Here is a 57,671-nt window from a genome sequence, read left to right on the forward strand (position 1 = left end):
GATTTCTTCCAGTTCCTCGCTGATGATTTGCAAAACAAGCTGCTCATCGGCCAAAATGGCACGATACTCCGCGATCTTCCTCTGCAGCTCTTCATATTCCGCTTCGATTTTCTCCCGTTCCAACCCTGTGAGACGCTGCAGTCGCATCTCTAATATCGCCTGGGCTTGATCATAGCTGAGAGAGAATCTGGAAATCAGCCCTTCGCGGGCAATATCGGTAGTTTGTGATGCTCTGATAAGAGAAATGACCTCATCCAGATTATCGAGCGCGATACGCAAACCCTCGAGAATATGAGCGCGGGCTTCCGCTTTCCTGAGATCGAACTCGGTACGTCGGCGGATAACCTCAATTTGATGCTGCAAATAGTAATACAAAATATCTCTGAGATTTAATACACGAGGCTCGTGATTAACCAATGCCAGCATATTAAAGCCGAAATTCATTTGCATCTGGGTCTGCTTGTACAGATTGTTCAAAACAACGCTGGGATTCACATCACGGCGCAGTTCCACGACCACCCGCATCCCGTTGCGGTCGGATTCGTCGCGGAGATCGGTAATTCCGTCAATATTTTTCTCCCGAACGAGCTCGGCAATTTTCTCTACGAGACGTGCCTTGTTGACCTGATAAGGCAGTTCATGGACGATGATTCGTCCTTTGCCATTGTTATCTTCTATAGTTGCTCGTGCGCGCATCGTCACCGATCCGCGTCCCGTAGTATAGGCCTGACGCAGCCCTTCCCGCCCCATCAGGAAACCGGCTGTAGGGAAATCCGGGCCTTTGATATAATCCATCAGTTCCAGCGGCGTGATCTCCGGATTTCGGATGAGCGCCTGAACACCGTCAATAACCTCACCCAGGTTATGCGGGGGAATATTGGTGGCCATCCCAACCGCGATACCCGTAACCCCGTTGACTAACAGGTTTGGAAAGCGCGCCGGCAAAACGACAGGTTCATTTTCTTCCCCATCATAGTTGGGTGCGAAATCGATCGTCTCTTTGTTTATATCGCGGAGCATCTCCATAGCAATCTTCGACAAGCGAGCTTCCGTGTAACGCATAGCCGCTGCCATGTCGCCGTCAATGGATCCAAAGTTTCCATGACCGTCAATCAGCATATAACGCAGCGAAAAGTCCTGCGCCATCCGTACCATCGTTTCATAAACAGCCGAGTCTCCATGAGGATGATACTTACCGATAACTTCGCCGACGATTCTGGCGGATTTCTTATATGGCTTGTCCGGGGACATGCCCAGCTCAGACATCGCGAACAGAATGCGTCGATGAACCGGCTTTAGGCCATCCCTGACATCGGGGAGCGCACGGCTCACGATAATGCTCATCGCATAATCCATGAACGAATCCCGCATCTCGACGCCGATATCGCGATTTACTACTTGCGAACGATGTTCTTCAGCCATTGTGGTCCTCCTAAAATACTTCTTGATTGATTATCATAAATGATTCAGCAGAGAAATCTTGCAGGTTTCTTCGTTGAATGCTTGTACGAGGGATACATAGAAAGAACCTTATAGTCATTTCACAATACTGCCGAGGTTAAACCTTGCTGCTGTTATAAATCTGCAGAAAGGCCCAATAAACTCCAAATTATGGGTGAATGCACTTTCCACTTCAACGCTATCGCATAAACTGATGGGGAATGGATTTTGACAGGCATATTCCGGTTCAAACAGGGAGAAAGCAAAAATAGGCATAATCCCTATTATACCATCGTTTTTCACCTCTGTCTCCTGCATGCGCTGTATTTCACCACTGGTCAAGAATAGATTCCGAAAGGCGGAGCCGCTTTGGCGATCCAACGTGTAAAAAGCAAATGGGCGAAAACAAATTCCCTGGTAAAGTCAGAAGAAATGCGTGATTCCATCCCCACTACGAAAAAATGGAGCAGCGAAACACTCCGATCAATGCTAAACGAATATAAAATGGTTTATGTGAAACCCGATCAAGGCACCTTCGGCAGCGGCGTTATTCGGGTCGAAAAGCTAGAGAATCACTACACCTACCAGCTCGGTACCCGGATCAGGAACTTTTCAGGATTCGAGGCCATGGCAGCAAGTCTGCAGACGGTCATAAAATCCCGTACTTATCTGGTACAGAGGGGAATCCATCTCCTTAAGCACAAAGGGAGAAGATTCGATATCCGCGTCATGGTTCAAAAAAATGACAGGCATGAGTGGGAATCAACGGGCATTATCGGCAGGCTCAGCCATCCTTCCAAAATCGTTACGAATTATCACAGCGGGGGCACCCCTATGACCATCGAACGATTAATGCAAAGCCATCTCACCAAGGTTCAAACTAGAAATCTTAAAAGCCGGCTGCGGAAGCTGGGCGTCTCCGTAGCCAGACAGCTGCAAAACGATTATCCACGACTTAAAGAATTAGGCGTCGATGTCGCTGTAGATACCTCATTCAAGCCGTGGATTCTGGAAGTAAATACGCTGCCCGACCCGTTCCTGTTTCGTAAACTTCCGGATAAACGGGTATTTCGAAAAATATATCGTTACGGCCTCCTCTATGGACGCTTCAAATCCACAAAAAAACGTTCGTGAACCTGTCCTTCCCATTCGTTGTTGGCAGAAAAAAACCGCACTCGTTTCAAGCGAGCGCGGTTTTTTGTTTTTGGTTAAATATCCAGGTTTTTGACAAGTTTGGCATACTGCTGAATAAATTCGCGGCGTGGTTCGACGTTATCACCCATAAGGGTCTCAAACATCTGATCGGCTTCCATGGCATCCTCAATTGAAACCTGGAGCATAGTACGGCTTTCGGGGTCCATGGTTGTCTCCCATAGCTGCACAGCATTCATTTCTCCAAGACCTTTGTACCGCTGTACGCCTACCTTGGCGCCTTCACCGAATCCTGCGATAATATCGTCGCGTTCCTTCTCGCTTTGCGCGTACCGGATGACCTTATTGCGTTCAATCTTGAACAGCGGCGGCTGGGCAATGTAGATAAAGCCGGCCTCCAGGATTTTGCGCATGTAACGATAAAGGAAGGTGAGCAGCAGGGTCCGTATATGGGCACCGTCGACGTCGGCATCCGTCATTAGGATGACCTTATGGTAACGCGCCTTGGCAAGGTCAAAGTCGTCGCTGATGCCTGTGCCCAGTGCAGTAATGATCGCACGGATTTCGGTATTACCCAATATCCGGTCCAGCCGCGCGCGTTCGACGTTGAGAATTTTCCCCCGCAATGGCAGGATGGCTTGAAAATGACGATCCCGTCCTTGCTTGGCGGAACCGCCTGCCGAGTCACCCTCAACGATGTACAACTCGCTTATAGAGGCATCCTTGGAGGAGCAATCTGCCAGCTTGCCCGGAAGCGAACTGACTTCCAGGGCGCTTTTGCGTCTGGTCAGCTCACGCGCCTTACGGGCTGCCTCGCGGGCCCGGGAGGCCTGAAGCCCTTTTTCAATGATTTTCTTAGCGACGGCCGGATTCTCTTCCAGAAATTCCTGGAGCTTCTCCGCAAAGCAGGACTCCACGATACCGCGGACTTCACTATTGCCGAGCTTTGTCTTGGTCTGCCCTTCAAATTGCGGCTCGGGAATCTTGACGGATATGATCGCAGTCAGCCCTTCACGCACATCATCACCGGACAAGTTGGAATCGTTATCCTTGATGGCATTCATTTTGCGAGCGTAATCGTTGATGATCCGCGTCAATGCGCTTTTAAAGCCGGATTCATGCGTCCCGCCCTCATGGGTATTGATGTTATTGGCAAAGGAATAAATATTCTCGCTGTAGCTGTCATTGTACTGCAGGGCGACCTCAATCTGGATATTATCCTTGGAGCCTTCCACATAAATCGGCTGCTGATGCAGAGCTTCGCGATTACGGTTCAAATACTCGACAAACTCGATAATACCGCCGTCATACCGGTACGTATTGGTCGCGCCTGTGCGCTCATCGAGCAGTACAATCTCAATGCCTTTATTCAAAAAAGCAATCTCTCGTATACGCGACTGCAGAACCTCATATTCAAAGACTGTTGTTTCTTTGAAAATTTCCTCATCGGGCTTAAAATGAACGGTGGTTCCGGTCTCTTCGGTTTCCCCGATTATCTTCAAGTCATACTGAGGAACTCCCCGGCGATACTCCTGCTGATGAATTTTCCCTTCGCGGCTGACGGTCACAATGACCTGTTCGGACAGAGCGTTAACAACGGATATTCCGACGCCATGAAGGCCCCCGGACACTTTATAACCGGAATCATCGCCGCCGAATTTACCGCCGGCATGTAGAACGGTCAATACGACCTCAACAGTTGGTCTTTTCAGCTTGGCATTCTCCCCGACGGGAATCCCCCGGCCGTTATCGACGACGGTTACACTGTTATCCTCATGCACAGTAACCAGGATCCGGTCGCAGTAACCAGCCAGCGCTTCATCGATACTGTTGTCGACAACCTCCCATACGAGATGGTGAAGACCTTTGGAGCTGGTGGAGCCGATATACATCCCGGGACGCTTACGAACAGCTTCCAAACCTTCCAGGACTTGTATTTGACTTTCATCATACGTATTCTGGTTCAACGACATGCTGGAATTCACTGCTCCTCTCAATGCTTGATACCTGAGCGTTCTCGTGGGAAAACGCAACTTCGCAACCATAATCTTCGGCGCTTTCGTGAGAAATTGCACCTCAAATGCCCTGGCGGCAGATAGAAAAAGACGCACCCTTGATCCTAAATCTCTATACGAGCATAAGCTAAGCTTACGGGTCTACCGAATACAGTTAATTGGTCGCGAAATGATGCGATCGCTTCTTCAATGTGGAGGAAGATATCGGGGAATAATAGATTTTTTGCTGGGTGACCACGATTGATTTTGCCTCTTCCTCACCGATCACTTCAACGTCCTTGCGTTTGCGGGCTTGAGCTACGAATTGCTTGGAAAGCTTGGAGGACTGTTCGATGGAAATATCAAAGATCGCCACGAGCTCCGCGGCGCGAATTATTTTTTCTCCGCCCAAATGTATATACATAGCTTCCACCCTTCGTTCGTGCCGCATTAAAGAATGACTTCGCCATTGCGGACATGATAGATTCGAGAGCCTTGCAGCTTGCTCACATCGACGCTCTCCAGACCTGTTGTGGTAATAAAGGTCTGTACCTTGCTCTGAAAGGTTTCAATCAGCTGTGTCTGCCGATTCTGGTCAAGCTCCGATAAAACATCATCCAGCAGCAGCAGCGGATATTCTCCGATTTCCTCATGAATGAGTTCAATCTCAGCCAGCTTGAGCGATAACGCGGTTGTACGCTGCTGCCCTTGTGAACCGTAGACGGCAGCTTCCTTGCCATTTATAAAAAAGGCCAGATCATCGCGGTGGGGGCCGACGAGCGTCATCCCACGGCGCAGTTCTTGATCTTTTACCTGTGTTAACTTTATCATAAATTGCTCAAATAAAACAGATTCTTCTTCCGCAGCGTCCGTATCGAAGGAGGGACGGTAGACAATTGTCAATTCCTCCGCGCCCGCCGTTATGCCGGAATGGATATGCTGAGCCCACTTTTGCAGCTTATGAATAAAGCTTTGCCTTTTTTTCATAATTTTAACACCATACTCAATAAGCTGCATATTCCACACGTCGAGCATGGCCTGCTGGGAGCTTGACGGGGAGGAGGCTTTTAAATAATTGTTACGCTGCAAAAGCACTTTGTGATACTGTCCCAGCGAATGCAAATAACCAGGCTGCACCTGGCCGATTTCCATATCCAGGAACCGCCTGCGGATGCCAGGTGTTCCTTTTACAATTTCCAGATCCTCGGGTGCAAACATGACAACATTAAGCGATCCGACAAAATCACTCAGCTTCCGCTGCTCCAGGCCATTGATCCTGGCCTTCTTCCCTTGAGTGGACAAGGTCAAATCCAGCTTGAGCGTACCGTATTTTTTCTCCACTTCCCCAAGAATTCTTGCGTCGCTGGACTGCCAGCCGATCAGTTCCTTGTCTTTGCTGGTACGATGGGATTTGGTTAACGCCAGCACAAATATCGCTTCCAGCAGATTCGTTTTTCCCTGGGCATTAGGGCCGACAAACAGATTGACCTGACTGTCTGTTTTCACTTCCAGCTGTTCATAGTTGCGGTAATGCTGCAATTGTATGGAATTCAGATACACCGTGCTGCCTCCCGTTTGCTGCCTATGCTTAATTGCATTGACGCATTAACGCTTTACGACCGTAAAGAGGCCATGTCCTTTTATTTCGACCCGGTCACCGCTGTAAAGCTTACGGCCCCTCCGATTATCCGCTTCTCCATTGATCTTGACCTCGGCTTCCTGCAAAAAAAACTTTGCAGCCCCGCCCGTATCGATGCACCCTGACAGCTTTAGAAACTGCCCAAGCGCGATATATTCCGTCGTAATTTCAACTTCCGTCATGTTCTGATTGCTCCCTTTAGCCTGTAGTCCGGTACGGCAGGATGAGATGCAGGCTGTGTGAATGGTCCGTCGGCTTAATGATAATCGGGCTCATCGCTCCGGTAAATCCGATGAACAAATATTCGCTGTCGATGACTTTAAGGGCATCGAGCACATATTTGGAATTAAAGGCAATACGCAGCGGCTCGCCGTTCATTTCCTTGACTTCCAGCTGCTCCGTAACCCGCCCAAGCTCAGCCGAGCTGGAGGAAATTTCGATGGTGCCGTCCTCCTGCGTCATCAGGCGGACAATATTGGTTTTCTCTTCCCGGGACATCAAATAGGCCCGGTCTATCGAATCCGTTAATTTTTTTGTGTTGAGCACCAGTTCTGTTTTGAACTGCTGCGGAATAATTTTAGAAGTATCGGGGTAGGTCCCATCCAATATACGCGAATAAAACAGGACATGTCCAATTTTGAACAAAACCTGGTTGTCGGCGACAAAAATATTCACATGGCTGTTGTCGTCGGGGATGAGCCGGGACAGTTCATTGAGCGTTTTGCCGGAAATAACGACATTGGAGAACCGGTAGTCGGCTTCCGTTTGAACGTTAGCGGTACGGCTGGCCAGGCGGTGGCGGTCCGTTGCGACAAATTTCAACTGTCCTTCAGCCAGATTCCATAAGGTACCGGTCAAAATAGGCGTTTGTTCACTGGTGGAGGTGGCGAATACCGTTTGCCGGATCATCATTTTGAGCATATCGCCGGGAACGGAAATCGTGTCTTTCTCTTCTATGGTCGGGAGGATGGGAAATTCCTCCGGATCAAGGCCAATCATTTGAATATCAGTGGAGCCGGAGCGGATCATCGTCTGGTGATTGTCCTTCACTTCGATTTCGAGCTCATCCGACGGCAGTTTTTTGACAATCTCGACGAAGAATTTGGCTGGAAGCACAACGCTTCCCGGCTTGTCGATTCGGGCGACGACAAATTCTCCATTTTCCACAGGAATGAAGCTTTGGATCGAAATATCGGTGTCGCTTGCTGTTAGGGTGACGCCTTGATGGGTGACATCAAACTTGATTCCCCCAAGGATAGGAATAGCAGGCCTCGATGAAGAGGCTTTGGAAACTTGCTGGATGGCATCATTGAGCTGGTCTTTTCTGATCATTAGTTTCATCTTGGTTTCACTCCTAAAATAGCTTCCTGAAAAATAGAGTCAATTGAGCACGGTTTTGGGCTTTGTTTGTGAATCCCTTTTCACTCTAAATTGATGATGTTTATTTAATTATTTATTAGCCGTAGTCGTAGTAGGGGGCCGGAATATGTGGATAAGTGAATAAAATGCTGATAAATCAAGCCTATCCACATGTGTACAGGCTGTGCATAGGCTTGGAGAATTTTCGTATCCACTTGTGTATAAAATCAGGTGTGATTTTTGATCTTATCGGTAAGCGTCTGGACGATTTTATATAAGTCCTGATCAATCTTGAGCTGCTGTGTAATTTTCTCGTGGGCATGAATAACGGTTGTATGATCCCGGCCCCCGAAAGCCTCGCCTATTTTGGGAAGCGAGAAGTCCGTCAGCTCACGGGACAAGTACATGGCAACCTGACGCGGAAAAGCGACCGCCTTGGTCCGTTTGCGTGCTTTGAACTCCTCCAGCTTAAGTCCATACAACTCGCCGACCTTCTGCTGTATATCCTGCATCGTGATCATTCTCGGACGGCTGGATGGAATAATATCCTTCAGTGCTTCCGCTGCCAAATGGGAGGATATATCTTCGTTAATAAGGGAAGAATAGGCCACCACACGGATTAGAGCCCCTTCGAGCTCCCGGATGTTCGTATCTATTTGACTGGCTATGTAAACCATCGCTTCATTGGGAATATCCAGGTTCTCCGCTCTTGCTTTCTTTCTTAAAATAGCAATCCGCGTCTCCAGGTCTGGCGGTTGAATATCTGTTATAAGTCCCCATTCAAAACGGGAACGAAGCCGTTCTTCGAGAGTCGGAATCTCTTTGGGCGGCCGGTCACTGGAGATCACAATCTGTTTGCGTTCTTCATGCAGAGCGTTGAAGGTATGGAAAAACTCCTCCTGCGTCTGTTCCTTGCCGGCCAGAAACTGAATATCATCGATAAGCAGCACATCAATGTTGCGGTATTTCGTGCGGAAGCTCTCCCCGCGGTTGTCTCTGATTGCATTGATAAATTCGTTGGTAAACTTCTCTGAAGACAAATAAAGTACCCGTGTGCTGGGAACATGCTCCAAGATATAATGGCCGATCGCATGCATCAGATGCGTTTTGCCGAGTCCAACTCCGCCATAGAGAAAAAGCGGATTATAAGCTTTGGCCGGCGCCTCGGCGACAGCCAGGGATGCTGCATGGGCAAAACGGTTGTTGGCCCCAATGACAAAGGTATCAAATGTGTATTTGGGATTGAGCATATAGGAGAACGTTTCTTCGGGTCCGACATGAACGGTAGGGATGATCTGCGGCTGTTCAATGGCAGGCTCCGGCGGTTTATTCTCTTCAATCACAAATTTGATATCGTATTGGCGGCCCAGAAATTCTTGCAGCGTTGTCCGCACAAGCTTCGTATAACGGCTTTCGAGCCATTCGGCCGCAAAAGTCGTAGGTGCTGTCACAATGACCATAGAATCGCCGCTGAACGAGGCTTTTGTCGCTTTGAACCAAGTGTCGAAACTTGGCTTGCTCAGCTTTGTTTGTATGATCGACAGCACCTGTTGCCACATTTCGTGCGTATGGCTATCCACAGATTGTCACTCCTTATCCAATTCGCCGAAAGTCGGCATGGCTGTGCATAAAGATGTCGAAATTTCGGGTATTGGGAACCAATCGTCCACATTATGTAGGATGGACACTAGAATTTTATCAAAAGGGGATGAATGTTGTTCACATTGTTATCCACAGGCTGTTGATAAAGCTGAGGGGGATATGGAGTCATCCACACAGAAAACAAGTCTATCATAGCAAAAGAACCCTTGTTTTTCAACGAGTTGGCGGAATTTATCCACAAATTCTATAGGTTGTGTATAAAAGTTATGGACAACACAAGATATTGTTAATATCATGTTAAGAATTCGACAATTGCCGAGGAATAGCCGGAAAATCCATCCACATGTTATTAACTTTTGCCCGCAGCCGTGCGGTTTTGCCAATTATCCACAATATGCGGCAGCGGCAAATATTTTTCTCTTCTATATAGAGACTCCTTCGAAATATGGAATGATTGACATTATGCGGGCATCATGGTTTAATTGAAAAAGGCGTTTTTTAAAGATGAACGTGGTTCTGCTCGCAATGGCTGAAATGCCGTTCATGCTTGGTGAATGTGATAATCAACGCTCGTGAAAACGGCGAGGAATAGATTTTCGCTGGTTGAGGGAGTACGTAAAACAGGAGGTGCAAGAAATGAGACCGACATTTAGACCGAATGTTAGCAAACGCAAGAAAGTTCACGGATTCCGTAAACGGATGGCTTCCAAAAATGGACGTAAAGTGCTGAGCGCCCGCCGTCAAAGAGGCAGAAAAGTACTGAGTGCTTAAGCATAAGACCACTACCGTGGTCTTTTTTTAATTTAATCGGGAATAATTGAACATAAAGGTCCGGTGAAGAAGAGCCGTGCAAAGAAAGCTGCGTTTACGAAACCGCGAAGATTTCAGCCGGATTTACCGACACGGTAAATCGTTCGCCAACAGCCAGTTTGTCGTTTACTGGTCGCGCCAATACAAATCGGATCCATTCCGGCTTGGTGTTTCGGCCAGCAAAAAAATAGGCAATGCCGTCGTTCGTAACCGGATGCGCAGGCTTGTGAAGGAAATCGTCAGGCAAAATGCGGAACGAATAATCGTACAGCTTGATTTCATTATTATTGTCCGCAAACCTGCTGTCGGCATGAAGATGGCTGAGCTGGAAAAAAGCATGCTGCATATTCTTAAAAAGGCCGGTCTTCTCAAGATGCCGCGATAGGGTTGTAATCGCTTTATCAAGGATGTCCGGGCTTGTTTCTTTGTGCCATAAAATGTGATATAGTTTACGATAAAGAATTAGCAAGGTTGACCCGCCCGGTCATCATGCTTGATGGTGCCAGAGAGAGGAGTTTTACATGTTGTCCCGTATTTCGAAACGTACCTGGTTTACTTTTTTCGCGTTAGCTGCAGTGATGCTGCTGCTGAGCGGCTGCTCGTCCACCACACATCCGGTATCCATGGATCAGCTGGCAAACGGGAATTTCTGGCAGAGGAATGTCGTTTATTACTTTTCACTGACTCTTGAGAATTTCGCCAAATGGTTTGGCGGCGAATACGGCATCGCCATTCTATTGATGGTTGTCATTGTCCGGACGATCATTCTGCCTCTGACGCTGAAGCAGTACCGCAGTTCCAAAGCGATGCAGGCCCTGCAGCCTGAGCTTGCCAAGATAAAAGAAAAAAACAAGGATAATCCGCAGAAGCAGCAGGAAGAAACCATGAAGCTTTTCCAGCAGCATAAGGTTAATCCGCTGGCCGGCTGTTTGCCGCTTCTTGTGCAGATGCCTATCTTTATCGCGCTTTACAACTCGATTTATATGAATGAAAACATACGGGAACATACTTTTTTGTGGCTGCAGCTGGGAGAGAAGGATCCGTATTACGTCCTGCCGGTCCTTGCAGCGATAACGACTTTCGTCCAGTCCAAGATGATGCAGTCTCAGCAAAAAGCAATGCCGGCCATGCAGGGGATCATGATGATATTCCCGGTCCTGATCTTCGTTATGGCGCTGTCATTCCCGGCTGCGCTGCCTCTGTACTGGATTTTCAGCAACATTTATACCATTGTTCAAAACTATTTTCTGTACGTACGCACCTCAACCAAGGGTAAGGAGAGTGTACCTGCGAAATGAAGAAAACCGTAGCATCGGGCAAAACGATCGAAGATGCTGTACGAAACGGATTAACGGAGTTACAAGTTACGGCGGACCGTGTGAATGTGTCCGTGCTTGAACAGCCCTCCAGAGGGTTGTTCGGGTTGATTGGTGTGCGGGCGGCCAGGGTGGAGCTTACGCTGCTGCCCGAGCCAGAGCCGGTGCCGGTGGAACTGCCGGAATCTCCGCAGGAAACAATCGATCCTATTGCGGAAACTGAGCGATTTGTCACCGAAGTGGCGGGTACGATGGGACTTACGATCACGATTGACCGTCATAATTCGAGGGACGGGCTGGTTCTCTCGCTGTCTGGGAGTGGAGATCTTGGTATGCTCATTGGCCGGCGGGGTCAAACACTTGATGCTTTGCAATATTTGGTTAACATCGTAGCTAACCGTTATGCCGACAGCCATCTTCGCATCGTGCTCGATGCTGAGGATTTTCGGGAACGCAGACGCAAGACGCTGGAGGATTTATCCGATCGACTGGCAGGGCAGGTCATTCGTTCAAGAAAAGAAGTGGTTCTTGAACCGATGTCGCCTCATGAGCGGAAGATTATTCATTCGCAGCTCCAGAATCACGCCAAGATAAAAACGTTCAGCAAAGGCGACGAACCCAACCGGCGTGTTGTGATTACACTTAAATAAACACCTGGATAACACAACTTCTTCCCAGCAATGGCTCTTTAACGGTCATTGCTCGTTTTGTTTTGAATGAACGGAGTACTTTTCTTTATAAAGAAAGGGTTGGAGGCTTTATAACGTCATGATGAATGAAGATACGATTGCCGCAATTTCGACAGCTGTCGGAGAGGGCGGCATTGCCGTTATACGGGTAAGCGGAAATGAAGCCGTCCGTGAAACGGCAAAGCTGTTCCGGTCAAAGTCGAATATAGAGGAAGCGCCCTCGCATACTGTTCATTACGGTCATATTGTGAATCCTGCCAGCGGAGAAGTCGTGGAGGAGCTGTTGTTGACCGTCATGAGGGGGCCGCGTTCCTTCACGGCCGAGGATGTTGTGGAGCTGAGCACACACGGAGGCGTGGTTGCGGTCAAGCGCGTTCTGGAGCTTTTGCTAAAGGCAGGCTCAGTGCGGATCGCAGAGCCAGGCGAGTTTACAAAGCGGGCCTTCTTGAATGGGAGAATCGATTTGACGCAGGCTGAAGCCGTAATCGATCTGATACGCTCCAAATCGGACCGGGCGTTCACGGTTGCCATGAAGCAGGCAGAAGGCGCGCTGTCGAAAAAGGTCAAAGCCTTGCGCCATTCACTTGTCGAGCTTCTCGCGCATATTGAAGTCAATATCGATTATCCGGAGCATGATGTAACGGAAATGACCAATGCATATATTTGCCAACGCAGCAGGGAGGCAATTGACGAAATCAACCTGTTGCTAAAAACCGCTGCTGAAGGCAAAATATTAAGAGAAGGTATTGTGACGGCCATTGTAGGGCGGCCCAATGTCGGCAAATCCTCACTGCTGAATGCGTTGGTACAGGAGAATAAGGCTATCGTGACGGAAATCGCCGGTACTACCCGGGATGTGATCGAGGAATTTGTCACAATCGGCGGCATTCCTCTGAGACTGCTTGATACGGCAGGTATCCGGGAGACTACCGATGTTGTCGAGAAGATTGGTGTGGAACGTTCAAGATCCGCACTTGCCGATGCCGATTTAATTTTGTTTATGCTCAATGCCGGGGAGCCGCTGCATGAGGACGACCGGCTGTTGATGGAGCAGCTTCGCGGGCGGCAGGTTATCGTTCTCTTGAACAAGACTGATTTGCGCCAGGCAATGGATACATCAGAAATTGAAGAGTTGTTTCCTCCGGAATCGATCCTTCGATTATCTGTACTGCAGGAAACCGGATTGGATCAGCTTGAACAGGCGATCAGCCGGATGTTCTTTAATGGACAGCTGGAATCAGCGGATCTGACCTACGTGAGCAATGTCAGGCATATTACGCTGCTTGGGCATGCAAAGCAATCTCTTATTGATGCAATGGATGCTACGGAAATTGGCATTCCCATTGATATTGTGCAAATAGATGTTCGTCTGGCGTGGGAGCAGCTTGGAGAATTGCTAGGCGATTCGGTATCTGAGTCTCTAATTGATCAAATCTTCTCTCAGTTCTGTTTAGGTAAATAATTTATGAAGCAAGGAGGGTTTATGAAAAATGGGTTATGAAGCAGGACAATACGATGTCATTGTTGTAGGAGCAGGTCATGCCGGCTGTGAAGCGGCACTTGCAGCCGCCCGGATGGGAAGCGAAACGCTGCTGCTGACAATCAATTTGGATATGGTTGCCTTTATGCCATGTAATCCATCGATTGGCGGACCGGCTAAAGGGCATGTCGTTCGCGAAATTGATGCGCTTGGCGGAGAAATGGGACGCAACATCGATAAAACATTTATTCAAATGAGGATGCTGAATACAGGTAAAGGGCCTGCTGTTCATGCACTGCGTGCACAAGCTGACAAATTTATGTACCAGCATTTTATGAAGAAGACAATCGAAGAGACCGACCATCTGACACTTCGTCAAGGGATGGTGGAGGAGCTGGTAATTGAGGACGGGGCATGTTTAGGGGTAGTCACGAAGACCGGTGCGGTCTATCGGGCGAAAGCTGTTGTAGTGACAACAGGAACCTACCTTCGCGGTAAAGTTATTATGGGTGAGCTGATGTACGAGAGCGGCCCCAATAATCAACAGCCTTCTGTCAAGCTGTCGGCCAGTTTGAAGGAGCTCGGCCTAGAACTGGTGCGATTCAAAACGGGTACGCCGCCAAGGGTGCATGGAGACACGATTGATTTTAGCAAAACGGAAATTCAGCCCGGCGACGAGAAGCCTAAATTCTTTTCCTACGATACGGTATCTTCCGACAACGAACAATTGCCGTGCTGGTTGACCTACACCTCAGAAGAGACGCATCGGATCATCAATGATAATCTCCATCGCTCTCCCTTGTTTTCGGGTCAAATTGAAGGAACCGGTCCGCGGTATTGTCCGTCGATTGAAGACAAGATCGTTCGTTTCGCCGACAAACCGAAGCATCAGATCTTTCTGGAGCCGGAAGGAAAGAACACATCGGAGTATTATGTGCAGGGATTATCGACAAGTATGCCGGAAGATGTCCAATTAAGCATTCTGCGTTCGATACCTGGTCTGGAAAAAGTGGAGATGATGCGGACCGGATATGCCATTGAATACGATGCCGTGGTTCCTACGCAGCTCTGGCCTTCACTCGAAACGAAGATTGTACCGGGTTTGTTTACAGCCGGACAAATTAACGGCACGTCCGGTTATGAGGAGGCAGCAGGCCAAGGCATTATGGCAGGCATTAATGCAGCACGCAAGGTTCAGCAGCTTGAGCCTGTCATAATCGGCCGTGCGCAAGGATATATTGGCGTCCTCATCGATGATTTGGTGACGAAAGGAACCAATGAGCCTTACCGCCTGCTTACATCGCGTGCCGAATATCGGCTGCTGCTCAGACATGACAATGCGGATCTGCGATTGACGCCGCTCGGTTACGAAATCGGGCTGATTCCTGAAGCGCGTCACGAACGGTTTTTGCGCAAAAAAGCGTTGGTTGAACAAGAGATTGAACGATTGAAAACAGCGAAAATCAAACCAGAAGACATTGAACCTGTTCTTACGGAGCTTAGTTCGACTCCGCTGCAATTTACTACGGATGCCTTAACGCTGCTTCGCCGTCCGGAATTGACTTACGCTCATATTGAACCTTTTATTCCTTCTCCGTTCGAGCTTACAGAAGAGATGAAGGAGCAGGTCGAGATCCAAATTAAATACGCTGGGTATATCGAAAAACAGTTGGTCCAGGTTGAACGTCTTGGGAAAATGGAAAAGAAACGGATACCGGAGGATATCGATTATTCGCTCGTGCATGGGATTGCGATAGAAGCAAAGCAGAAGCTTGCCTTGATTCGTCCGCTTTCCATTGGGCAAGCGTCAAGAATATCGGGTGTTACACCAGCCGATCTTTCTATTCTTCTGGTCCATCTTGAACATTACAATAGGGTGACAGCTGCGCGGGGGTAATAATGGATCAAACAGAACAATGGTTTGTGCAGCTGCTGCACGATAATAATATAATGATTTCCGACTACCAGGTGAAGCAATTCGACCAGTATTACCGCCTGCTTATCGAATGGAATGAAACAATGAATTTAACCGGTATTACAGAAAGAGAAGCGGTGTACGAGAAGCACTTCTACGACTCGCTTTCTCTTTCTTTCTTTCTGGATATGGGAGCGGTAAGTTCATTGGCAGATATCGGCTCCGGGGCAGGGTTTCCAAGCATTCCGCTCAAAATTTGTTTTCCTCACCTGAAAGTAACAATCGTCGATTCTTTAAATAAACGGATTCAATTTCTGCAGCATGTTGCCGCGGAATTGAAGCTTGCTGACTTTACATGCATTCATGGAAGAGCGGAGGATGTCGCAAGGCTTCCCGGCCAGCGTGATGCTTATGATTTGGTAACAGCTCGTGCGGTAGCGAGGTTAAGTGCGCTTAATGAACTTTGCCTGCCCTTTGCCAGGATCGCCGGTGTTTTTGCCGCCATGAAGGGTGCCAACTCAGAAGAAGAACTGCTGGAAGCAAGGAAGAGCATGGCTTTGCTCAAAGGCCAGTTGCGTGAAACTCATCTGTTCAAGCTTCCTTTCGAACAGGCTGATCGAAGCATCATTGTCATTGATAAAAAAGGCGCAACTCCATTGCAATATCCTCGCAAAGCGGGGGTGCCGCTTAAGCAGCCTTTGGTTTAAATGAAATGTTCCACGTGAAACATTAACGTCGGCTTTTTTATTACATTATCCCTATGTCAAGCAGGAAATCAACTTTCAGCCGACGAATTAGTAATAACGACAATACTCGGCACTTTGAATTCGGGTGGTAGTTGAAGCGATGAAAGAACAATTTTCCAGGTTATTCGGCCTAGCCGATCCAAAGAGCAGTAATCAGGATGAAGTGAAGCATATCGCCATAGGTGAAATTGATGCCAGTCCTTATCAACCGCGAACTGTATTTGACGATGATCGGATTGATGAACTGAGTCAAACCATTAAGACACATGGCGTCATTCAGCCGATCGTTGTGAGAATTCGCAATAAGCGTTATGAAATCATAGCAGGCGAGCGTCGGTATCGAGCTGTTAAAAAACTTGGTCTTGAAACGATTCCCGCAATTATTCGCGAATTCAATGATTCTCAAGCTGCATCGATTGCATTAATTGAAAATCTTCAGCGTGAAGGGCTCTCGGCTATTGAAGAAGCAATCGCCTATCAGAAATTGATTGATCTACATAACCTTACTCAGGAGAGTTTGGCTCAGAGGTTAGGAAAGAGCCAATCTACGATTGCCAACAAGATTCGATTGTTAGGTCTTGGCGAAATAGTGAAGACGGCTCTGATGGAACGGAAAATTACGGAAAGACATGCCAGAGCAATGCTCGGGCTGGATACGGAAGAACTCCAGGCGAAGGTGCTAAATGATGTCCTTTCCAAGGAACTGAACGTCAAGCAGACCGAAGCCCGTGTCGCATTCTACAAGGAAGTAACAAAAGCCGGAAAATCGAAACGAGTTTCCTTTACGAAAGATGTTCGTTTAGCTCTTAATACAATCAGGCAGTCCATTGATATGGTTTCGGGCTCGGGGCTGCAGATCAAGACCAATGAAAAAGACTATGAAGATCATTACGAGATTGTCATAAAAATTCCAAAACGCTGATAGATTTTAAGGGCAGGACAAATAGACCAACCATTACTTCAAATATTCTAAGGCATACATCTATTGGGTTGGCCTTATTGATATTCGCTGGGTTGGATTCCACTGAAATGTCACACAGCCGTTTCTTGAGATATCAGAAAGTATAAATTATAGTTCATACTATTTCTTATATTTCTGAGGAGAGAAACTAACTAAGCCGCCAGGACGGCGCAGCCGTTTCTTTTTGATTCATTTCATAATGGCAACCATGGCCGTCCGTGTTTATCGGGCGGCATCGCCATTTTGTCTAATTGAAAAACATTTACCCTATTCATACAGAATGAAAACTCATTTTCACAGAAATGGGTTTGAGAAGAATATCAAGCTAACTATAGAGGTGAAAGGTTTGTCTAAAACGATTGCGATAACGAACCAGAAGGGCGGTGTCGGGAAAACGACAACGTCAGTCAACCTGGGTGCTTGTCTGGCATCGCTTGGCAAGAAGGTTCTGTTGGTGGATATAGATCCGCAGGGCAATACAACCAGTGGAATTGGAATCAATAAGGCTGATGTGGCATATTGCATTTATGATGTGCTTATTAATGATGTTCATCCGAATGATGCAACCGTGCCTACTAATATAGAGGGCTTGAATATTATTCCTGCTACGATCCAGCTCGCAGGTGCGGAAATTGAGTTGGTGCCTACTATTTCGCGTGAGCTGCGATTGAAGAAATCTCTTGCTCTAGTGAAAAATCAGTATGATTATATATTGATTGATTGTCCGCCTTCACTCGGGATTCTTACCATCAACTCTTTGACCGCTTCTGATTCGGTGATTATTCCTATTCAATGTGAATATTACGCGCTTGAAGGATTGAGTCAGTTATTAAACACTGTGAGGCTTGTCCAAAAGCATCTGAACACCTCTCTTCAGATTGAAGGGGTGCTGCTTACGATGTTTGATGCAAGGACCAATCTGGGCATTCAGGTTATTGAGGAAGTCAAAAAATATTTTCAACAAAAGGTTTATCAAACCATTATTCCGCGGAATGTCAGATTGAGTGAAGCTCCTTCTCATGGTCAATCGATTATTACGTATGATCCAAGATCCAAAGGAGCCGAGGTTTATCTTGAACTTGCGAAGGAAGTGATCATGTATGAGCAAGCGACTAGGTAGAGGACTTGATGCTCTTATCCCATCGCTTTCTGTAAATGAAGATGATAAAGTCATTGAAGTTCCCTTGTCTCAGCTGCGTCCCAATCCCTATCAGCCAAGGAAGACATTTGATGAAGAAGCGATTAAGGAGCTTGCGGAATCAATAAGGCAGCATGGCATTATTCAACCTATTATCGTAAGAACTGTGCTAAAAGGCTATGAAATTATAGCTGGTGAACGACGTTTCCGCGCTTCCCAGCTTTGCGGGAATACGACCATACCTGCGGTTGTTCGAAGCTTCTCCGATCAACAGGTAATGGAAATCGCTTTGATTGAGAACCTGCAGCGTGAAGACCTGAATGCTATTGAGCTTTCATTAGCTTACCAGGCATTAATGGACAAATTTAATTTAACACAGGAAGAGCTTTCCATGAAGGTAGGGAAGTCCAGATCGCATATCGCTAATTTTCTGCGCCTGCTCACCTTGCCTGATTCAATTAAAGAAAATGTTTCACGTGGAACATTATCAATGGGACATGCAAGAGCACTGGTTGGGGTGAAAGAGGATCAAAGGAAGAAAGAGTTGGCCGAATTATCTATTGCCAACGAGTGGAGTGTCCGTGATCTGGAAGCAGCCATTCAATCTCTGGATGATCGTAATCAGGCTAAACCAGCCAAGACAACAGCCAGCAAGCGTGATCCTTATATCGAACAGCTGGAAGAGACATTGAGGGAGCAGTTTAAGACAACTGTAAAAATCAAACAGCAGAAGGACAAAGGGAAAATTGAATTGATGTATTACAATAAGCAGGATTTGGAACGTCTTCTTGAACTTCTGCAATAAAATAGGTAACTGATCTAAACAATTCTGACTTTGAATAAAGCGGCTAGATGAATAGATATAATGAGGAAAGTAATTGCTGCCATACGATGATGTTATGGACAATGAAATACAGGGAAAGCCAATGCAACAGAATGCATTGATTATCGATTTTAAAGGTACATGGTTTTAGCGGGGTTGACGTTTTGTTGTTTACCCTGAGGTCAGCAATCGGACAAAAATAGCGCGGCCTATATAGCATACTTGAGCGGAGCCTTGAGATTTAAGGTTGATGCTTAAGTATGCTATTATTAAGAGGAGCGGCATGGAATTCTTGAATAACAGGAGAAACCAGGCCAGACCTCAGTATTCTGATGGTTAGTGAATAAAACGATCCTGTCGCCAGAGGATAGCGACAGCAAGTGCTTTTTGGTTTCATTCCTGCCATTTTCTATGAGGATTGAGGGGGGATTAACGCTGCTGTCGAAGGTGTGACAGAACAGGTTCATCTTGAAACCTATGAAAGTATATTATCAGGTTATACTTTGTATATTGTCGAGGGTGAAGAAACCTGCTGCGCCGGAGAAGCACGTTCTTAACAGTTCCTTCTTTGATGTTCCTATATGATAGAAGGATATAATCTACGATAACTTTAATAAAAGGAGTGGTACTGCCGATGCGCGCAGATGCTCAAGATCCCGTCATCTATTTGGATCATGCCGCCACCTCATGGCCAAAGCCGCCAAGCGTTATCGATGCGGTTGTCAAGGCGATGGAGCATGATGCGGCCAATCCGGGCAGAGGCAGTCATCAGATGGCTGTACGGGCCAGTAGAATCCTGTTCGATACCAGAAAGACGATTGCTAAATTGTTTCATATATCCAACCCCAACGATATAGCATTTGCGATGAATACAACCATGGCATTAAATACGGCGATCAAAGGTTTCGTGAAACCAGGCGATCATGTCATTGCTACCGGCGTTGAACATAATTCAGTGCGCCGTCCCTTGGAGCTGTTGAAGAAGACACTGGGCATAGCCGTCACCTATCTGGAAGCTGACGAGCAGGGTGGAGTAGCTGCCAGGCAGGTGGAGCAGGCTATTGTGCCTCATACAAGGCTTGTTATTGTCAATCACAGCTCCAACCTGACAGGGGCGATTTTGCCGGTTGCAGAGATTGGGGAAATCACCAGGAAACGCGGTATTAAATTGCTTGTGGATGCTGCGCAGACGGCAGGGGCGGTTGAGATTGATGTTGAGGCGATGGGAGTGGATATGCTCGCGTTTCCGGGCCATAAAGGGCTGCTGGGGCCTCAAGGAACGGGCGGGCTGTATATTCACCCCTCCGTGGATCTGGAGCCGCTCCTGCACGGCGGTACGGGCAGTCAATCGGAGTCGCCTGAACAGCCAACCGTGCGGCCGGACCGGTACGAGGCAGGGACGCAAAACACGCCTGGACTGGCAGGACTTAAAGCGGGTGTTCAGTATGTTCAGCAGGAAACCGCAGCCAGGATTTATCAAAAGGAATGGCATTTGGCCCAGTTGATGATGGAAGGGCTGATTGCCGTGAATGGCGTGAGGATGTTGGGGCCGCATGCAGGCAAGCCCAGAACGGGAATTGTCTCATTTATCCTTGAGGGTGCTGATCCTTCCGAGACAGCGTTTATTCTGGATCAGCATTATAAAATAGCGGTTCGCTCCGGTTTTCATTGCACGCCTCTCGCGCATCAGGCTGCCGGTACGATGGAGACGGGCGCAGTCCGAGCAAGTGTAGGCTGCTTCACAACGGAGCAAGAGGTTGAGGCGTTCATTCAGGCGATCAAGGAAATCAAGCAGCATTACAACTGACAGGACAGCTCTTATGGGCAGACAAATGGGGGAGCGAAGTTTAAGATGGAAGTAGTCATACAACGGCCGATGGATTGGGTAACGGTCGCATTGGTCCTTGCCGTCCTGTTTCTTTTCATTAGAACGTTACGTTTAGGCAGCAGATTGAAGAAGCTTACAGCCAGCTATGCCCGGTTTATGGGTGAGACCGGTGTAAATGATCTGGAACAGGTTATTATAAGCATTAAGGAAAGACTCGACCTGCAGGAGCAAAATAGCACGGCTGTGCGTGCTGCTCTTCAAACGTTCGAGCACGCGCTCAAAATGAAAAAGGGCAATATAGGATTGCAGCGCTATAACGCCTTTGCGGAGAGAGGCAATGATCTTAGCTTTTCACTTGCCATTGTGAACGAACAGAATGACGGTATGGTCATGACCGGTCTTCATAGCCGCGATCAGACGTTTATGTACGTCAAACCGCTGAAGCGCGGAGAGTCTCCCTATCCATTGACTCCGGAGGAGCAGCAGGCGATTACTCTGGCGTCGCAGCCGGAATAGAAGCGGATCGAACGGATTTGACAATAGCCGAGAACAGGCATTGCGCGATAATATCCGCCATACGCACAACCAGATGAAGCCGGGTATTTTGCAGGACGAAATATTCCATGAAGCCGCCGACGTTGACGATACCCGTTATATGGATGTCACCAACAGGCGGCAGTTCTTTATTTACGCCGGCTCCGGGGCGAACGGGTCCGCTGCCCACCTGGATGCATCCGACGCTGGTAGATTGGCCCAAGCAAGCATCAATTCCAATGACAAAAGGTTTATGGACGAAACGGTTGATGTCCTGGAGAGTCTCATCCAGATTCATCGCGTGTACAGGCTCTTCAAGCGTGCCGTAGAGGTCGAAGTACGGACTGCGGTACTTGCTGAGCGAGGCGCCTACCAGAGGGCCCAGAGCGTCGCCTGTGGAGCGGTCAGTGCCCACGCAGACAACAACCAGCCTGCGGTCTGAAGGCACATGATCAAGCAGATACATCAGTCGATTGACGAGCATGACGGAGACGTTCGGCTCGGTATAAGGCACTTTCAAAGGGGTATCTTTCGTTCCTGCTAATTTCATAGAATCTCCTCCCGTCTATCTGTGTTACTAGTATATGGATGGGACAACCATTTTATACTTGAAACATCAGAAAGGTGCGCATTGCATAGCATCGTTCCGTTGTACGGGATGGAGGGAGCTTGCACTGCCTGCAGAGGAGTCCACAGCCGGTTCATCGTACCACTAATAAGGATAAAATGAGCGGAGGCGCAAGGCATGCTGATTGCTTTTGATTCTACACAACAGGCGCTGCGGGCGGAGATGCTGCTAGAATATGCCGATATTGAGATAGACCTGTTTCCCACTCCGAAGGAAATTACAGCCGGATGTGCGCTGACGATTCATTTTCCAGATGAAGAGCTGATCCAGGTGAACCAGATTCTTGTGAATGAGCATGTGGAAATAAGGGGATTGTTTGAGCAGGTGGAGGGCGGTTATAATCAGGTTCATATCTGAGGATTTGCTAGCTGCAGAGGAGAGTTTGAAAAAAAGCGGTTGAAACAGAAAAAAGAGTGGAGAGAATGCGGATGGAGCGTAAACAATTTGAGCTCGGCGATGTTGTACAAATGAAGAAACCGCATCCTTGTGGAACCAACGAGATGGAGATCATCCGGATGGGAATGGACATTCGAATCAAGTGCGTGGGCTGCAAGCACAGTGTACTGATCCCCCGGGCAAAATTCGAGAAAAACATGAAAAAAGTGCTGCGTTCAGCCGCAGCTCCGGATGGGCCGGTCGGGGAGCAAAGTCACTAATATTTGGCTTGCAATCGGACGGGCATCATGATATGATAATTCTCGCTGACGCAAATGGAGAGGTACCCAAGAGGCCCAAGGGGGCTGACTCGAAATCAGTTAGGCGTGTCACAGCGTGCGTGGGTTCGAATCCCACCCTCTCCGCCATAACTTACCTAAGATGACGGTTCATCCATGAATCGTCTTTTTTATTTTCATCCTGCAGCATAAATATAAAAGAAGAGCTCTTGCGAGCTCTTCCTGACGGTGGTTCATTGAATAGGCACACGTATTACACTTCATGCTTTTGGTTAGAAACCTCGGTACGCCGTTTTTATCCGGCGCATATGTGTTGCAGACAATGTCTTTGGCACAACCCTTTGCTTCTAAGCTGAGTGAACAACATTACCTTGCGGTCCTTGCTCCATAAGGTCCAACGGAACCACACCTCTCTTTACACCGTCAAACCTATGATGCTCCACCGGACGGTTTCTTATGCAAGAAATTTTTTGAAAATATAAGAAAGTACAATTTCGATCTATACTTTGCTTATATTTATAAGGGTAAAAGCCTGCCTCTCTCGCCTAAGGACGGCATTAGCCGGTTCTTCCAGCTTCGATTAATGAGTCATTTTTTTCCACTTGCGGTCGCTGTTGGACGTGCTTGGAAGTTTCTCGCCTTTGTCCAGATGTACCTTCTTGGGGTTGTTGATTCCCATATGGAAGGAAGCTTCTCCTACCTCAATATAAGTTCCTTCATTAGGAGCGCGGTCACCCGGTCTGAACTCGGTCCATTCACCCATTATCTTTGGCACCACCTACATAAGATTTGGCCGGCTGTACAAGCCCGGCACATTAGTGTGTGAATGCGACCAGCAGAACATGAACGGAAGAATACGGAAGAGGATGCAGCCCAAATGCTTGCTTGCCAGGAGCCCTGTAAATTGATATAGTAGTTAGGTATGCGAGTTAAAACTCGCTCCTTGCTCCCATTCGGGGGCCGCTAGTCCAAGAGGAGGTGAAACAAATGCGCAAATATGAAGTGATGTATATCATTCGTCCAGATGCGGAACAAGAGGCGGTTCAAGCAATCACCGACAAGTTCCAAGGCATCATCGGAAACGGCGGAGAAGTCACAAAGCATGACGTGATGGGCAAACGCCGACTTGCGTATGAGATCAACAAGATTCGTGACGGTATTTATGTACTGGTCCATTTCAACGCAACTTCTGAAGTTATTGCTGAAATTGACCGCGTCATGAAAATTACGGATGAAGTTATCCGTTACTTGATCGTCAAAGACGTTGCTTAATCAAGCGATACGTTAACGCAAGGATTGTTCGATTGGAGGCGATAAACGATGTTGAACCGGGTTATTCTCATTGGCAGATTAACAAAGGACCCCGAAATGCGCTATACACCCGCAGGCGTTGCGGTAACGCAATTTACGCTTGCTGTGGATCGTCCTTTTACCAGTGGTGGTCAAGGCGAGAGGGAAGCGGATTTTATCCCGATTGTCACATGGCGTCAGCTGGCTGAAACATGCGCCAATTACTTGCGCAAAGGCCGTTTAACCGCGGTCGAGGGCCGTATCCAGGTCAGGAACTATGAGAACAACGAAGGCAAGCGCGTCTATGTGACGGAAGTTATTGCTGATAACGTGCGTTTTCTGGAGTCTCCTAACCGCGATGGCGGAAATTCGCGTGAGGAAGGCAGCAGTGGAGGAGGCGGCGGCTATGGCGGCCAAGGCGGAGGAAGCTCGCAAGGTGGCGGCAATCAAGGCGGCGGCTACGGCGGCGGAGGTTCGCAAGGCGGTGGAGGCCGTTCCGGAGGATCACCGAGGAACGACAATCGCGATCCGTTCTCAGATGACGGACGCCCGATCGATATATCGGAAGATGATTTGCCATTCTAAATGAAAGGACGGATGAACAATGAGCTTCAAACAAAGAGATAGTGGTGGCGATGAGCGTCCAGAACGCAAATTCGGCGGCCGCAAAGGCCGTAACAAGCGCCGTAAAGTATGTTACTTCACTGCTAACAAAATTACACACATTGACTATAAAGATACGGACTTGCTTCGTAAATTTATCAGCGAACGCGGGAAAATCCTTCCGCGTCGTGTAACCGGAACAAGTGCGAAGTACCAACGTCTGCTGACCATTTCCATCAAACGTTCGCGTCAAGTAGCTTTGCTGCCATACACAACGGAATAGATTGGAAACAGCATTTTCAAAACAACGAAGACAGTCGCTTATGGCGGCTGTCTTTTTTGTTTGTCATTCTTATTCATGCGAAGAGGATTACTCTTCACATCAATCATAGATAGTACAATACGGTTCACTATAATACCGATTATAAATAGATACAAATTAGTTGCAAATTATAGACGTTGCGGAGATATCTGAGGTTTATAACTTAAGAGTAGCTTCTATTCCAACTGGCGTTAGCTAAAAAGGAGTCACTCGAATGAGAATGAACCGAATGAATCGAATGAACAGAAGGCAGCTCAGAATGGTCAGAATCGTCCCCTTTTTATTCCTCATTTTTATAATCAGTGGAACTATAGTCGCGTTTGGAGATAACTTTTCCGGTAAGGAGGAAAAGATGGCCCCAATTGCCGCAGCTCAGCCGGAAAAGCCCCGACAGGAAGAGCCTGTCGTCAATAAACCGGCTGTTATTCAACCAAGCCCCAAAAAAATATTTTATGACGGGCCGTCTGAAGGAAAGAAAGTGGCGTTGACCTTCGACGACGGCCCCGATTCGATAGCCACTCCGAAAATTCTGGACATCCTGAAGAAAAACAACATCAAGGCTACTTTCTTTATTATTGGAACCCAGGCGAAGGCACACCCGGATATGGTGCGCCGTATTGAGAAGGAAGGTCATGCGATCGGCAATCATTCATGGTCACATCCGCATTTTGACAAGATCCCAACAGAGGAAGCGCTGAAGCAGATAGACGATGCGCAGGAGGAATTGAAATCCATCGTAGGTTACTATCCCAGCATAGTCCGCCCTCCCTATGGGGCGCTTTCCAAGGAAGAGGAAAAAGCTATTCACGGGAAGGGGATGGATATCATTGATTGGTCCGTTGATACTACGGATTGGTCGGGCGCCCCGACAGATGAAATCATGACATTAATTCATAAAGAGCTGTATCCCGGCGGTATTATTTTGCAGCACTGTTCGGGCGGCAAGGACCATTTATCCAACACGATCGAAGCACTCAAACAATTAATACCCGATTTGACCAATCAGGGTTATACGTTCGTTACTGTTCCCGAGCTGCTGAATTTGCCTGACAAGCTCCCGGATTAAATAAACATTTGGTCGCACAGGCTCACTGTACGCGGGAGCGGATTGCTGTCACCATGGCATCGCTGAAGGAACTTCGTGCATCTTTAAAATTTTCCGGCTTGATCCTGTGCATAGTCACCAATTAGGGGTAACTTAAACCAACGGCCCTGCAAAGCAAACAGCATGAGCGCGATCCATAGCACGAAGGTGGCCGGTGTCAGGAGAAGTCCGATAAGCCAGCCAAGTACGGGAATAAAACCAAGTACAATATTAATAACAATAAGAGCAACAGTGGCAAAGATGGACTGCAGGGCATGAAATTTAACGAAGCGGCTTTTTTTCTCGAGAATGAGAAATAATATCCCGGTAACGAAGCAGCCAAGGTAACAAAGCAATCCGGCTACTTTGGGGTCAAGTCCGGTTGAAGATGGATCCGGCGCCATGAATAATCACCCTTCCCAACTAAAAGTCTCTATGTAATGTATTCTACTACTACCAAATCTATGCTATTCAGCGGCAGAAACAGGCATTGGAGAATGATTATCCGGCAGCATTCACAAATCGTTAATGAATTGTAACTTTCGGTCGAAAATAATCGTTTAAACTAGTGAAGAAACAGTTTATCTTTAAGGATAAGGGCACTATTATGCGCCTCTTTCAGGAATGCCGATCAAGTTTAATGAATAGGAGTGCTTGAAGCACATGACACAACCAACAGGTCGATTATCTCGAAAAGGAAAATGGTTGATCGCCATCCTTACTTTTGTAATAGTTGCCGGGATTGCCGGGTACTATAACCGGACCGCTCTGGCTCTCTGGGGCTTTGATGCCTTTCTTTCCAAGAAGGTGGAAAAGAAGCTGGAGAATTCCTATAAGCCGCTCGAAGGCCGGCCGGTACCGCAGCCTGTCGTGTATAAGAAAGAGGATCCGTTTTCCCTGCTTTTGCTGGGGGTGGATCAGCGGGATAAGGAAATCGGCCGCTCTGATACCATGATCTATACCGTGATCAGGCCGGCGGACGGAGCCATTCTGATGATATCGATTCCCCGTGATACGTATACGGAAATTGTGGGTAAGGAAACAAAGTCGGGCGATATCTATGAAGATAAAATAACGCACGCTTACGCATTTGGCGGAGCCAAAATGTCCGTGGAAACGGTTGAGAAGTTGTTTGGCGCCAAGGTGGACCATTATGCTACAATTAACTTTACAGGCTTCCGTGATGTCATTGATGCGATGGGCGGTATTGCCCTGCCTATTACGGAGGATCTGGTCAATAAAGAAGCTGATCACGAGAAGTTTGTGGTTAAAGCCGGGCAGGATTTGTACAACGGCAAGGACGCGCTTAATTATGTGCGTTACCGGGAAGACGCCGGTGGTGATACAAGCCGTTCCGGGCGGCATCAGGTGTTCCTGAATGCCATTATGGACAAAGCGGCTCAAGTAGGGCAGTGGAGCCAGATACCTGAACTTATTGATATTATGGGCAAGAACTTCAGCACAGACCTGACGCCGGAGCATATGATTGATTTGGCCAAAAATATGCTTCAATCGGATAACCGCACGATTTACAGCCATACACTCAAAGGGGAAGGGCGCCGGCTGACCGACCATGGTATCTGGTACTTTTTTGCTGATGAAGATGATCTTGCAAGCAGTAAAGGATTGATCGAGGCTTGGCTGAACCCTTCAACGCAGAAGGACCAGCTGCCGCTTCCTGAAGAATATCAGAACAAGACGGAGAAGCCGGTGAAATCATTGTCCGCATCGACTTCCTCGGCGTCCACTGATGCTTCCCCCGCGGCTGGAGAACAGTAAGTTTAGTGCCCAAAAGCGATCGATCCGCAGTTTAGACCGACTAGTACGAAAGTGGGCGAATGATGGAATGAATATTGCATTTTTCTTACTTCCAAAACAAGAAGTTGTCTGTATGACCTTAGACGCAACACTGCGCCAAACGCTGGAGAGAATGGAGCATCACCGGTACACGGCAGTTCCAATCCTTGATGATCACGGCGGATACGCCGGTACATTGACCGAGGGTGATCTGTTATGGTTTATGAAAAATAATCCGAATGTATCGTTTGATCAGACCCATAAAGTGAAGCTTGCGGATATCGATATGCGTCTCGCCAATAAGGCAGTCAGCATCGATGCCAATATGGAAGACCTGGTTTCCCTGGCAAAAGTACAGAATTTCGTGCCCGTTATTGACGATATGAACCGGTTTATCGGAATCGTCAGACGCAGCGACATTATTGACTATTGCGAGAAAATAATCGTAAGCGGCAAATCGGTGGATGAAGAGGAAATGGCTGCAGGGTGAGCGTAACGCGAATTGCGTTCGAACCTGAAGCATAGTACGATATAGGAAACAGTTGGTAAACGGGCACCGTCCTCCTGTGGGGGACGGTGTTTTTTATTATATAGATAGAGCGGGGGCACGCGTAAAATGAACAGGTACGAACAACATAGGCGGGGCGGCAGGGGGCCGTTCCGCGCGTTTATGGCCATTGCTGCCATATTGATTATTGGATTGGCCGGCTATCTCGTTTACTCCTATTCACAACCTGATGAAGGTTCACCGGGGAATGCCGCAGACGGGACAAGCCAAGAGGGCGGGCAGGCACGAAAGGACAACTCATCTCCCAATACCGGCGGCACGGGAGGCGTCAAAGAGAAGGCGGCAGCTGAACCGCCAAGTCCGGCCGAAGCCCTTGAACGGGAAGTAACCGATGCCGAGACCGGTCTCTTGTACGACACGATCATTACAGGAGGCAGAGTCATCAATCCGGAGACGAAGCTGGATCAGGAAGGGCTGAACGTGGGAATCAAGGACGGGAAGATCGGTATTGTCACGTCCAGGCCGCTGCAGGGGACGCATGAGATTGATGCCAAGGGTCTGGTGGTCTCTCCCGGCTTCATTGACAATCTCTCGTATGACCCAAATCCGCTTGGGGTATGGCAGAAGATTGGAGACGGCGTGACGGCGAATATCGCGATGCATGGGGGAACGCTGACGCCCAAGCAGTGGTACAGCTACTACGAACGCAATGAGACACCGGTCCATTTTGGAGCGTCCTTCTTCTATACGCAGGCGCGCAATCAGTTCAAGCTGGGCCGCTATGACGCGGCGAAGCCCGAACAGGTGCAGGAAATCCGCAAGCAGGCGGAGCAGGCGCTTAACGATGGGGCGCTGGGCATCTCCTTCAGTCTCGAATATGTGCCGGGGATCTCTGCGGAGGAAGTGGTGCCGCTGATGGAGCTTGCCCGTGAATATAACGTTCCCGTCTATTTTCATGGCCGTTATTCCGACATGGAGCAGCCGGGAACGGAGCTGGAAGGCACGCAGGAGCTTGTGGATTATGCCATGAAAACGGGAGCTGCCGTACATATTGATCATATCAACAGCACCGGCGGAACTTTTACGATGCCTCAGGCGCTGGCTATTATCGACAAGGCAAGGGAGCAGGGCTTCGATATAACGGCCTGTACCTATCCCTATAATTACTGGGGCACTTATCTCAACTCGGCCCGTTTTGACAAAGGCTGGCAGGAGCGCTTCCGCATCACGTACAAAGATTTGCAAATTGCCGGCACAAGGGAGCGTCTGACGGATAAAACCTTCAGCATGTATCAAAAACAGGGCAAGCTCGCAGTCGCGTATGCGATTCCGCCTGAAGCCATTGTCGATGCCTTCCGGTCGCCCTATGTGATGATTGGCAGCGACGCGATATTGGAGCCGGGATTCAATAATCATCCGCGGGCATCGGGCGCCTTCGCCCGGACCATCGGTATGTATGTGCGCGATCAGAATGTGATGTCCTTGATGGACGGCATTGCCAAGCTGAGCCTCCTGCCTGCGCAGCGGCTGGAGAAACAGGCTCCGGCACTGCGCAAGAAAGGCCGGATCGCCAAAGGCATGGATGCGGATCTGGTCATTTTCGATTACAACACGATTAATGACAAATCTACGGTGGAGCATCCCGATATCATGTCCGCCGGCATCAAATATGTGCTGGTTGGCGGGCAAATTGCCCTCGAGAACGGGAAGCTGAACAAAAAAATCCGCGTCGGCGAGCCGATACGCAGCCATTTTGACCGTGTTGGGGAAACGGCAGGCGCACTGCAATGGGAAGAGCGCAGCTACCCGCTTATCCGCTATAATGATGCGACCTATGTGGATTTGGCCGCACTCGACGAACACCAATACAGCATCACATGGGATGAGATGGCTCACACCTTCACCATCGCCGAAGGCGCAGGCGGAGACGCTTCAGCCGATCCGACAAAGCCGCCCGCCAAGGGCGAGCTTATGCTGGATCGCGGCTATCTGGCGAAATCAGAAGCGGCCACGTTTAAGCTCTTGTCCATCGGAGCACGTGCGTTCGTACCCTTATCATTCCTTGAGTCCATAGGCTTGAGGCCTGAAAACGACGGTGACACCTGGTCTATTGAAGCGTAAGAATCAGCTCCCTGAGCGAGTTTGGAACATTCCCTCCCCAGGAGACGCTAACGCCCGGACAACGCACTCTGTGTTGTCTGGGGTTTTATGTTATAATGGGGAGTAAAGCTAAAGCTGTGTACAAGTAACCAAGCAAGAGGTGAACGGTTTGAAAACCGGCATAAAATCTATTTTATGGAGCGCAGCGGCGCTTCTCTTATTACTAGCGATCGCAGTTCCGCTGTTCAATGCTTTAATTGTTGCCGTGATGATGGTGCCGACCGTTATTTTGTACACCACATTATCCAGGCGGGCGTTCGCGCTGCATATGCTGGTTGTATATGCTGTCGCAGTCGCGGTAATCGGTTATGCGGCACTAATCGTAGGTCTCTTCTTCCTTGTACCGGCAATCATGATGGGACATATGTATCTCAAAAGGGCATCGGCCCGCAAGGTGCTGACATCGACCTTGTTAACCCTGCTGGGGTTATTCCTCTTGGAGCTGGTTCTGTTTGATGTGCTGCTTGACTTCTCGCTGCTTCGTGAAATCCGTCAATTAATTATGGATACGGTGAGCGAGCTTAGTGCGAATGGTCTGCTTCCGGCGGGATGGAATGCAGAACTGACGGAGTCGTACATTCAAATGCTGATCCACTCCATTCCTATGGCGTTTATTACCGTTTCGTTCGTGCTGGCGGTCATTGCGCATGCTATTGCAAGGCCTGTGCTGCGGTCCATGGGCGTATCGGTACCCAAGCTGCAGCCCGCCAAAGACTGGATGCTTCCACGAATTTTTGTTTTTTATTATCTCATCGTACTCCTGGTCGATATGGCGACACCGGACAGAGGAGATTCTTTCCTGACGGTTACACTGCTTAATCTGGTTCCGCTTATGCGTCTCGCCTTTTCCATTCAGGCGATGGGCTTCTTCTTCTTTATCGCCCATGAACGCAAATGGAACAAGGCGGTGCCGCTGCTGCTGTCGGCGCTTGTTGCTTTTTTCCCGCCGCTTAGCTTGATCGGTGTAATTGATGCCGGTTTTCCGATCCGCAAAGCGTTTAAGAAACCTTGACAACAGGGGCGAATGATGAATGCCGAAGTTTCTAATAAAACGATGGCATGGAATGCACCAGCTATGGGCATTCGTGCTGATTATTGTGCTTACAATAGCGCTGGCTTGGTATGATTGGTTGTATGGTTTGATCAGCCTTGTACTTGCGGCTGCGGTTGGCGTCTATTCGGTTCTGGCCGAGCGCGCTTTTCGCCGCGACTTGAAGACCTATCTGGGAACATTGTCGTACCGGGTCAAAAAAGCCGGGAGCGAGGTGACAAGCGAGCTGCCGTTTGGCATCATTCTATACAACGAGGACAACAAGGTAGAGTGGCATAACAGCTTTGTCAGCCGGATGCTGGAGAAGGAATCGGTCATCGGAGAGTCGATGGATGAACTTTTTCCTACGTTATCGCAGGCGAAGGAGCGGGAGGGCACGCTGGAGACGGCAATTGGCGGCTCGGTCTATGAGCTGATGTTTCGCTTCGATGAGCGTTTGCTCTATATTCGCGATATCACCCAGCGCTGGCAGCTGGCGAAGCGATATGAGGAAGAGAAAATTGCGCTCGGCATTGTCATGATGGATAACCTTGAAGAGGTGACCCAGGGCATGGATGACCAGCAGCGCAGCGCGCTTCTCTCCAGGGCAACCGCGGAAATTACAGATTGGGCGAGCAAGTTCCATCTGTATTTGAAGCGCCTCACCTCCGACCGTTTTCTGATTATTACCAATCAGAAGACCTTGAAGCAGCTTGAGCTATCGCGTTTTGTCCTGCTCGACGAAGTACGGGAGATGTCTGCCGAGATCAAGATTCCCATGACGCTCAGCATCGGGTTCGCCGCAGGTGCGGAAAGTATTGTCGAGCTTGGGCAGTGGGCCCAGACGAGTCTGGATTTTGCGCTTGGACGCGGCGGCGACCAGGCGGCGGTTAAGGTCGGGCAGCGCCAATCCTTCTACGGCGGCAAGTCCAACGCGGTGGAGAAGCGGACGCGCGTCCGCGCAAGGGTAGTCGCCCATGCGCTTCGGGACTTGATCAAGGAGAGCGAGAATGTGGTGATTATGGGCCACAAGATGCCGGATATGGATTCCATCGGCGCGGCAGTCGGTGTTCTGAAAGCGGCTCAAATGTTCAACAAAGAAGCTTTTATTGTCATTGAGGGCTTCAATCCCGCGGTTCAGAAGATGATGGAGATGCTGAGGGAAGAAGAGCGGATCTATAAACGGTTCATATCCCCCGAGCAGGCAATGGGACTAATCGATTCCGGAACGCTGGCTGTTGTGGTCGATACGCATAAATCCTCCATGGTCAAGGAGCCCAAGCTGCTGACGCTGACAAGCAAGATCGTTGTCGTCGATCATCACCGCAGAGGCGAAGAGTTTATTAATAACGCTATTCTCGTCTATATGGAGCCTTATGCGTCTTCTACCTGCGAGCTGGTAACAGAGCTGCTGCAGTACATTCATGACCGGGTCATGCTGGATGTCCGAGAATCGACCGCCCTGCTGGCAGGCATTACAGTCGATACCAAAGGTTTCTCCATGCGTACCGGATCCCGGACGTTCGAGGCTGCGTCATTTCTGCGCCGCAACGGAGCCGATTCGATGCTCATTCAGCGGATGCTGAAGGAGGATTTGACCGAGTACATCAAGAAAGCGGAGATTATCAAGCATGCGGAGATCGTCTATGAGCATATTGCAATTGCGATAACCGAGCAGGACCGGCAGTATTCACAGCTGCTTATTGCCCAGGCGGCAGACACATTGCTGAACATGACAGACATATTGGCCTCGTTCGTGATCGGCCAGCGGCAGGACGGCTTGATCGGTGTAAGCGCGAGGTCGCTTGGCAGTATGAATGTTCAGCTCGTCATGGAGCGGATGGGCGGCGGCGGACATCTCACCAATGCCGCGGTGCAGCAGGAAGGCACCGTTGCGGAAGTGGCAGCGCGGCTTAAACAGGTTCTGCAAGAAATCGAGAAGGAAGAGGGGTTATTCGAATGAAAATTATTTTATTGAAGGACGTTAAGGGGCAGGGCAAGAAGGGCGATGTCAAGGATTTATCAGAAGGGTATGTGCGCAATTTTCTGCTTCCGCAAGGGCTGGCCAAACTGGCTTCGGACGGCAATTTGAAGACGCTTGAACTGCAGACGGCATCGGAACAAAAACGCAAGGACAAGGAAAAGGAAGACGCCAAGACGCTTGCGGCGAAGCTGGAAGAGCTGACTGTCGTCGTCAAGACCAAAGCGGGTGAGGGCGGCCGGTTATTCGGTGCCATTACGAGCAAGCAAATCGCTGAAGCGCTGGAAGCGGGACATGCGGTTAAGGTCGATAAGCGGAAAATTGAGCTGGATGAGCCGATTCGGACGCTTGGCGTCACCCAGGTGCTGATCAAGCTGCATCCGGAAGTGAAGGCGAAGCTGAAGGTTCAGGCGGCAGAGGAATAATAACGGGTAAAGGGGTTCAACAAGCAGATGAGCAATGAGCTGATGTTTGACCGTGTTCCGCCGCAAAATATCGAAGCGGAGCAGGCCGTAATCGGCGCTATTCTGCTGAATGCGGAAGCGCTGATCACGTCCATGGAACGGCTGCGCAGCGAAGATTTCTACTCCCCGGCTCATCAGCTGATTTATGAGGCGATGGTTGAAATCGGCGAGGCCAACCAGCCGATTGATCTGGTGACGCTGACGGCATATTTGCAGGATCGGCAGCAGCTGGAGGAAATGGGCGGAGTCAGTTACTTGTCTAAAGTAGCCAATTCGGTTCCAACGGCGGCGAACGTCGATTATTACGCGCAGATCGTGGAGGAGAAATCCATGCTGCGCCGCCTGATCCGGACGGCAACGCAGATTGTTTCCAACGGATATGCGGCCGCGGACGATGTTGGCATGCTGCTCAATGAAGCGGAGCAGCGGATTATGGAGCTGTCCAACCGCCGGTCCAGCACGGGGTTTATCTCCATTCGCGATGTGCTGATGGAAGTATTCGAGCGCGTCGAGCATCTCTATACCAACAAAGGCGGACCGAGCGGGATACCCTCGGGCTTCAGCGATCTGGACAAGATGACGTCAGGCTTTCAGCGGAATGATCTGATCATCGTGGCTGCCCGGCCTTCCGTCGGGAAGACGGCTTTTGCGCTTAACATCGCTCAGAATGTGGGCGTGCGTGCGCGCGAGACCGTTGCGATCTTCAGTCTGGAGATGTCGGCGGCGCAGCTGGTACAGCGGATGATCTGCGCGGAGGCCAACGTCGATGCGGGAAGAATGCGTACCGGATATCTGGAGGGCGATGACTGGGAGAAGCTGACTATGGCGATCGGCTCGCTCTCCGAGGCTCAAATTTATATCGATGATACACCCGGGATTACCGTAGCCGATATCCGCGCCAAGTGCCGCCGTCTGAAGAAGGAGCGGGGCCTCGGCATGATTCTGATTGACTATTTGCAGCTGATTCAAGGCCGGGGCAAGGCCGGAGAGAACCGCCAGCAGGAAGTCTCCGAAATCTCGCGGACACTAAAGCAGATTGCCCGCGAATTGGAAGTGCCGGTTATTGCGCTCTCACAGCTAAGCCGGGGCGTTGAACAACGGCAGGACAAGCGGCCGATGATGTCCGACCTGCGGGAATCCGGCTCTATTGAGCAGGATGCGGATATTGTGGCTTTCCTCTATCGGGATGATTATTACGATAAGGAATCGGAGAAGAAGAATATCATTGAAATTATTATCGCCAAGCAGCGGAACGGGCCTGTCGGCACGGTCGAGCTGGCTTTTCTAAAAAATTATAATAAGTTTGTGGGGCTGGACCGTTCGCATCAGGAACCTGGACAAGCATCGTAATAGGAGGCTTGTGGAAATAAGACGAGACAATTCCGAACAATTATATGGGCAGCCATACAATTGTTCGTTTTTTATTGACTTTGCTGGGAGTGCCTGCTAAACTGAACATGCTGCCTGCGAATGGCGGTAATTTTCGATGTGCGCTTAACGTCGAATGGGGGTATAACTATGTCAACAGTAGTTGTGGTCGGAACGCAGTGGGGAGACGAAGGCAAGGGGAAAATCACTGACTTTCTGGCAGAAGGCGCGGACGTCGTAGCCCGCTACCAAGGGGGAAACAACGCCGGACATACGATTCTTATCGGTAATAAAAAATATAAACTGACGATGATTCCATCGGGTATTTTTAACGAGAATAAAGTGAGCGTCATCGGTAACGGCATGGTTATCAATCCATCCGCACTCATCGACGAAATTAAATATATTCAAGATAACGGCTTCAGCACAGAGAACCTGAAAATCAGCGACCGCGCGCATGTCATCATGCCCTATCATCTGGTGCTGGACGGTCTGGAAGAAGAGCGCAAGGGCGACAACAAGATCGGGACCACGCGCAAGGGAATTGGCCCGTGCTACATGGACAAAGCCGCCCGTGCAGGCATTCGGATCGCCGATCTGATGGACCCTGAGGAGTTCGAGAGCAGACTCCGCGTTATTATGAAAGAGAAGAATCAGATGATTGAGCAGGTCTACGGCGGCGAGCCGCTGGATTGCGAGGCTATCCTTCAAGAATATCTGGGATACGCGGAGATTCTTCGCCATTATGTGACGGATACGTCTGTTGTACTGAATGATGCCATTGATGCCGGAAAACGCATTCTATTCGAAGGCGCGCAGGGCGTTATGCTCGACATTGACCAAGGCACTTATCCGTTCGTTACTTCATCCAATCCGACGGCAGGCGGCGTCTGCATTGGTTCCGGCGTTGGCCCGTCGAAGATTCAACAGGTTATCGGCGTAGCCAAAGCTTATACAACACGTGTGGGCGACGGTCCTTTCCCGACTGAGCTGAACAATGAAACAGGAGACTGGATCCGTGAACGCGGCCATGAATACGGTACCGTTACGGGCCGTCCTCGCCGTGTTGGCTGGTTCGATAGCGTAGTTGTCCGCCATGCGCGCCGTGTTAGCGGCATCACAGGACTTTCGCTTAACTCGCTGGACGTGTTGTCCGGCCTGGAAACGGTCAAAATCTGTACCGGCTACAAGCTGCGCGGCCAAATCATCGAGACTTACCCGGCAAGCCTGAAGCTGATTTCCGAATGCGAAGCGGTCTATGAGGAAATGCCGGGCTGGAGCGAGGATATTTCCGACGTGAAAACACTTGCCGATCTGCCGGAGAATACGCGCCGTTATGTGGAACGCGTCTCGGAGCTGACAGGCATCCCGATCTCGATCTTCTCCGTTGGCCGCAACCGTGAGCAAACCAACCAGGTACAGCCGATCTACATTTAAATAACATATTGCAGCAGCGGCAATAACACTCTGGGCGGTACGTTGATCTGACCCTAAAGCCGTGAGCCGCAACCAGCAAAACCTGCTGTCATTAGGGGCATTGACCCTATCGCCGCAGCACTTGATCCATATATTCCAAGGACAGCGCCAGGAGCGCTGTCCTTTTTGTATTCTATTTAGAATACAAAATTCTCATTCCTGCCAAGTCTGCAGGGATTCTTGCTTCGCCGTTAGAAGAAGGCGTGAGCCGATATCCTTTTTTTCAATCCTCCCGGTCAGGGACTGGAATTAATAGAGATTTCACCTGAATGTGATTTAGGTCCGGCACATCGTGGTAACTTGAACAAAAGAAGGTTTCTGAATCGCATCGAAAAAGGAGCGAAAATCTATGAAATCTGATCCTCTGACTACCCCAAAGGACGAAGTCCACCAGGCGCCACGGGAGCGCAAAACGAAAGTGTGTCCCGAGAGGGACGGAATCCTGGAACGAAGTAACTAAAGCGCGCTTCTCTGAGGCTCCAACGTTATTCATCCGAGTGTCCAAAGATAAAGTAGGCTCATTCATAAACATACTCATCCGATCAACTCAAACACGCCAACGTTATTCAGGGACGAAGTCCACCAGGCGCCACAGGAGCGCATAATGAAAGTGTGTCCCGAGAGGGACGGAAACGCTCCTGGTACGAAGTAACTAAAGCGCGCTTCTCAGAGGCTCCAACGTTATCCCATTCCGGGTGTCCAGAGGGTCGGAGACCCTTTGGGGTCCCCCTCTGGGGGATTTAGGGGGAATCAGAGGGATCAAACAAGGGTAGTGGCCCCGCCAGGAAGCTCCACGCTCTTCCCGTCCACCGTGATCCAGGCAGAGGCGGCAGAGGGATTGTAAACAATGTGTCCGTTTGCCGAAAATTCCAGATTGCGCAGGACGCGCATATACGCTGTAATCTCCGCATTCGTAGCATACCAGACGGACGCATGTCCGCTCATAAAAGCACAGAATTCCTCCATCAACGCCCAGTTTCCATTGCGCTCAAGGTCATGGCTGTGTCCCCAAACGTAAAAGAGACTCATCCGCTCCATTGGTGTTTCCTTCAGAAACCGCTCCGCATGCTCCATCACTTTATCATCATGGTGGCAGGTTGGGGACCAGCGCAGAAAATCATCCGGCATCCTGAACTGGCCATGGGAAGTAACAGTCCGGGCATAGTGGAGGCCGAGATAGGGCAGTCCGGCGGCAAGCTCCTCATTGTAGGTGCCATAAGGATAGGAAATACCCTTGACGGGATAGCCGACAAGCTCCTCCAGCATCTGACGGCTGTTATACAGCTCGGCCACCCGGATTTCCGGCGGAACGAGCGTCAGATGGGGGTGATGAATAGAGTGGCCCGACACTTCATGGCCAGCGAAGAGAGCGGCGATCTCGCCTGAGGTTAAATATCCGGGGCTGTCCAGCGAGCCGGATACCAGATGAAAGGTACCCCGGATGCCATACCGGTTAAACAGGGCTACCAAACGTCGGTCATGGTCGACACCGTCGTCATAACTCATGGTGAACGCTTTTTGCAGGCCGCCGGGAAAGCGGTTCAGACTTATTTTCATCGCAGATCAGCCTCTCTTTTCATTGAAATTAGACAACACGGCTCCTGGCCCCTCTGATGAAGCGGTTGCATGAATATGCAGCCCCATGGGCGATCGCTCTATCACGTCGACCGGAATGCGTCGCGGTACTCCTGGGGGGTCATTTCCGTCTCTCTCTTGAAAAAGCGTGAGAAGTAGGAGGGAGAGCCGTACCCGATTTGCTCGCCAATCTCCTGGATTTTCCGGTTGGTTTCGGTGAGCAGCCGCTTGGCCTCGGTTATTTTGCGGGTGGTGATGGAATCCGTAATACTGTGACCGGTCTTCTGCTTGTAAAGGCGCGACAGATAGGAGCTGGTCAGATAGACGACCTCCGACAGCTGATTAAGCGATAGCGGCTCATCCAGATGGCTGTCCATATAATCGTGAAGCTTGCGGATCACCTCGTTGGTCTCCCGCTCATTGGCATTATCGCTGTAAGCGAAGATAAGCGCGGCCAGCAGGCGGAAGAAGGCTGTCGCCTTGGGCCATGAAGCATGCTCCTGAATGGCATAGAGCTGCTTCATATTGATGTGCGGCGATATTTCGTCGAAGAGATTCCGGCGGTTTAAATACCCGGAGAAAATAGCTGTAAGCGAGTAAAATACCTCCAGCGCAATCCCGGTCTGCACGCCAAAATGCACCGGAACCGATTCCATAATGTCATCGAACAGGGCATAAAAACGTTCCTGCTCCTTGCGGTCCAGGTAGGAGCCAAGCAGATGAATCCGGTTGATCTTCACCCGTTCCTGGCGGCCGGAGGCTCCAAGGGCAGGCCGGTCTGTCAGCAGCATTTCGCTGCCTGTACCAAGACCGCTTGCGAACAGGACCGAGAACCGGTCAAGCGTCTCGGGAAGCTCCTCCCAGGAGCAGGGCTGGCTGGCCGCGATAAAGGAACAGGGAAGCTTCAAATACGTTTTGATGGCCGCCTGAATCGATTCGATCGTCCCCTGTACGAATCGGATCAGCTCGCGGGACTGATCCTTGGCGCCGGGAGCCGGCTGCATGATCCACGCAAAACGGTGATGTGCATACAGGACGTAGACGCAGTGGAACGCCCCGGCAAAATAGTCCTCAAATATATTGTTGATGGAGAATAGAAAAAGCTCCTTGTCGCCTGGATGCAGGTTCTCCGGCCATGCATCGACGCGGCCCACCGTAAGGATAACCGGCGCAGCGGGCTGAAGCGGGACCGCAAGCTCCCTGAACCGGCGGGAGCGGGATTCGGGTGTGGACTCCGCACCCTCCAAAAGCTCCAGCAGATACTCTCTGCGCAGCACAGGGAGAGTCTGCTGCAGCTGCTGCCGGGCTCTGCCGATCAGCTGCTCCTGCTGCAGTTCCGCTTCAATTTGGCGGACCGTCTTCTCGACAGCCCGGATAATCGCGTTATCCCCTTCTGTCTTCAGCACGTAATCGACAGCTCCGCCGCGGAGCGAGGACTGGATGAATTGAAAATCATTATAGCCCGATAAGAAAATGAACCGGCATCTGGGCCATTGGCGGGTTATTTCCTGCTGCAGCTCAAAGCCGTTCATGCCCGGCATCGCAATGTCGGAAAGGACAATATCAATGCGCATCTCCGAAGCGACTTTCTGGGCATCGTGAGCGTCGTAAGCGCAGTTGATATCCAAATCAATCGTATTCAGCTCCTGAAACAGCAGATGAAGCCCATCGACAATAATCTGCTCGTCATCCACAATCAACAACCGATACACGGGGCACCCCCTGTTTTGAACGTTCAGAAAGGTTACATTTCACGTATACGCTCCTACTATCAGGGTGGGACGAAACTTTCACGCCGCGCAGGAGACAGAAGGGGTTATGCCAATCCCGTCATATCTTCAGCGGCAGCCTAGGTTACATTTCGACTCCGGGTTTTTCGATTCCTTTATTGCCGGTCAAATTGGACATAGAAAGACAACAAGGTAAAGATATCAATATATAACAGCGCTTTCAGGGCGTGCTAGAATGAACTTATCTTCAACAAACCCGAGCGAGGGGAGGGACGGCTGGGCTGCTGGCAGGCTTGTACCAAAAGGCAGGCAGATGCCGGTATGACCTCTGAACGTAAGGCAGATGTTTTTGACACCCCGCGAAAGTTCTTGCTTGACGCGCATGCCATCTTCAAGGCCAAAAGGATAATAAGGAGGCTGTTTACGGATGAGAAGGATTGTTTCGGTTGTGCTGGTGCTGGCGCTTGCTTTCTCCACGGTCATGGTAAGCGCACTGGAGTTTGGTACGAGAAAAGCCTATGCGGCCGACACTAAAATCACGATTACTCCCTCCATGGTTTCGAATGAATCGGGATTGGGAGATGCCACGGAGCTGGTGGACGAGCAGACTTTGGCAGGGGATCCCGCCAATGGGACCGGTGGAACACCCACGACGGCCTGGTTCGGCGGCTGGAGCGGCGTTACTTACCCGATGTATGCGTATATCGATCTGGGCCAGAATTATAATTTAACAAGCATCTATGTCTACGATACGAACAGCACAGGGGATTGGACCGCTTATGCCGGCAGCCCCGGAAGCTGGAGCGCACTGTTTACCGATCCGATGACAAATTATATGACCTGGAATTCCCATCCCGTAACGGTGACTACCCGGTATATCCGGGTCGCATTGGCTACTGGCGGGGCGAATGCAGCGGAGGTGGTGGTGTATGGAACGCCCGCTTCCGGCGGGGGAGGGGATACGACAGCGCCAGGCGCCGTAACGAACCTGGCGGCTCCCGCATCAGCGTCCGGTTCAGTCAATTTGACCTGGACAGCGCCAGGGGACGACAACAACACCGGCACAGCGGCCTCTTATGATGTGAGATACAGCACGGCGGCAATCACAAGCGGCAATTGGTCAAGCGCGGTGCAAGCGGCAGGAGAGCCGTCGCCGCAAGCGGCGGGAGGCAGCCAAACCTTCACAGTGACAGGCTTGTCTGCCGGCACCACCTATTATTTTGCCCTCAAGACGGCGGATGAGGCTTCCAATCTGTCGGCGCTGTCCAATGTGGTGAGCAAAGCCACCGCCACGTCATCCCCGGGAGGCGGCAAAATCACGCTTACCGCTTCCATGATTCTTAACGAATCGGCAGTCGGGGACGCGACCAGGCTGGTCGACGAGCAGTCCGCTGCGGGCAATCCCAAGGGCGGAACCGGCGGGGCGCCGGCCACGATCTGGGATACGGGCTGGAACAGCATCTATTATCCCGCGAGCGTGGTCATTGATCTGGGTACCAACTACGCGCTCAGCGATATTTATTTGTATGACAGCGATTGGGGCGGCTCGGGCGTGACGGTCTCCAGCGGAACGCCATTCAGCTGGACCTCCCGTTTTACCGATAATTTGTCTAATTCGCCGGATAACTGGGTGGGGCATGCGGTGAATTTCACAACGCGTTATCTGCAGCTCAAAATAGACGGCTGCTGCCTGAACGCCAGTGAAATCGTGCTCTACGGCACGCCGCAGGGCACGCCAGCGGCTCCGCCGACACCAGTTGCGCCAACGCTGCCAACGATGGATAAGCTGATCGGGATCAATGCTTTTATCGACGATCCGCTTGACAAGATGCAGGTGGCGGGCTTTGTCCGTGAATATCATAACTGGAATTGGGATGAAGGCGATCTGTGGAATTGGGGCTCGATTCAGACGGGATACACGCCCGGCACGAACAAATTCAACCCGAGCTACGCCGGAGGCGGCTGGAACTTCGATTCCTATTACACGGGACTGAAGAATGCCGGCATCACCGTAAGCCCCGCCATTCAAGGAAGCGTCGGCTGGCTGACGGCCCAGTCAGACGACAAGCCAATCTCTGCAGGGGAGGATTCACTTGCTCCCGCCTCCTATTCGGAGCATGCCGATCATCTGTTCCAATATGCGGCCAGATACGGCGGTACGGCGGTTGCGGACAGCAAGCTGAAGCTGGCTTCCGGTCAGCCGCGCAGCACGGGACTCAATCTGCTGACTTATTACGAGAACGGCAATGAGAACGACAAGTGGTGGGCAGGACGCACGCCCTATTTTAACCCCTATGAATATTCGGCGATGACAAGCGCGGATTACGATGGACATCAAGGGGCGATGGGGAATACCTACGGGGTGAAAAACGCCGATCCCAACGCCAAGCTGGTCATGAGCGGTCTGGCTGATCCGAACCTCGAATATATCCGTGCCATGAAGTTCTGGGCAGATTGGAACCGGGCAGGCAGCGTTCCTTTCGACGCGATTAATATTCACCACTACAGCAGCAATGGAACGAACCAGACCGACGGTACGATCGGCATCAGCCCGGAAGACGACGATCTGAAGGGTCTGCTGAAGAAGTTCGTCGATTACCGCAACCAGTACATGCAGGGCAAAGAAGTGTGGATTACCGAGTTCGGCTATGATACGAACGCCGCTTCCATTCAGCGTGCGCCTGCTATCGGCCCGAATTCCGGAGAGGAAGTGCAGGCCCAGTGGCTGGTCCGTTCCTATCTGGCGGCAGCGGCGGCAGGTGTCGATAAAGCGGCCATGTATATGCTGCGCGATGTGGATGGCGCGGACGCAGGACGATTCGCTTCCAGCGGACTGACCGGCAGTCCGGACACGAACTGGGCGCCGAAAATCTCCTGGTATTATGTCTACACGTTGAAGAACCGTCTGAGCGGCATGAGGTATTCGGGCGAAGTCGCCTCGGGTAACACAAACGTACGAATCTATAAATTCAAGAGCGCGACGGGAAGCGGCGGGGCTTATGCGGTATGGGCGCCTACCAGCAATAATACGACCGTTAATAATTATCAGCTTACGCTGACAGGCTCGCCAACGAGCGCGACGAAGGTTGCGATGGCTTCCGGAGACACCGACGGAGTTCCATCGGCAATTGCGATCACAAGCGGCAAGGTAACGGTTAACGTGAGTGAAAGACCGCAGTTTGTGCTGGTGAACGACATCCAATAGCAGCGTATGCTGCACTGGAAATAAGCAAGCAATCAGGCAAAGTCTCCTTCCAAGGGAGACTTTGTCTTTTTTTCGAAATTAAGGGTTATAGGGTAGAGAAACTAGCTGCTTGCTGTTATACACGAGGATGGGATCTGTTTTGCAGAATAGATAAAAATGACCGTTTTTTCGTTATGAGATGTTTAGGGCCAAAGGGGTGAGGTCACAGAGGACTTTATCCCTTTGTTCCGCTGCTTCTTCTAAATGTAGAGCGGATACGGCCATTCCACCCTGAGCGAAGCGTCCTTATAGATTCCATTTTAATTAAGAGAGAACAATCTGGCTGCGCGGTTGAAAGAATGATAAACGCTGCTTTTCCTCTTCGGTTACGGTAGCTGCAAAAAGTCCTGCTGCATGTCCGATGCCATTCATCCTGGGCCGGGAGCGGGAATGAAATGAAACATTTTCCATTTTCGATTGAATGGTTCCTATCATGACTGCCCATACTGGAAAGTATAGGTTTCCGGTAGAGTCCATCATAGATTCGAAAGAAGAAAGCAGGTAGAGCATGCGGAGGATGATTACAATGTGGAAAATGGCCGGATGGCTGGGCAGGGCGGTTGCAGCAGGGCTGATTATCAGCTTCCTGTCCATTTGGACGACGGGATATGTGGTGAACAGTTATGTCGAAACGCTGCTGAAGCAGTATAACATTCCTTTGGAACAAACGCCTTTTGCGATGAGCGGGGTATGGGGCGGACTGTGGGGGGCCGATCAGGCACCGGAGAAGTCTGCGAGCCAGGAGACAGCATCGGGAAATCAGGAATCGGAGAATCAAGAGTCGGATAATGCAAGCCAGACGGGTTCCGAAGCGGATTCGACAGCAGGAACAGATGATTCCGTCATCCCGGGACTGGGGGACTCCAGCTCGAATACGGATAATACCGTGACTGAAGAAGACTCTACGGCCGAAGCGGGCGACAGCAGTGGAAGCAGCAGCGATGGAGCGGGCGAAGAACCCTCTGGAAATAGCGATGTGACTTCGACAAGTGAAACGTCTGGCGGGAGCGGTACGCCGCCGGCTGACGAGGATGCTGCGGGTCCGGGAGGGGAAGATACGCCGCTGGCCGTAGACGCGTTCGGCGATGAGCCCGGTACGCTGACTGACATTGGCGGTGGAACGGGACCCAAAGGCAACAGCAGCGCTTCCAGCGGCAGCTCAGGCCAGACAGGCGAAGCGTCGGAGGAAGGCATGGCGATGACGACGGATCAGTTGAATGCCGCAAAGGACAGCATAAGCGACGAGGACAAGCAGGAAATGTTTAGCGTTATTATGAAAAAACTGCCGGCGGATTCGTGGCAGCGCATCTCCACTTTAATCGAGGGCGGGCTTACTGCGGAGGAAATGACGGAGGTTCAGCAGCTGATCGCGCAAAATCTGGACAGGACCGAATACGACCGGATGATGGAAATTCTGAAAAAATATTAATTTTTGATAAAGAGCGGTTTGGTTGATCCCCGTATATGGCATGTGCTAAAGTAATTCGTAGCCATCCATGTACAATTTTCCAATGTCGGATTTGGTCATTTGACTGAACGAGAACGCGAAAAGGAGCCAATCATGACCGTTTTGAAGCATAAGAAACCACTCGCAATTCTTGGCGGCGCCCTTGTTCTGCTGGTTATTGCAGGATTCAGCGGCAGCCAATACATAAAAGCACATACAGTCGATTTTGTTCAAGTATACAGGGACGGCCTGCTTATCGGCGATTTAAGCTCCCAGGATCAGGTTAATGCGCTCATCAGCCGCAAGCAAGAGGAAATTACAGCCGCCAATCCCAATGTGAATATGGTCGTGGAAACCGGTGAGGTAACATACGAGCATAAAAGCGCTTACAAAGCAGAGCCGCAAAGTGAAGCGACCCTGGCCAAGCTGGAGAGTCTGATAACCAGCCATGCTACCGGAGTTGAGCTTAAGGTTAACGGGAAGACCGTCGGAATCGTGAAGGATCAGGCAACGGCGGATTCGCTGCTGAAGCAGGTGGAGAACAAATTCGCTCCCCAGGAAGCAGCGAAGGCCAAATCGCCCCAGGTTAAGGCGCTTTCCTTCAACGCCACCAGTACCGAGTCAACCGACAAGCCGACCACGGCGCTCAAATCCGTGAAGATTCTGGAGAAGGTCGAAACGGAAACGGCGGATGTGCAGCCCAAAGACATTGCCGATCCTGACGCCTTATATTTAAAGCTCGTAAAAGGCACAGTTACCCCCACCAAGTATACGGTCCAAAAAGGCGACTGCATCGGCTGTATCGCAGCCAAATTCAATATTTCGCCCCAGGTGATCTATGAACGCAACAACTGGATTGAAGATGATATGATCAAAGAAGGCGAAGTGCTCGATCTGAGCGTGCTCAAGCCGCAGGTGACCGTTGAGACGGTAGAGAATGTAACGGAAACCTTGATCATTGAACCGAGCACGGTGGTCCAGAAAAACAGCAATATGAAAATAGGCGAATCCAAAGTGATCCGCGAAGGTAAAAGCGGCAAGAAAACATTGCTCTATCAGCTTGTCAAGCAGAACGGCTACCTCATGAAGGAGGTGCTGGTCAGTGAACAGGTGCTGCAGAAAACCATCCCTGAAATCGTCATGAAGGGCACCAAGCTCGTTGGCGAAGGCACGGGCAGCTTCTCCTGGCCGGTAAGCGGACATACGGTTACCAGCAGCTTCGGCGGACGCTGGGGAAGCATGCACAAGGGCCTCGATATGGTTGGCGACAAAGACGTCATGGCAGCAGATACCGGCGTCGTGAGCTTTGCCGGAGAGAAAAGCGGATATGGCAACTGTGTAATTATTAACCATAAAAACGGATATGAAACACTCTACGGACATTTAAGCAAAATTTCCGTCAAGGTGGGGCAGACGCTGGAGAAGGGCGATGTCCTCGGCATCATGGGAAATACCGGTCATTCCTTCGGCACTCATCTGCATTTTGAGATTCATAAAGACGGCGATCTGCAAAATCCGATCAAATATTTATAGGTTTCGCACTTATCGGCACCCTCGGCTTAAACGCCGCAAGGGTGCTTTTTTTGTCGGTTTTTCTGCCTGGATATGGACAGGAGGCATGAGGGAAGTTTCATTTGGGAACAGGGTCGCTCCTATGATAGAATAGAAGGGAGTTTACAATAATGAAACAGGGCAACCCTGATATTACGATAAATAAAAACTAGCCACAAGTGATGGGGCGGTGTGACGATGCACGGTAAAATTCTGGTCGTAGACGACGAACAGCCGATTGCGGATATTCTGAAGTTCAACTTGGAGAAGGAAGGCTACCAGGTCATTTGCGCTTTTGACGGCGGGGAAGCAGTCAGGCTGGCTTTTGAAGAGCAGCCGGATTTGATTTTGCTGGATCTGATGCTTCCGGTGAAGGATGGCATGGATGTCTGCCGCGAGGTGCGGAGCAGGCTCCAGACGCCGATCATTATGCTGACCGCCAAGGATACGGAGCTCGACAAGGTGCTGGGTCTTGAGCTGGGTGCGGATGATTATGTGACGAAGCCGTTCAGCACAAGGGAGCTGCTTGCCCGCGTGAAGGCGCATTTGCGGCGGCAGAAGGCGGACGTTACCATATCCGGTAATACCTCCGGCGGGAACGCGGAAGACGAGAAGCAGGGGCTCGGAATTTTCAACTTGTTCATCGATACGGATATGTATGTGGTGTATAAGGATAACGAGCCGCTGGATCTGACGCATCGCGAATATGAGCTTGTGTATTATTTGGCCCGCAACAGCGGGAAAGTGATGACACGGGAGCATCTGCTGCAGGCGGTATGGGGGTTTGAATATTTCGGCGATGTACGGACAGTCGATGTCACGATCCGGAGGCTGCGGGAGAAAATAGAGGACGATCCGAGTCGTCCGGAATATATTCTGACACGCCGGGGCCTTGGCTATCTGATGCGTAATCCGAAGTCCGGAGGATTCGGGTACGGATGAACGGAATTCGTTTCTTCCGCAGCATCCAGGTGAAGCTGATTATCATTTATGTGCTGCTGATTCTTATTGCGATGCAGCTGATCGGGGTTTACTTCATCAGCACGATGAAGACATCGCTGACAAGTACGTTTGCGAAGAACATGAATGAACAGGCTAACCTGCTCTCGGAGTTTGCGGCCCAGACGTTATCCGGCCAGCCCGGCAATACGGCAGAAACAAGCGGTCAACAGACGACTGAAGAAGATCTGAATATGCTCGTGCGCAGCTTGTTCAGCATCAATGAAGCGGAAATCCAGGTATTGGATGCCACGGGGAAGGTGCTGGCCACCTCTCTTCAGGCCCACCAGTCGTATATAGGAAAGAAGAATACTTCGCTTACAGTCAGCCGCGCCCTGCAGGGGATCCGCGACAATGAAGAAGATGTCATTGATGAAGACCGGGTCCGCAAGAAAATTATCGCCAAGCCGGTTATGAACGGGGAGAAAATTGTCGGAGCCGTCTATCTGGTGGCCTCGATGAAGGATCTGTACCAGACGGTCGACCGCATTAACCGGATCTTCATGTCGGGCATGATCTTCGCGCTGGGACTGACCGGCGTGCTGGGCGTGCTGCTGGCGCATACGATCACGAATCCGATCAAGGGGCTGACCCGTCAGGCGGCGGCGGTCGCCGAGGGCCGCTTCGACCAGCAGGTTCCGGTGCTTGGGGACGACGAAATCGGACGGCTATCCGCCGTGTTCAACGATATGACGATGCGGCTGCGCGATGCGCTCTCGGCCAATGAGGAGGAGAAGGACAAGATTTCCTCCATTCTGGCGAATATGAGCGACGGCGTCGTTGCGGCTGATGAGCATGGCATCGTCATGATCACCAATCGCAGGGCACGGGAAATGCTGCGCGAGGATGAGTGCGAGGGCCTGCGTCTGAACGAGCTGTTCGGACTGGATGGGGAGAAGCTCTCCGAGCTGCTCAGCGGCAATGAGGAAGTGGCCGTAGTCCACCATCACGTCCAGTCAGCCGGCGACGAGGACGAGCTTATGCGCGTGACGTTCACGCCGATTCACCGGCGGGACAAGGGCATTTCCGGCACCATTGCGGTGCTGCAGGATGTCACCGAGCAGGAGCGGCTGGAGCAGTCGCGGCGGGAATTCGTAGCCAATGTATCGCATGAGCTGCGGACGCCGCTGACGACGATCAAGAGCTACACCGAGGCGCTGGATGACGGGGCCATGGAGGAGCGGGAGCTTGGTCAGCGGTTCGTCGGGGTTATCCGCAATGAGACGGAGCGGATGATCCGGCTTGTTACCGACCTGCTGCATCTATCCCGGCTGGACTCCAATCAGGCGCCGCTCCGCAGGCAGCAGACCGGGGTTCCCGAGATGCTGGAGGAAGTGGCGGACAGGTTTTCATTTCAGCTGCGGAACAAGTCGATTCGTGCGGAGGTAGATGTCGAGGAAGGCATCGATTCCGTCTGGCTCGACCGCGACCAGATCGATCAGGTGCTCGACAATCTGGTTTCCAATGCGATTAAATATACGCTGGATGGCGGACGGATCGTGATTTCCGCCCGCAGGCTGGACCCGGCCATGGTGGCAATCAGCGTCAAGGATACCGGGATCGGCATTCCCAAGAAGGATTTGAACCGCATTTTCGAGCGTTTCTACCGGGTTGATAAAGCACGCTCCCGCAATATGGGCGGCACTGGTCTTGGGCTGTCTATTGCCCGGGAAATTGTAAAGGCGCATGGAGGCTCGATTTCGCTCGATTCCGAGCTGAATGAAGGGACTACGGTTACGGTCATGCTGCCGGCTCCGCAAGAGGAAGGTGAGCGGGCATGATGGAAAAAACGAAGACCGGGCTGCTTGCCGCGCTCGTTATTATGAGTCTGCTGCAAAGCTATTTGCTGGCTTACAGCATGCCGGGCTTGGGGGTTACGACATCGTCAGCGCAGGATTATGTTCCTACGGAGTCGATGGGGCAGGAAGGGAAGCTCGAAAATCTTATTTTTCCCGAGGATATTGTGCTTCATATGGGTAAAGGAAAACATACGGTTCTTTATCCGGCGATGAATTTCTTCAATCTGATCTATACCAAAATTCAAAGCCGCGAATTCAAAGGGTTTCAGCGCAATACCGTTTCTGTGCTCGATTGGGATGCGGTGCGCAACAATGACCAGGGTGTCGAGCTGCGCTTTGGCACGGGCGTTCCGGTAGAGCTGCTTGGCAAGGTATTGAAGCTCGAGGGCGACCTGCAGTTTCTGGATGATGTGATTGACCGGATCTGGATCTTCAAGAGCAGCGAACGGGAAGAGGTGCGGACGTATTTCTTCAGCGCGAACGGGACGACTGTCTATGAGTCGGTCAAGGCGGATCTGACCGCGCAGGATGTGCAGATGTATGTCGGATTCGGCGAGTTTCAGACCGCTTATACACCGGTCGAGGATGATCTGTACATTCCGGCAGGTCCGATTGAATCCCAGCAGGCGATGGTCAAATACCAGACGTACTCACCGGAGCAAATGCAGCGTAATCTGTTCTTCGATCCCGGCGTAACGCGGGCGATTGTCGACCGCAGCGGTTCGCAGATCTTCACAGACGGCAAGCGCGGCCTGCAGGTGGAGCAGAACGGCAAATGGATCAGCTATACCGATCCTGTCGCCGGCCAGGGCGGGAGCGACAGCGAGAGCGAGAACGTGTATGAATCGATCAAATTCATCAATCAGCATGGCGGCTGGGACGGCCTTCACCGGCTGATCCATTCGGAGTCGATGAATACGCTGAGCGTCAGCTACCAGCAGTATTACAGCACGCAGTTCTATGGCGCCTATCCGATTGTGCCGAACTATCCGTTCATGTTCGGAGAGATGAAGCTCAGGCTGCAGCAGGGAGTCGTATCCGAATATGCGAGATCGCTTATTACGCTGGATAAGAAGGCGGAATCCCAGGAGGTCAGATGGCTTCCCGGCGGTGAATCCTTGAAGAGCGAGCTGGCTCACTACAGCCGGCGGGGCGAGGTTGCTGCACTTTATCCGGCTGTGCTTGCCACAACCGAGGATGACAATGTTCTGAAGCTTGAGCCTGTATGGACCGTCCGGCTGGATGACGGTACGCAGGAGGTGCTGATCGCCTCATTGACCAGGAAGCCGAAGCCCGGCGAGCCGGGCGGAGCAGCGCTGCCGCCGGTTGACGGCACTGCCTTGGAATCGGGGGATGGCAAGACCAAATAAGCATGCGAAGGGGGTCAACCGATGGATTGGGGCAGGGCGAAGAGTGTGCTCATATTTGCGTTCCTGCTGCTGAATGTCATACTCGGCTATCAGCTTTGGCTGAACATCCGGGAAGGGCAAAGCGCGAACGCCGGCGCCAATTCCCTGCCGCCTGATACGCTGGCTATTATGCAGCAGAAGGATATATCTTTTGCCGCGAACATGCATATTCCGTCGGATACCCCCAAGCTGCGGGATTTGACCTTCCGTGTGACGAACAAGCTCGGCATCGGCGAGCGTCACGAGCTGGAGAAGCCGGTCGAGAGCAAGATCGTGTTCAACGAGAAGGAGCTGCAGAGCGATCTGGGCGCGGTTATTCCGGATCTGGATCAATATGGCTTTGATTCCGACCGGGATGTTGAATTTGTCTTTAACCGGATGGTCGATAACCGGCCGATGTTCGATGTGAAGCTTGAGCTGTTCTACAGCAACCAGAAGATTACGGCGTACCGCCAGGATGCGATCGAGCTTGTTACAGGCGAGGAAGCGCCGGCGCAGACTGTGATCTCGGCAACGAAGGCGCTGGGAAGCCTGATTGAGCTTCATCTGCCTAACGGGGCGGTAATCCGGGAGATCAAGCTTGGCTATCACGGTCAGCCTTTTGACTCGGAGACGCAGTTCTGGTCGCCTTCCTGGCGTGTGCTTCTGGAGGATAACAGCTCCTATTATTACGTGGACGCAGTCAGCGGCGAGGTGGAGACGGTCTCGTGATTTTTTGAACCTTTTATAGAATCCATAAGTTTACTCTTGTACAGTTCTATAAGGTCTAAGGGAAGAAATGAACTGCGCCGCCAAAAGGACGGCGACAGCCGTTTCTTCCTGGATTATGGAAACAATTCTGTGAAACTATCAGATGAGAAATGTTAGAATTAAGTATCAGGTGCAACTTGGAGTACGGTTGGGTCGTCGAGAAGGATGGGGAGCAGGGGAAAGGACAGGTTCGAGAAGCTATGGGACTTCGATTTACGGTGCTTGCCAGCGGGTCGACGGGGAATGCGACCATTGTGCAATGCGATAGTGCGACCGTGCTGGTCGATGTGGGACTAAGCACGAAGAAGATGGAGGAGCTCATGCGCGAACGCGGTGTTGCCGGGCATCACCTGGACGCAATTCTCGTTACGCATGAGCATTCCGATCATATTAAGGGCTTGGGCGCATTCGCGCGGAAATTTAATTTGCCGATCTACGCCAATCAGGCGACATGGGAGGCGCTGGAGCGCCATGTGGGACAGATCGCCGCCGAGAAGCGGGTGGTCATCGAGACGGGAGAGTCGGTCACCTTCGGGTCAATGAAGACAACCTCGTATGCGATCTCGCATGACGCTGCGGAGCCGGTCGGCTACACCTTCGATTATGAAGGCGAGAAGCTGGGTCTGGCGACCGATCTGGGTTATGTGAGCGATAAGGTGCGGCTGGTGCTGGAGGATTCCGATGTGCTGGTGCTGGAGTCCAATCACGATGTGGACATGCTGCGGATGGGGCGGTATCCCTGGAATATCAAAAGACGGATACTGAGCGATCTCGGCCATCTGTCGAATGAAGCGGCCGGCGAGGCCCTGTGCCAGCTGCTGACGGACCGGACGAAGCGTGTTTATTTGGCTCATTTGAGCCTTGACCATAATTTAATGGATTTGGCCAAGCTCACGGTGAATAACATATTAGAGAGCAATGGTTTCTTCTTCCGCAAGGACGAGTATCCCCTGCGGGAAACCTATCATAATAAGCCTACGCCATGGGATGAAGTGAAGCGTCGATAAGCGATTCAAGCTGAACGTCGAGCATTGCGGCTTTCTGCTCAAGCTCCTCTCTGGTCATCAAGCCTTTCTCGATCAGAATGTCGGATAAGGCGCTGAGCGTCAGCAGGACACGGTAATGGTCATTCTTGAGATCGGCGAGCTTGGCGGCCAGATTCAGATGATCCAGCGCGGCGGATGATTTGCCTGTCATATCATTTTTTCGCTCCTTTAAAAATAAAAGATTTTAAATGTACATACAGGGTAATAACGGAGTAGAGGCGTGCAGATGCATCTAACGGACCGTTGCTGTCTTCTGTGCACCAACTGAGTGTGGCCACACTAACCGTTATTGTGTGCACCAACTGACTGTGGCTTATACCACACTAACAGTTAGTCTATACAATAACAGAGGCTGGTAAATATCAGCCTAACCGTTATTGTGTTCCTATTACTATTCTAGTCTATTCTTCCGATATCATTCCTAGATTTGTAAAAAAATGATCTTGATGTCCGAGGCATCGAGAGGAGCGATTATAGATGAGCTTGTTCGACGACGATTTCTATTCCACACGCGTATCCCGCCGCACCCGTTCGGCCAAAAAGGAAGAAAAGCCCTTCTCATCCCGCAGGAGAAGCAGCATGAAGTGGTCCAATACCAGTATTGTCGTAACGTCGTCGCTGGTCAGCGCGATTGCGGTCGTGCTGGTGTTCGGTATGGTTACCGGATTCGACCGGTCCGGAAATACGGTAAGCGGCGCATCGGCTCCGGTCAGTTCCCTGAATGCGGCTGATCCGATGGATAAGACGATCCAGGCCGCGGCGAAGGTGCGCCCGGCGGTCGTGAGTATTATTAATGAACAATCGCTGCCTGCCTTCGGGAACGAAGACGGCGGCGATGCATCCTCGGGGACAGAAGATAGTGACAGCGGATTGGCGCAGGCCGCCCTCGGTTCGGGATTTATTTTTGAGAAGGTGAAGGGCAAGGCCCACATTATTACGAACTATCATGTGGTGGCGGATGCGGAAGCCTTGAAGGCCGTGATGAGCGACGGGAGAACGCTGGATGCGAAGGTTGTCGGCAAGGATCAGATAACCGATCTCGCGGTGCTGGAAATTGACGGCAAGGGAATCGACACGGTGGCGGAGTTTGGCGAATCGGACGATTTGCAGGCTGGTCAGTGGGTTATGGCGATCGGCAATCCGCTGGGTCTCAGCGATTCGTTGTCCCTCGGGATTGTCAGCAAGACCAAGCGGGTCATTCCCGTCTCGCTCAGCCAGGATGGCGTGTACGATTGGGAGCAGGAGGTTATTCAGATCGATGCCTCCATCAATCAGGGCAACAGCGGCGGGCCGCTGATTAATCTCGACGGCAAGGTTGTCGGGATCAACAGCATGAAGGTAGCGGATTTCGGCGTGGAGGGTGTCGGCTTTGCGATTCCTTCGCATATCGCGATGCCGATCGTGCAGAGCCTGCTTAAGAATGGAAAGATAGACCGGCCTTATCTGGGCGTCTACACGATGGATCTGGATCAGTATTTTGCCCAGCAGGCGCTGGGGCTGGGGGATCCGAATGCGGACGACTCCGGGGATACCGGGGAAGACCCGGATTCCAGTGCGAATCCAGACACCAGCACGGAGAGCGATGGGGATTCTGCTGCCGATGAGCAGGCGCCAGCCACGGCTGATGAGCTGAAGCTGCCCAAGGACGTGACGTCTGGCGTTATCGTGCTGCAGGCGGTGGGACCGGCTGAGCAGGCGGGCCTGAAGTTCAATGATGTAATCGTGAAGCTGGATAAGACGGTGATCGGGAGCACGATGGACCTGCGCAAATATTTGTACGGGAAGAAGACGATCGGCGACGAGATCGAGATTACGTATTACCGGGACGGCAAGAAGAAGACGGCTGCGTTTAAACTGGGTGAAAATACGGAAAACTAGAGGATAGGCGTGAAGCGGATCAGTTCCTGTGCAAGCGTCCCGGCGTGAGGGATGCTCAGGGTGGGCTGATCCTTTCGCATGTAAGCGGACGGACAAATAACGATAGAATCCATCATGGGGGGACAAGCATCGAATGTATTGTGTATGCAAGGAGCATGTTGAATTGGCGATTGATAAATTTGTCGACGATTATGAGGATGCACCTGATATTGTCGATTTGAAAACCACGACGTTCTCGGAGTGGACGAAGCCGGATACCTGCGATCTGTGCGAGCGGGCCGCCGAGTATCTGGTGGTGTAGCCGATGCTGATTCAGATTGCGGCGGTAGGGAAGCTGAAGGAGAAATACCTGGCGATGGGGATCGCCGAGTATGCGAAGCGTCTCGGGCCTTACGTGAAGCTGGTGCTCACGGAAGTGGCCGATGAGCGCGCGCCGGAGACGATGAGCGCGGCGGAGGAAGCGATGGTCCGCGAGCGCGAGGGTGAGCGGCTGCTCGCGCAGCTTAAGCCGGAAGCGCATGTCGTTGCGCTTGCGCTGGAGGGCGAGCTATGGTCCAGCGAGGATCTCGCGGGCCAGCTCGATCGATTAGCCACGTATGGGCGGAGCCACGTGGCTTTTGTTATTGGCGGGAGCACGGGCCTGTCTCCCGCCGTGCTGCGCCGCGCCCAGCAGAAGCTGAGCTTCGGGCGCATGACCCTGCCGCACCAGCTGATGCGGCTGGTGCTGGTGGAGCAGATTTATCGGGCGGTGAAGATAAATCGGGGGGAGCCATATCATAAGTAGGGCGAAATTTTGTAGTCCTGGGGCTGAATGATAAGCTGTCAGCCTTCCAAATTCAGAAGAAAATGAACTAAGAAAGTTCCCTCAGAATGGTACATTGTCCACACGATTAGTGGATTTTAATTAAGGGCATCTAAAGTGCCTATTTTTTCGTTATTGAAATTCATTTTTACATTGATATACTGGAAATGTAAATAGGTAGAAGGGCGTGATCTTGTGAGGTTTGTACACTTGTCAGATTTTCATCTTTCAAAATCAGGCATTAAAGATTTAAATGATATGATTATTAGAGCATTATTGGTTGATTTAGAGAATTTCAATGCTGAAAAAAAGATAGACCTTGTTTTTTTTACTGGTGATTTAATTGACCAGGGAGGCAAAAGTTTCAACAATATTGATGAAGCATTTATGGAATTTGATAAGCATGTAATTACTCCTATTGTTAATAAGCTTGGAATTGATAAAAGTAAGTTTTTATTTGTACCAGGTAATCACGATATTGATAGATATGCAGATGACAGGCATACAGAAATTGGCCTCTCAAATGATTTAAACGACGAAAAAAAGGTAATAGAATTTATAGATGCGAATCCAGAAACAAAAATCAAACGAATTTTGCCGTTTAAACGTTTTGAGAAACTAATACATAGCGACACTGAGAAAAGTTATATTACAAATTTTCAATCTAATTATATTTATAGTATTGATGGTTTTGAGGTTGGAGTATCAGCACTTAATACTTCGTGGCGATGTTATGATAGCAGTAAAGACCATGGTAGTATTTTATTAGGGAATCGTCAACTAACAGAATCCAGAAATAAAATTGATCAATGTAAAGTGAAAATTGCATTGATGCATCACCAGTTTGATTTGTTAAAAGAATTTGATATGGAAGCGGTTAAACCATTTATAGAAAGAGAATACGATATGGTTTTTTGCGGTCATGTACACAGAGGAAGTAACTATAATCGAGGTAGTGAATGCGGGGATGTATTCATGTCTGTCGCACCATCCAATACAACTGCTAATATATGGAATGACGATCAGAGATACCTTAACGGATATAGCATCATAGATTTCAACCCAACGGATGGATGCATCACTGTTCAAAATAGAAAATACTCTAGAAAACATGAAAGTTATTTTCCTGACTCTGAATTGGCGCCTCCTAACGGGACCAAGACTTTTTATATAAAAAATAATTATACTCGTAATATTAAAGTTGAGAAAGACTATAGCCAAACGGAGTTTGATAATTTACACTCCGAGTCTATTTACAATAGTGAACTAAAGGAAATTAGCACCGAGAGCATTGGATACCATAGTGCTATATTAGATGTAGTGTCTATTGGAAATAGTAATGATTTAAAATTTTCGATAAGCAAATTTTTTAATAAATATATGAAAGAAATGCTAAAGGAGAGCAAAAAATACTCAAATTACGAGAAAGAAATTGAATCATGCCTATTAGTGATGGATAGGTTATTAAATGATTTGGGGGATAATGGATTAATTAATTGCGTTGAAAATATTGATCAAATATTTTTGGAAATTGAAGGAAATGATTACTCGAATCTAAGTGTTATAAAATTATTTAATAATGTGGATATATGGTTAAAATATATATACTGTAACATGCCGAATAGTAATAGAAATGTTAATGAAGACATATTTGATATAATTTACCCAGATACTATGGATTATATAGATGATGATTTTATAGAAACTATCTTGTGGGCATCAAAAGAAACTTTCCAATATATAAGAAACAATCAATTAAATAGGCTATCGCTTAAGAGTAGCTTCAGTCTCATTAGAGAAGCAATTATATTGTTTTCTTTCCCTGTTATAGTCAATTTAGATACTTATAAACATGTTAGCGCTAGTTTTGATATTAATTTAATTGAATCAAAGGACATAGTGCAAATATTGACATCGATAAAAGAAGAATATACATCCCATTTGAATTTTATTTTAGGACGAGAAGAAATAGTACGCGCTATTATTAATAATACCCAACGAAATAAATACACCATAATTAGAGGAATACGAGACGTAGGGAAGTCTGCCATTATTTCCTCAGTTATGAGTGTAATGGAAAGTGAGTTTAGCGGACCACATAGATTTCTTCCCATTGTTTACTCATTCAAGTATTCTAATAATTTATTGAAGTTTATCCTTGCTGTAATTGAGCAGTGTAATGTAAGAGTCATAAATAAAATTCAGACAAAAGAAATTAATCAATTAATTAACCCTGAAACTAACTATAATGCTAGCAATGAAGTGTCCTTTTTTGCTAATTATAAATTGTTAAAGCCGTATTTTATTGAGGCGCTAAGTCGAGTCTCAAAAGAAGTTGGAAGAACATTATTAATTATTGACTCTCTGGAATTCGTCGAGAATATGGGTGATAAGATCAAACATTTACTTGAGGATATACCAAGTAACTGTTCAGCATTATTAGTAACAGGGTCTAAAAATGAGGGTTTATCCTGGTTATTTCATAAGGGAATTGTAGTAAGTGCTTTTGATATAGATCCAGTAAATAGAAAATTTATACCTTTCATAACAAAATTGTCTGATGATATATCAGGGCAAAAGGCAGTTAATGATAAGATATATCATAAAACAAAGGGAAAGATAAGCGAGAT

The 57,671-nt window shown here is 49.9% G+C and carries 53 protein-coding genes and 1 tRNA gene (2 of these 54 only partly in view); 40 read left to right on the top strand and 14 right to left on the bottom strand.

From position 1 onward, the window contains the following. Both gyrA and ACFOLF_RS17880 read right to left on the bottom strand, forming a co-directional pair. On the bottom strand, positions 1–1,422 hold the 5' portion of the coding sequence (gyrA, locus tag ACFOLF_RS17875; RefSeq protein WP_210046592.1) for a DNA gyrase subunit A. 1,116 nt of this gene lie to the left of the window's left edge; 1,422 of the gene's 2,538 nt are visible here — the first part of the coding sequence; its start codon is at positions 1,420–1,422; the stop codon falls past the left edge of the window. Positions 1,423–1,536: 114 nt separating this feature from the next. Beyond that, a complete protein-coding gene (locus ACFOLF_RS17880; protein WP_210046593.1) occupies positions 1,537–1,743 on the bottom strand; it encodes a hypothetical protein in 207 nt (68 codons plus the stop codon). 66 nt (positions 1,744–1,809) lie between these two features. Here ACFOLF_RS17880 and ACFOLF_RS17885 point away from each other — a divergent pair, with 66 nt between their 5' ends. After that, positions 1,810–2,574 carry a YheC/YheD family protein gene (locus tag ACFOLF_RS17885; protein WP_210046594.1) on the top strand — a complete coding sequence of 255 codons (765 nt, stop codon included), beginning with the start codon at positions 1,810–1,812 and terminating at the stop codon, positions 2,572–2,574. Between the two features lie 74 nt (positions 2,575–2,648). On the opposite strand, the gene gyrB is transcribed toward ACFOLF_RS17885, so the two are convergent. The 6 genes from gyrB to dnaA form a co-directional block, all read right to left on the bottom strand. Next, positions 2,649–4,565: a DNA topoisomerase (ATP-hydrolyzing) subunit B gene (gene gyrB / locus ACFOLF_RS17890; RefSeq protein ID WP_210046595.1), complete on the bottom strand. Its 1,917-nt coding sequence runs from the start codon at positions 4,563–4,565 to the stop codon at positions 2,649–2,651. A gap of 196 nt (positions 4,566–4,761) precedes the next feature. Continuing rightward, the gene (remB, locus tag ACFOLF_RS17895; RefSeq protein ID WP_189000361.1) at positions 4,762–5,010 is read right to left on the bottom strand and encodes an extracellular matrix regulator RemB; all 249 of its coding nucleotides are present in this window, start codon (positions 5,008–5,010) and stop codon (positions 4,762–4,764) included. Between the two features lie 26 nt (positions 5,011–5,036). Further along, a complete protein-coding gene (gene recF, locus ACFOLF_RS17900; RefSeq protein WP_210046596.1) occupies positions 5,037–6,146 on the bottom strand; it encodes a DNA replication/repair protein RecF in 1,110 nt (369 codons plus the stop codon). Positions 6,147–6,191: 45 nt separating this feature from the next. Next, positions 6,192–6,407 (bottom strand): S4 domain-containing protein YaaA, encoded by a 216-nt coding sequence (gene yaaA, locus ACFOLF_RS17905; protein WP_210046597.1) that lies wholly within the window; start codon positions 6,405–6,407, stop codon positions 6,192–6,194. Positions 6,408–6,423: 16 nt separating this feature from the next. After that, positions 6,424–7,566 (bottom strand): DNA polymerase III subunit beta, encoded by a 1,143-nt coding sequence (dnaN, locus tag ACFOLF_RS17910; protein ID WP_210046598.1) that lies wholly within the window; start codon positions 7,564–7,566, stop codon positions 6,424–6,426. A gap of 245 nt (positions 7,567–7,811) precedes the next feature. After that, the gene (dnaA, locus tag ACFOLF_RS17915; protein ID WP_210046599.1) at positions 7,812–9,164 is read right to left on the bottom strand and encodes a chromosomal replication initiator protein DnaA; all 1,353 of its coding nucleotides are present in this window, start codon (positions 9,162–9,164) and stop codon (positions 7,812–7,814) included. A 658-nt stretch (positions 9,165–9,822) separates the two neighbouring features. Between dnaA and rpmH the strand changes: the two genes are divergently transcribed. The 12 genes from rpmH to ACFOLF_RS17975 all read left to right on the top strand — a co-directional run bounded on the left by rpmH (position 9,823) and on the right by ACFOLF_RS17975 (position 21,408). Continuing rightward, positions 9,823–9,957, top strand: coding sequence for a 50S ribosomal protein L34 (gene rpmH, locus ACFOLF_RS17920; protein WP_189000351.1), 135 nt, complete (start codon positions 9,823–9,825; stop codon positions 9,955–9,957). A 76-nt stretch (positions 9,958–10,033) separates the two neighbouring features. Next, positions 10,034–10,381 (top strand): ribonuclease P protein component, encoded by a 348-nt coding sequence (rnpA, locus tag ACFOLF_RS17925; RefSeq protein ID WP_210046600.1) that lies wholly within the window; start codon positions 10,034–10,036, stop codon positions 10,379–10,381. Between the two features lie 136 nt (positions 10,382–10,517). Continuing rightward, positions 10,518–11,294 carry a YidC/Oxa1 family membrane protein insertase gene (locus tag ACFOLF_RS17930; RefSeq protein ID WP_210046601.1) on the top strand — a complete coding sequence of 259 codons (777 nt, stop codon included), beginning with the start codon at positions 10,518–10,520 and terminating at the stop codon, positions 11,292–11,294. After that, on the top strand, positions 11,291–11,962 hold the full coding sequence (gene jag / locus ACFOLF_RS17935) for an RNA-binding cell elongation regulator Jag/EloR (protein WP_210046602.1): 672 nt from the start codon (positions 11,291–11,293) through the stop codon (positions 11,960–11,962). The genes ACFOLF_RS17930 and jag overlap by 4 nt, the downstream gene beginning before the upstream one ends. A 121-nt stretch (positions 11,963–12,083) precedes the next feature. Beyond that, positions 12,084–13,463: a tRNA uridine-5-carboxymethylaminomethyl(34) synthesis GTPase MnmE gene (gene mnmE / locus ACFOLF_RS17940; protein WP_210046639.1), complete on the top strand. Its 1,380-nt coding sequence runs from the start codon at positions 12,084–12,086 to the stop codon at positions 13,461–13,463. Positions 13,464–13,491: 28 nt separating this feature from the next. Beyond that, entirely contained in the window at positions 13,492–15,378 is a 1,887-nt protein-coding gene (gene mnmG, locus ACFOLF_RS17945) for a tRNA uridine-5-carboxymethylaminomethyl(34) synthesis enzyme MnmG (RefSeq protein ID WP_210046603.1), read from the top strand. A 2-nt stretch (positions 15,379–15,380) separates the two neighbouring features. Further along, positions 15,381–16,103: a 16S rRNA (guanine(527)-N(7))-methyltransferase RsmG gene (gene rsmG / locus ACFOLF_RS17950; RefSeq protein ID WP_210046604.1), complete on the top strand. Its 723-nt coding sequence runs from the start codon at positions 15,381–15,383 to the stop codon at positions 16,101–16,103. Positions 16,104–16,242: 139 nt separating this feature from the next. Continuing rightward, positions 16,243–17,064, top strand: coding sequence for a nucleoid occlusion protein (gene noc / locus ACFOLF_RS17955; protein WP_210046605.1), 822 nt, complete (start codon positions 16,243–16,245; stop codon positions 17,062–17,064). Positions 17,065–17,449: 385 nt separating this feature from the next. Beyond that, positions 17,450–18,223, top strand: coding sequence for a ParA family protein (locus tag ACFOLF_RS17960; protein WP_210046640.1), 774 nt, complete (start codon positions 17,450–17,452; stop codon positions 18,221–18,223). Next, positions 18,204–19,046 (top strand): ParB/RepB/Spo0J family partition protein, encoded by an 843-nt coding sequence (locus ACFOLF_RS17965; protein WP_210046606.1) that lies wholly within the window; start codon positions 18,204–18,206, stop codon positions 19,044–19,046. Before ACFOLF_RS17960 ends, ACFOLF_RS17965 begins: the two co-directional genes overlap by 20 nt. A gap of 652 nt (positions 19,047–19,698) precedes the next feature. Continuing rightward, a complete protein-coding gene (locus ACFOLF_RS17970; protein WP_210046607.1) occupies positions 19,699–20,871 on the top strand; it encodes an aminotransferase class V-fold PLP-dependent enzyme in 1,173 nt (390 codons plus the stop codon). A gap of 45 nt (positions 20,872–20,916) precedes the next feature. Then, positions 20,917–21,408, top strand: coding sequence for a DUF4446 family protein (locus tag ACFOLF_RS17975; protein WP_210046608.1), 492 nt, complete (start codon positions 20,917–20,919; stop codon positions 21,406–21,408). On the opposite strand, the gene yyaC is transcribed toward ACFOLF_RS17975, so the two are convergent. Beyond that, complete coding sequence (gene yyaC, locus ACFOLF_RS17980) at positions 21,383–21,976, bottom strand: spore protease YyaC (protein WP_210046609.1); 594 nt, start codon at positions 21,974–21,976, stop codon at positions 21,383–21,385. The two genes, ACFOLF_RS17975 and yyaC, sit on opposite strands and share 26 nt — an antisense overlap. Positions 21,977–22,171: 195 nt before the next feature. On the opposite strand from yyaC, the gene ACFOLF_RS17985 reads away from it, so the two are divergent. The 3 genes from ACFOLF_RS17985 (at position 22,172) to ACFOLF_RS17995 (ending at position 22,857) form a co-directional block, all read left to right on the top strand. Then, positions 22,172–22,411 (top strand): DUF3343 domain-containing protein, encoded by a 240-nt coding sequence (locus ACFOLF_RS17985; RefSeq protein ID WP_210046610.1) that lies wholly within the window; start codon positions 22,172–22,174, stop codon positions 22,409–22,411. A 71-nt stretch (positions 22,412–22,482) separates the two neighbouring features. Beyond that, positions 22,483–22,710 carry a DUF951 domain-containing protein gene (locus ACFOLF_RS17990; protein WP_210046611.1) on the top strand — a complete coding sequence of 76 codons (228 nt, stop codon included), beginning with the start codon at positions 22,483–22,485 and terminating at the stop codon, positions 22,708–22,710. Between the two features lie 56 nt (positions 22,711–22,766). Next, positions 22,767–22,857: transfer RNA gene (locus tag ACFOLF_RS17995), tRNA-Ser, on the top strand. 451 nt (positions 22,858–23,308) lie between these two features. Here the strand turns inward: ACFOLF_RS17995 and ACFOLF_RS18000 are convergent. Then, on the bottom strand, positions 23,309–23,491 hold the full coding sequence (locus tag ACFOLF_RS18000) for a YjzC family protein (protein ID WP_210046612.1): 183 nt from the start codon (positions 23,489–23,491) through the stop codon (positions 23,309–23,311). Between the two features lie 224 nt (positions 23,492–23,715). Here ACFOLF_RS18000 and rpsF point away from each other — a divergent pair, with 224 nt between their 5' ends. From rpsF to ACFOLF_RS18020, 4 genes are all read left to right on the top strand, one after another. Next, positions 23,716–24,000, top strand: a complete 285-nt coding sequence (gene rpsF, locus ACFOLF_RS18005) for a 30S ribosomal protein S6 (RefSeq protein ID WP_210046613.1) — start codon at positions 23,716–23,718, stop codon at positions 23,998–24,000. A 48-nt stretch (positions 24,001–24,048) separates the two neighbouring features. Further along, entirely contained in the window at positions 24,049–24,603 is a 555-nt protein-coding gene (gene ssb, locus ACFOLF_RS18010; protein WP_210046614.1) for a single-stranded DNA-binding protein, read from the top strand. Positions 24,604–24,622: 19 nt separating this feature from the next. Continuing rightward, the gene (gene rpsR, locus ACFOLF_RS18015; RefSeq protein WP_189000309.1) at positions 24,623–24,904 is read left to right on the top strand and encodes a 30S ribosomal protein S18; all 282 of its coding nucleotides are present in this window, start codon (positions 24,623–24,625) and stop codon (positions 24,902–24,904) included. 391 nt (positions 24,905–25,295) lie between these two features. Then, positions 25,296–26,009 (top strand): polysaccharide deacetylase family protein, encoded by a 714-nt coding sequence (locus ACFOLF_RS18020; protein ID WP_379114248.1) that lies wholly within the window; start codon positions 25,296–25,298, stop codon positions 26,007–26,009. An 83-nt stretch (positions 26,010–26,092) separates the two neighbouring features. On the opposite strand, the gene ACFOLF_RS18025 is transcribed toward ACFOLF_RS18020, so the two are convergent. After that, complete coding sequence (locus tag ACFOLF_RS18025) at positions 26,093–26,431, bottom strand: DUF4870 domain-containing protein (protein WP_210046616.1); 339 nt, start codon at positions 26,429–26,431, stop codon at positions 26,093–26,095. A 259-nt stretch (positions 26,432–26,690) separates the two neighbouring features. On the opposite strand from ACFOLF_RS18025, the gene ACFOLF_RS18030 reads away from it, so the two are divergent. The 8 genes from ACFOLF_RS18030 (at position 26,691) to ACFOLF_RS18065 (ending at position 36,772) form a co-directional block, all read left to right on the top strand. Next, positions 26,691–27,806, top strand: a complete 1,116-nt coding sequence (locus ACFOLF_RS18030; RefSeq protein WP_210046617.1) for an LCP family protein — start codon at positions 26,691–26,693, stop codon at positions 27,804–27,806. 67 nt (positions 27,807–27,873) lie between these two features. Then, the gene (locus tag ACFOLF_RS18035; RefSeq protein ID WP_210046618.1) at positions 27,874–28,314 is read left to right on the top strand and encodes a CBS domain-containing protein; all 441 of its coding nucleotides are present in this window, start codon (positions 27,874–27,876) and stop codon (positions 28,312–28,314) included. A 126-nt stretch (positions 28,315–28,440) separates the two neighbouring features. After that, a complete protein-coding gene (locus tag ACFOLF_RS18040) occupies positions 28,441–30,453 on the top strand; it encodes an amidohydrolase family protein (RefSeq protein ID WP_210046619.1) in 2,013 nt (670 codons plus the stop codon). 148 nt (positions 30,454–30,601) lie between these two features. After that, the gene (locus tag ACFOLF_RS18045) at positions 30,602–31,504 is read left to right on the top strand and encodes a DUF2232 domain-containing protein (protein ID WP_210046620.1); all 903 of its coding nucleotides are present in this window, start codon (positions 30,602–30,604) and stop codon (positions 31,502–31,504) included. A gap of 19 nt (positions 31,505–31,523) precedes the next feature. Further along, entirely contained in the window at positions 31,524–33,485 is a 1,962-nt protein-coding gene (locus ACFOLF_RS18050; RefSeq protein ID WP_210046621.1) for a DHH family phosphoesterase, read from the top strand. After that, positions 33,482–33,928 carry a 50S ribosomal protein L9 gene (gene rplI, locus ACFOLF_RS18055; protein ID WP_210046622.1) on the top strand — a complete coding sequence of 149 codons (447 nt, stop codon included), beginning with the start codon at positions 33,482–33,484 and terminating at the stop codon, positions 33,926–33,928. The genes ACFOLF_RS18050 and rplI overlap by 4 nt, the downstream gene beginning before the upstream one ends. A 27-nt stretch (positions 33,929–33,955) precedes the next feature. Continuing rightward, the gene (gene dnaB, locus ACFOLF_RS18060; RefSeq protein WP_210046623.1) at positions 33,956–35,317 is read left to right on the top strand and encodes a replicative DNA helicase; all 1,362 of its coding nucleotides are present in this window, start codon (positions 33,956–33,958) and stop codon (positions 35,315–35,317) included. A 168-nt stretch (positions 35,318–35,485) separates the two neighbouring features. Next, positions 35,486–36,772, top strand: coding sequence for an adenylosuccinate synthase (locus ACFOLF_RS18065; RefSeq protein ID WP_210046624.1), 1,287 nt, complete (start codon positions 35,486–35,488; stop codon positions 36,770–36,772). A gap of 798 nt (positions 36,773–37,570) precedes the next feature. On the opposite strand, the gene ACFOLF_RS18070 is transcribed toward ACFOLF_RS18065, so the two are convergent. Both ACFOLF_RS18070 and ACFOLF_RS18075 read right to left on the bottom strand, forming a co-directional pair. Then, positions 37,571–38,368 carry a polysaccharide deacetylase family protein gene (locus ACFOLF_RS18070; RefSeq protein ID WP_210046625.1) on the bottom strand — a complete coding sequence of 266 codons (798 nt, stop codon included), beginning with the start codon at positions 38,366–38,368 and terminating at the stop codon, positions 37,571–37,573. A gap of 101 nt (positions 38,369–38,469) precedes the next feature. After that, positions 38,470–40,098, bottom strand: a complete 1,629-nt coding sequence (locus tag ACFOLF_RS18075) for a response regulator (RefSeq protein ID WP_210046626.1) — start codon at positions 40,096–40,098, stop codon at positions 38,470–38,472. Between the two features lie 445 nt (positions 40,099–40,543). On the opposite strand from ACFOLF_RS18075, the gene ACFOLF_RS18080 reads away from it, so the two are divergent. The 8 genes from ACFOLF_RS18080 (at position 40,544) to ACFOLF_RS18115 (ending at position 52,322) form a co-directional block, all read left to right on the top strand. After that, complete coding sequence (locus ACFOLF_RS18080; RefSeq protein WP_210046627.1) at positions 40,544–43,321, top strand: fibronectin type III domain-containing protein; 2,778 nt, start codon at positions 40,544–40,546, stop codon at positions 43,319–43,321. Between the two features lie 565 nt (positions 43,322–43,886). Continuing rightward, complete coding sequence (locus ACFOLF_RS18085) at positions 43,887–44,789, top strand: hypothetical protein (protein WP_210046628.1); 903 nt, start codon at positions 43,887–43,889, stop codon at positions 44,787–44,789. Between the two features lie 132 nt (positions 44,790–44,921). Beyond that, complete coding sequence (locus ACFOLF_RS18090; RefSeq protein ID WP_210046629.1) at positions 44,922–46,340, top strand: peptidoglycan DD-metalloendopeptidase family protein; 1,419 nt, start codon at positions 44,922–44,924, stop codon at positions 46,338–46,340. A gap of 216 nt (positions 46,341–46,556) precedes the next feature. Then, complete coding sequence (gene yycF / locus ACFOLF_RS18095) at positions 46,557–47,300, top strand: response regulator YycF (RefSeq protein WP_210046630.1); 744 nt, start codon at positions 46,557–46,559, stop codon at positions 47,298–47,300. Then, a complete protein-coding gene (walK, locus tag ACFOLF_RS18100; RefSeq protein WP_210046631.1) occupies positions 47,297–49,138 on the top strand; it encodes a cell wall metabolism sensor histidine kinase WalK in 1,842 nt (613 codons plus the stop codon). Before yycF ends, walK begins: the two co-directional genes overlap by 4 nt. Then, complete coding sequence (locus ACFOLF_RS18105; RefSeq protein WP_210046632.1) at positions 49,135–50,526, top strand: YycH family regulatory protein; 1,392 nt, start codon at positions 49,135–49,137, stop codon at positions 50,524–50,526. Before walK ends, ACFOLF_RS18105 begins: the two co-directional genes overlap by 4 nt. Positions 50,527–50,547: 21 nt before the next feature. Further along, a complete protein-coding gene (yycI, locus tag ACFOLF_RS18110) occupies positions 50,548–51,276 on the top strand; it encodes a two-component system regulatory protein YycI (RefSeq protein ID WP_210046633.1) in 729 nt (242 codons plus the stop codon). Positions 51,277–51,515: 239 nt separating this feature from the next. Further along, complete coding sequence (locus ACFOLF_RS18115; RefSeq protein WP_210046641.1) at positions 51,516–52,322, top strand: MBL fold metallo-hydrolase; 807 nt, start codon at positions 51,516–51,518, stop codon at positions 52,320–52,322. On the opposite strand, the gene ACFOLF_RS18120 is transcribed toward ACFOLF_RS18115, so the two are convergent. Further along, positions 52,291–52,512, bottom strand: coding sequence for a hypothetical protein (locus tag ACFOLF_RS18120; RefSeq protein WP_210046634.1), 222 nt, complete (start codon positions 52,510–52,512; stop codon positions 52,291–52,293). The two genes, ACFOLF_RS18115 and ACFOLF_RS18120, sit on opposite strands and share 32 nt — an antisense overlap. Before the next feature lie 326 nt (positions 52,513–52,838). Here ACFOLF_RS18120 and ACFOLF_RS18125 point away from each other — a divergent pair, with 326 nt between their 5' ends. From ACFOLF_RS18125 to ACFOLF_RS18140, 4 genes are all read left to right on the top strand, one after another. Continuing rightward, entirely contained in the window at positions 52,839–54,239 is a 1,401-nt protein-coding gene (locus tag ACFOLF_RS18125; RefSeq protein WP_210046635.1) for a S1C family serine protease, read from the top strand. A gap of 133 nt (positions 54,240–54,372) precedes the next feature. Next, a complete protein-coding gene (locus ACFOLF_RS18130; RefSeq protein WP_210046636.1) occupies positions 54,373–54,540 on the top strand; it encodes a CxxH/CxxC protein in 168 nt (55 codons plus the stop codon). A gap of 3 nt (positions 54,541–54,543) precedes the next feature. Then, positions 54,544–55,023: a 23S rRNA (pseudouridine(1915)-N(3))-methyltransferase RlmH gene (rlmH, locus tag ACFOLF_RS18135; protein WP_210046637.1), complete on the top strand. Its 480-nt coding sequence runs from the start codon at positions 54,544–54,546 to the stop codon at positions 55,021–55,023. 228 nt (positions 55,024–55,251) lie between these two features. Then, a protein-coding gene (locus ACFOLF_RS18140; RefSeq protein WP_210046638.1) for a metallophosphoesterase crosses the window boundary here: on the top strand, positions 55,252–57,671 show its start. It continues 3,814 nt past the right edge of the window; the window shows 2,420 of its 6,234 coding nt (coding positions 1–2,420); its start codon is at positions 55,252–55,254; its stop codon lies off the right edge, out of view.

Origin of the sequence: Paenibacillus sepulcri (assembly GCF_042647105.1) — a bacterium.
Classification (GTDB): domain Bacteria; phylum Bacillota; class Bacilli; order Paenibacillales; family Paenibacillaceae; genus Paenibacillus_Z; species Paenibacillus_Z sepulcri.

Coding starts and splice junctions, on each gene's coding strand:
- gyrB (WP_210046595.1), bottom strand. CDS start 4,565: ATGTCGTTGAACCAGAATACGTATGATGAAAGTCAAATACAAGTCCTG.
- remB (WP_189000361.1), bottom strand. CDS start 5,010: ATGTATATACATTTGGGCGGAGAAAAAATAATTCGCGCCGCGGAGCTC.
- yaaA (WP_210046597.1), bottom strand. CDS start 6,407: ATGACGGAAGTTGAAATTACGACGGAATATATCGCGCTTGGGCAGTTT.
- dnaN (WP_210046598.1), bottom strand. CDS start 7,566: ATGAAACTAATGATCAGAAAAGACCAGCTCAATGATGCCATCCAGCAA.
- rpmH (WP_189000351.1), top strand. CDS start 9,823: ATGAGACCGACATTTAGACCGAATGTTAGCAAACGCAAGAAAGTTCAC.
- ACFOLF_RS17930 (WP_210046601.1), top strand. CDS start 10,518: ATGTTGTCCCGTATTTCGAAACGTACCTGGTTTACTTTTTTCGCGTTA.
- jag (WP_210046602.1), top strand. CDS start 11,291: ATGAAGAAAACCGTAGCATCGGGCAAAACGATCGAAGATGCTGTACGA.
- mnmE (WP_210046639.1), top strand. CDS start 12,084: ATGAATGAAGATACGATTGCCGCAATTTCGACAGCTGTCGGAGAGGGC.
- mnmG (WP_210046603.1), top strand. CDS start 13,492: ATGGGTTATGAAGCAGGACAATACGATGTCATTGTTGTAGGAGCAGGT.
- rsmG (WP_210046604.1), top strand. CDS start 15,381: ATGGATCAAACAGAACAATGGTTTGTGCAGCTGCTGCACGATAATAAT.
- noc (WP_210046605.1), top strand. CDS start 16,243: ATGAAAGAACAATTTTCCAGGTTATTCGGCCTAGCCGATCCAAAGAGC.
- ACFOLF_RS17965 (WP_210046606.1), top strand. CDS start 18,204: ATGAGCAAGCGACTAGGTAGAGGACTTGATGCTCTTATCCCATCGCTT.
- ACFOLF_RS17970 (WP_210046607.1), top strand. CDS start 19,699: ATGCGCGCAGATGCTCAAGATCCCGTCATCTATTTGGATCATGCCGCC.
- ACFOLF_RS17975 (WP_210046608.1), top strand. CDS start 20,917: ATGGAAGTAGTCATACAACGGCCGATGGATTGGGTAACGGTCGCATTG.
- yyaC (WP_210046609.1), bottom strand. CDS start 21,976: ATGAAATTAGCAGGAACGAAAGATACCCCTTTGAAAGTGCCTTATACC.
- ACFOLF_RS17985 (WP_210046610.1), top strand. CDS start 22,172: ATGCTGATTGCTTTTGATTCTACACAACAGGCGCTGCGGGCGGAGATG.
- ACFOLF_RS17990 (WP_210046611.1), top strand. CDS start 22,483: ATGGAGCGTAAACAATTTGAGCTCGGCGATGTTGTACAAATGAAGAAA.
- ACFOLF_RS18000 (WP_210046612.1), bottom strand. CDS start 23,491: ATGGGTGAATGGACCGAGTTCAGACCGGGTGACCGCGCTCCTAATGAA.
- rpsF (WP_210046613.1), top strand. CDS start 23,716: ATGCGCAAATATGAAGTGATGTATATCATTCGTCCAGATGCGGAACAA.
- ssb (WP_210046614.1), top strand. CDS start 24,049: ATGTTGAACCGGGTTATTCTCATTGGCAGATTAACAAAGGACCCCGAA.
- rpsR (WP_189000309.1), top strand. CDS start 24,623: ATGAGCTTCAAACAAAGAGATAGTGGTGGCGATGAGCGTCCAGAACGC.
- ACFOLF_RS18020 (WP_379114248.1), top strand. CDS start 25,296: ATGGCCCCAATTGCCGCAGCTCAGCCGGAAAAGCCCCGACAGGAAGAG.
- ACFOLF_RS18025 (WP_210046616.1), bottom strand. CDS start 26,431: ATGGCGCCGGATCCATCTTCAACCGGACTTGACCCCAAAGTAGCCGGA.
- ACFOLF_RS18030 (WP_210046617.1), top strand. CDS start 26,691: ATGACACAACCAACAGGTCGATTATCTCGAAAAGGAAAATGGTTGATC.
- ACFOLF_RS18035 (WP_210046618.1), top strand. CDS start 27,874: ATGAATATTGCATTTTTCTTACTTCCAAAACAAGAAGTTGTCTGTATG.
- ACFOLF_RS18040 (WP_210046619.1), top strand. CDS start 28,441: ATGAACAGGTACGAACAACATAGGCGGGGCGGCAGGGGGCCGTTCCGC.
- ACFOLF_RS18050 (WP_210046621.1), top strand. CDS start 31,524: ATGCCGAAGTTTCTAATAAAACGATGGCATGGAATGCACCAGCTATGG.
- rplI (WP_210046622.1), top strand. CDS start 33,482: ATGAAAATTATTTTATTGAAGGACGTTAAGGGGCAGGGCAAGAAGGGC.
- dnaB (WP_210046623.1), top strand. CDS start 33,956: ATGAGCAATGAGCTGATGTTTGACCGTGTTCCGCCGCAAAATATCGAA.
- ACFOLF_RS18065 (WP_210046624.1), top strand. CDS start 35,486: ATGTCAACAGTAGTTGTGGTCGGAACGCAGTGGGGAGACGAAGGCAAG.
- ACFOLF_RS18070 (WP_210046625.1), bottom strand. CDS start 38,368: ATGAAAATAAGTCTGAACCGCTTTCCCGGCGGCCTGCAAAAAGCGTTC.
- ACFOLF_RS18080 (WP_210046627.1), top strand. CDS start 40,544: ATGAGAAGGATTGTTTCGGTTGTGCTGGTGCTGGCGCTTGCTTTCTCC.
- ACFOLF_RS18085 (WP_210046628.1), top strand. CDS start 43,887: ATGTGGAAAATGGCCGGATGGCTGGGCAGGGCGGTTGCAGCAGGGCTG.
- ACFOLF_RS18090 (WP_210046629.1), top strand. CDS start 44,922: ATGACCGTTTTGAAGCATAAGAAACCACTCGCAATTCTTGGCGGCGCC.
- yycF (WP_210046630.1), top strand. CDS start 46,557: ATGCACGGTAAAATTCTGGTCGTAGACGACGAACAGCCGATTGCGGAT.
- walK (WP_210046631.1), top strand. CDS start 47,297: ATGAACGGAATTCGTTTCTTCCGCAGCATCCAGGTGAAGCTGATTATC.
- ACFOLF_RS18105 (WP_210046632.1), top strand. CDS start 49,135: ATGATGGAAAAAACGAAGACCGGGCTGCTTGCCGCGCTCGTTATTATG.
- yycI (WP_210046633.1), top strand. CDS start 50,548: ATGGATTGGGGCAGGGCGAAGAGTGTGCTCATATTTGCGTTCCTGCTG.
- ACFOLF_RS18115 (WP_210046641.1), top strand. CDS start 51,516: ATGGGACTTCGATTTACGGTGCTTGCCAGCGGGTCGACGGGGAATGCG.
- ACFOLF_RS18120 (WP_210046634.1), bottom strand. CDS start 52,512: ATGACAGGCAAATCATCCGCCGCGCTGGATCATCTGAATCTGGCCGCC.
- ACFOLF_RS18125 (WP_210046635.1), top strand. CDS start 52,839: ATGAGCTTGTTCGACGACGATTTCTATTCCACACGCGTATCCCGCCGC.
- ACFOLF_RS18130 (WP_210046636.1), top strand. CDS start 54,373: ATGTATTGTGTATGCAAGGAGCATGTTGAATTGGCGATTGATAAATTT.
- rlmH (WP_210046637.1), top strand. CDS start 54,544: ATGCTGATTCAGATTGCGGCGGTAGGGAAGCTGAAGGAGAAATACCTG.